The sequence below is a fragment of the Citrobacter sp. Cpo126 genome, from assembly GCF_030332445.1.
Taxonomy (GTDB): Bacteria; Pseudomonadota; Gammaproteobacteria; order Enterobacterales; family Enterobacteriaceae; genus Citrobacter; species Citrobacter portucalensis.
The window spans coordinates 481,239-538,909 of the sequence record NZ_JAOWHT010000043.1; the positions used below are offsets into that span (position 1 = coordinate 481,239).

Annotated in this window: 45 protein-coding genes (1 of these 45 only partly in view); 24 read left to right on the forward strand and 21 right to left on the reverse strand. The window is 52.9% G+C overall.

Annotated elements, in window-relative coordinates; translation table 11 throughout:
• Window positions 1-48 precede the first annotated feature (48 nt).
• The 3 genes from OGY17_RS22830 to poxB all read right to left on the reverse strand — a co-directional run bounded on the left by OGY17_RS22830 (window position 49) and on the right by poxB (window position 4,365).
• Entirely contained in the window at window positions 49-1,479 is a 1,431-nt protein-coding gene (locus tag OGY17_RS22830) for an SDR family oxidoreductase (RefSeq protein WP_286608414.1), read from the reverse strand.
• 10 nt (window positions 1,480-1,489) lie between these two features.
• Window positions 1,490-2,491: a low-specificity L-threonine aldolase gene (ltaE, locus tag OGY17_RS22835; protein ID WP_252430106.1), complete on the reverse strand. Its 1,002-nt coding sequence runs from the start codon at window positions 2,489-2,491 to the stop codon at window positions 1,490-1,492.
• Window positions 2,492-2,646: 155 nt separating this feature from the next.
• Window positions 2,647-4,365 carry a ubiquinone-dependent pyruvate dehydrogenase gene (gene poxB / locus OGY17_RS22840; protein ID WP_032943955.1) on the reverse strand — a complete coding sequence of 573 codons (1,719 nt, stop codon included), beginning with the start codon at window positions 4,363-4,365 and terminating at the stop codon, window positions 2,647-2,649.
• A gap of 153 nt (window positions 4,366-4,518) precedes the next feature.
• Between poxB and OGY17_RS22845 the strand changes: the two genes are divergently transcribed.
• On the forward strand, window positions 4,519-4,953 hold the full coding sequence (locus tag OGY17_RS22845) for a DoxX family protein (RefSeq protein ID WP_257119506.1): 435 nt from the start codon (window positions 4,519-4,521) through the stop codon (window positions 4,951-4,953).
• A 74-nt stretch (window positions 4,954-5,027) separates the two neighbouring features.
• Here OGY17_RS22845 and OGY17_RS22850 read toward each other — a convergent pair whose 3' ends face one another.
• The 5 genes from OGY17_RS22850 to aqpZ all read right to left on the reverse strand — a co-directional run bounded on the left by OGY17_RS22850 (window position 5,028) and on the right by aqpZ (window position 11,471).
• Window positions 5,028-6,641: an FAD-NAD(P)-binding protein gene (locus tag OGY17_RS22850; protein ID WP_234102675.1), complete on the reverse strand. Its 1,614-nt coding sequence runs from the start codon at window positions 6,639-6,641 to the stop codon at window positions 5,028-5,030.
• Window positions 6,642-6,820: 179 nt separating this feature from the next.
• On the reverse strand, window positions 6,821-7,789 hold the full coding sequence (hcr, locus tag OGY17_RS22855) for an NADH oxidoreductase (RefSeq protein WP_003027256.1): 969 nt from the start codon (window positions 7,787-7,789) through the stop codon (window positions 6,821-6,823).
• Between the two features lie 10 nt (window positions 7,790-7,799).
• Window positions 7,800-9,452 carry a hydroxylamine reductase gene (gene hcp, locus OGY17_RS22860; protein ID WP_008785224.1) on the reverse strand — a complete coding sequence of 551 codons (1,653 nt, stop codon included), beginning with the start codon at window positions 9,450-9,452 and terminating at the stop codon, window positions 7,800-7,802.
• 155 nt (window positions 9,453-9,607) lie between these two features.
• Complete coding sequence (locus OGY17_RS22865) at window positions 9,608-10,507, reverse strand: LysO family transporter (protein WP_234102674.1); 900 nt, start codon at window positions 10,505-10,507, stop codon at window positions 9,608-9,610.
• A gap of 268 nt (window positions 10,508-10,775) precedes the next feature.
• Entirely contained in the window at window positions 10,776-11,471 is a 696-nt protein-coding gene (aqpZ, locus tag OGY17_RS22870; RefSeq protein WP_003840208.1) for an aquaporin Z, read from the reverse strand.
• A gap of 371 nt (window positions 11,472-11,842) precedes the next feature.
• Here aqpZ and OGY17_RS22875 point away from each other — a divergent pair, with 371 nt between their 5' ends.
• The gene (locus OGY17_RS22875; RefSeq protein ID WP_071444785.1) at window positions 11,843-13,501 is read left to right on the forward strand and encodes an ATP-dependent endonuclease; all 1,659 of its coding nucleotides are present in this window, start codon (window positions 11,843-11,845) and stop codon (window positions 13,499-13,501) included.
• Here the strand turns inward: OGY17_RS22875 and OGY17_RS22880 are convergent.
• A complete protein-coding gene (locus tag OGY17_RS22880) occupies window positions 13,498-14,448 on the reverse strand; it encodes a VirK/YbjX family protein (RefSeq protein WP_008785220.1) in 951 nt (316 codons plus the stop codon). The two genes, OGY17_RS22875 and OGY17_RS22880, sit on opposite strands and share 4 nt — an antisense overlap.
• A gap of 159 nt (window positions 14,449-14,607) precedes the next feature.
• On the opposite strand from OGY17_RS22880, the gene macA reads away from it, so the two are divergent.
• Window positions 14,608-15,723, forward strand: coding sequence for a macrolide transporter subunit MacA (gene macA / locus OGY17_RS22885; RefSeq protein ID WP_008785219.1), 1,116 nt, complete (start codon window positions 14,608-14,610; stop codon window positions 15,721-15,723).
• Complete coding sequence (macB, locus tag OGY17_RS22890; protein WP_286608422.1) at window positions 15,720-17,666, forward strand: macrolide ABC transporter ATP-binding protein/permease MacB; 1,947 nt, start codon at window positions 15,720-15,722, stop codon at window positions 17,664-17,666. The genes macA and macB overlap by 4 nt, the downstream gene beginning before the upstream one ends.
• Before the next feature lie 74 nt (window positions 17,667-17,740).
• Here macB and cspD read toward each other — a convergent pair whose 3' ends face one another.
• The gene (gene cspD, locus OGY17_RS22895) at window positions 17,741-17,965 is read right to left on the reverse strand and encodes a cold shock-like protein CspD (protein ID WP_003036813.1); all 225 of its coding nucleotides are present in this window, start codon (window positions 17,963-17,965) and stop codon (window positions 17,741-17,743) included.
• Window positions 17,966-18,288: 323 nt separating this feature from the next.
• Here cspD and clpS point away from each other — a divergent pair, with 323 nt between their 5' ends.
• Together clpS and clpA are read left to right on the forward strand one after the other, a co-directional pair.
• Window positions 18,289-18,609 carry an ATP-dependent Clp protease adapter ClpS gene (clpS, locus tag OGY17_RS22900; RefSeq protein ID WP_003036810.1) on the forward strand — a complete coding sequence of 107 codons (321 nt, stop codon included), beginning with the start codon at window positions 18,289-18,291 and terminating at the stop codon, window positions 18,607-18,609.
• Between the two features lie 30 nt (window positions 18,610-18,639).
• Window positions 18,640-20,916: an ATP-dependent Clp protease ATP-binding subunit ClpA gene (gene clpA, locus OGY17_RS22905; RefSeq protein WP_003036804.1), complete on the forward strand. Its 2,277-nt coding sequence runs from the start codon at window positions 18,640-18,642 to the stop codon at window positions 20,914-20,916.
• A 268-nt stretch (window positions 20,917-21,184) separates the two neighbouring features.
• On the opposite strand, the gene trhP is transcribed toward clpA, so the two are convergent.
• From trhP to OGY17_RS22945, 8 genes are all read right to left on the reverse strand, one after another.
• Window positions 21,185-22,546: a prephenate-dependent tRNA uridine(34) hydroxylase TrhP gene (gene trhP / locus OGY17_RS22910; protein ID WP_020996659.1), complete on the reverse strand. Its 1,362-nt coding sequence runs from the start codon at window positions 22,544-22,546 to the stop codon at window positions 21,185-21,187.
• A gap of 159 nt (window positions 22,547-22,705) precedes the next feature.
• Window positions 22,706-23,038, reverse strand: a complete 333-nt coding sequence (locus OGY17_RS22915; RefSeq protein WP_008785215.1) for a YegP family protein — start codon at window positions 23,036-23,038, stop codon at window positions 22,706-22,708.
• 135 nt (window positions 23,039-23,173) lie between these two features.
• Window positions 23,174-23,896, reverse strand: coding sequence for an envelope stress response regulator BaeR (baeR, locus tag OGY17_RS22920; protein WP_008785214.1), 723 nt, complete (start codon window positions 23,894-23,896; stop codon window positions 23,174-23,176).
• The gene (gene baeS, locus OGY17_RS22925) at window positions 23,893-25,296 is read right to left on the reverse strand and encodes an envelope stress sensor histidine kinase BaeS (RefSeq protein ID WP_003834277.1); all 1,404 of its coding nucleotides are present in this window, start codon (window positions 25,294-25,296) and stop codon (window positions 23,893-23,895) included. Before baeS ends, baeR begins: the two co-directional genes overlap by 4 nt.
• On the reverse strand, window positions 25,296-26,708 hold the full coding sequence (locus tag OGY17_RS22930; RefSeq protein ID WP_191215584.1) for an MFS transporter: 1,413 nt from the start codon (window positions 26,706-26,708) through the stop codon (window positions 25,296-25,298). The genes baeS and OGY17_RS22930 overlap by 1 nt, the downstream gene beginning before the upstream one ends.
• Window positions 26,705-29,785, reverse strand: coding sequence for a multidrug efflux RND transporter permease subunit MdtC (mdtC, locus tag OGY17_RS22935; RefSeq protein ID WP_191215585.1), 3,081 nt, complete (start codon window positions 29,783-29,785; stop codon window positions 26,705-26,707). The genes OGY17_RS22930 and mdtC overlap by 4 nt, the downstream gene beginning before the upstream one ends.
• Window positions 29,786-32,908: an MdtB/MuxB family multidrug efflux RND transporter permease subunit gene (locus OGY17_RS22940; protein WP_286608427.1), complete on the reverse strand. Its 3,123-nt coding sequence runs from the start codon at window positions 32,906-32,908 to the stop codon at window positions 29,786-29,788.
• The gene (locus OGY17_RS22945) at window positions 32,908-34,155 is read right to left on the reverse strand and encodes an MdtA/MuxA family multidrug efflux RND transporter periplasmic adaptor subunit (protein ID WP_191215587.1); all 1,248 of its coding nucleotides are present in this window, start codon (window positions 34,153-34,155) and stop codon (window positions 32,908-32,910) included. Before OGY17_RS22945 ends, OGY17_RS22940 begins: the two co-directional genes overlap by 1 nt.
• Window positions 34,156-34,434: 279 nt before the next feature.
• Between OGY17_RS22945 and OGY17_RS22950 the strand changes: the two genes are divergently transcribed.
• Complete coding sequence (locus OGY17_RS22950; RefSeq protein WP_106672390.1) at window positions 34,435-34,494, forward strand: type I toxin-antitoxin system Ibs family toxin; 60 nt, start codon at window positions 34,435-34,437, stop codon at window positions 34,492-34,494.
• Window positions 34,495-34,593: 99 nt separating this feature from the next.
• On the opposite strand, the gene yegD is transcribed toward OGY17_RS22950, so the two are convergent.
• Window positions 34,594-35,946, reverse strand: coding sequence for a molecular chaperone (gene yegD, locus OGY17_RS22955; RefSeq protein WP_032943940.1), 1,353 nt, complete (start codon window positions 35,944-35,946; stop codon window positions 34,594-34,596).
• A gap of 136 nt (window positions 35,947-36,082) precedes the next feature.
• Between yegD and alkA the strand changes: the two genes are divergently transcribed.
• Complete coding sequence (gene alkA / locus OGY17_RS22960; RefSeq protein WP_191215610.1) at window positions 36,083-36,952, forward strand: DNA-3-methyladenine glycosylase 2; 870 nt, start codon at window positions 36,083-36,085, stop codon at window positions 36,950-36,952.
• Here the strand turns inward: alkA and OGY17_RS22965 are convergent.
• Window positions 36,920-40,249 (reverse strand): diguanylate cyclase, encoded by a 3,330-nt coding sequence (locus OGY17_RS22965; protein WP_286608430.1) that lies wholly within the window; start codon window positions 40,247-40,249, stop codon window positions 36,920-36,922. The two genes, alkA and OGY17_RS22965, sit on opposite strands and share 33 nt — an antisense overlap.
• Before the next feature lie 315 nt (window positions 40,250-40,564).
• On the opposite strand from OGY17_RS22965, the gene udk reads away from it, so the two are divergent.
• From udk to asmA, 3 genes are all read left to right on the forward strand, one after another.
• Complete coding sequence (udk, locus tag OGY17_RS22970; RefSeq protein ID WP_003036776.1) at window positions 40,565-41,206, forward strand: uridine kinase; 642 nt, start codon at window positions 40,565-40,567, stop codon at window positions 41,204-41,206.
• A gap of 91 nt (window positions 41,207-41,297) precedes the next feature.
• Window positions 41,298-41,879 (forward strand): dCTP deaminase, encoded by a 582-nt coding sequence (gene dcd, locus OGY17_RS22975; RefSeq protein WP_003834269.1) that lies wholly within the window; start codon window positions 41,298-41,300, stop codon window positions 41,877-41,879.
• 26 nt (window positions 41,880-41,905) lie between these two features.
• Window positions 41,906-43,759, forward strand: a complete 1,854-nt coding sequence (gene asmA, locus OGY17_RS22980; RefSeq protein ID WP_008785206.1) for an outer membrane assembly protein AsmA — start codon at window positions 41,906-41,908, stop codon at window positions 43,757-43,759.
• Window positions 43,760-43,803: 44 nt separating this feature from the next.
• Here asmA and OGY17_RS22985 read toward each other — a convergent pair whose 3' ends face one another.
• Complete coding sequence (locus OGY17_RS22985; protein ID WP_032941964.1) at window positions 43,804-45,387, reverse strand: TerC family protein; 1,584 nt, start codon at window positions 45,385-45,387, stop codon at window positions 43,804-43,806.
• 655 nt (window positions 45,388-46,042) lie between these two features.
• Between OGY17_RS22985 and OGY17_RS22990 the strand changes: the two genes are divergently transcribed.
• From OGY17_RS22990 to wcaI, 13 genes are all read left to right on the forward strand, one after another.
• Window positions 46,043-47,182 (forward strand): polysaccharide export protein, encoded by a 1,140-nt coding sequence (locus tag OGY17_RS22990; protein ID WP_003834266.1) that lies wholly within the window; start codon window positions 46,043-46,045, stop codon window positions 47,180-47,182.
• 5 nt (window positions 47,183-47,187) lie between these two features.
• Window positions 47,188-47,637, forward strand: a complete 450-nt coding sequence (gene wzb, locus OGY17_RS22995) for a low molecular weight protein-tyrosine-phosphatase Wzb (protein ID WP_008785204.1) — start codon at window positions 47,188-47,190, stop codon at window positions 47,635-47,637.
• Window positions 47,634-49,796 carry a tyrosine-protein kinase Wzc gene (wzc, locus tag OGY17_RS23000; RefSeq protein WP_020996655.1) on the forward strand — a complete coding sequence of 721 codons (2,163 nt, stop codon included), beginning with the start codon at window positions 47,634-47,636 and terminating at the stop codon, window positions 49,794-49,796. Before wzb ends, wzc begins: the two co-directional genes overlap by 4 nt.
• Window positions 49,797-49,868: 72 nt before the next feature.
• Window positions 49,869-50,711 carry a colanic acid biosynthesis glycosyltransferase WcaA gene (wcaA, locus tag OGY17_RS23005; protein WP_008785202.1) on the forward strand — a complete coding sequence of 281 codons (843 nt, stop codon included), beginning with the start codon at window positions 49,869-49,871 and terminating at the stop codon, window positions 50,709-50,711.
• A gap of 2 nt (window positions 50,712-50,713) precedes the next feature.
• On the forward strand, window positions 50,714-51,202 hold the full coding sequence (wcaB, locus tag OGY17_RS23010; protein ID WP_008785201.1) for a colanic acid biosynthesis acetyltransferase WcaB: 489 nt from the start codon (window positions 50,714-50,716) through the stop codon (window positions 51,200-51,202).
• The gene (gene wcaC, locus OGY17_RS23015) at window positions 51,199-52,416 is read left to right on the forward strand and encodes a colanic acid biosynthesis glycosyltransferase WcaC (RefSeq protein WP_008785200.1); all 1,218 of its coding nucleotides are present in this window, start codon (window positions 51,199-51,201) and stop codon (window positions 52,414-52,416) included. Before wcaB ends, wcaC begins: the two co-directional genes overlap by 4 nt.
• Window positions 52,391-53,608: a colanic acid polymerase WcaD gene (gene wcaD, locus OGY17_RS23020; RefSeq protein ID WP_020996654.1), complete on the forward strand. Its 1,218-nt coding sequence runs from the start codon at window positions 52,391-52,393 to the stop codon at window positions 53,606-53,608. The genes wcaC and wcaD overlap by 26 nt, the downstream gene beginning before the upstream one ends.
• A gap of 5 nt (window positions 53,609-53,613) precedes the next feature.
• Complete coding sequence (wcaE, locus tag OGY17_RS23025; RefSeq protein ID WP_008785198.1) at window positions 53,614-54,360, forward strand: colanic acid biosynthesis glycosyltransferase WcaE; 747 nt, start codon at window positions 53,614-53,616, stop codon at window positions 54,358-54,360.
• Between the two features lie 9 nt (window positions 54,361-54,369).
• Window positions 54,370-54,924, forward strand: coding sequence for a colanic acid biosynthesis acetyltransferase WcaF (gene wcaF / locus OGY17_RS23030; protein ID WP_001153539.1), 555 nt, complete (start codon window positions 54,370-54,372; stop codon window positions 54,922-54,924).
• Window positions 54,925-54,948: 24 nt separating this feature from the next.
• Window positions 54,949-56,070, forward strand: a complete 1,122-nt coding sequence (gene gmd, locus OGY17_RS23035) for a GDP-mannose 4,6-dehydratase (RefSeq protein WP_286608433.1) — start codon at window positions 54,949-54,951, stop codon at window positions 56,068-56,070.
• A gap of 2 nt (window positions 56,071-56,072) precedes the next feature.
• Window positions 56,073-57,038 carry a GDP-L-fucose synthase gene (gene fcl / locus OGY17_RS23040; protein WP_286608435.1) on the forward strand — a complete coding sequence of 322 codons (966 nt, stop codon included), beginning with the start codon at window positions 56,073-56,075 and terminating at the stop codon, window positions 57,036-57,038.
• A gap of 2 nt (window positions 57,039-57,040) precedes the next feature.
• Window positions 57,041-57,520 carry a GDP-mannose mannosyl hydrolase gene (locus tag OGY17_RS23045; RefSeq protein ID WP_213752597.1) on the forward strand — a complete coding sequence of 160 codons (480 nt, stop codon included), beginning with the start codon at window positions 57,041-57,043 and terminating at the stop codon, window positions 57,518-57,520.
• A protein-coding gene (wcaI, locus tag OGY17_RS23050; protein WP_286608437.1) for a colanic acid biosynthesis fucosyltransferase WcaI crosses the window boundary here: on the forward strand, window positions 57,517-57,671 show its 5' end (the start). 1,072 nt of this gene lie beyond the right edge of the window; 155 of the gene's 1,227 nt are visible here — the first part of the coding sequence; the start codon lies at window positions 57,517-57,519; the stop codon falls past the right edge of the window. Before OGY17_RS23045 ends, wcaI begins: the two co-directional genes overlap by 4 nt.

Genomic DNA, 57,671 nt, shown 5'->3' on the forward strand with positions numbered 1-57,671 from the left:
CGCCTGTATGCAATGGGAAACATGAAAGAATACAGGCTCTTTTTATCATTAGTCTGTGATTTGTTCTGCAAGTTTGGCTATACGCTTCGCCATCCCCCTGAAAATGAACAGGTGGGCGGGGATCATCAACAGCCAGTAGAAGAGGCCAGGCATACCGTGCGGATGCCACCACGCGCGTACATCAATGCGTCGGTGATCGCCTTTATCTTCCAGTGTGAAGCTCAGGCGACCCAGTCCCGGCGCTTTCATCCCAAACAGCAGCGTCAGCTGTTTCTCCGGCTCAACGATGATGACTTTCCAGCTATCAACGGTGTCGCCAACTTGCAATAGTGGGTGTTCGGGACGACCTTTTGCCAGCTTATGGCCGACCAGCAGGTCCAACGCCGCGCGCGTCTTCCATAGAATATTGCCAAAGAAATAGCCTTCTTTGCCGCCGAGTCGATTCACAACCTGCCACAGCGCTTTTGTGCTGGCAGAGGTTTCAACGCTAAAGCCAGCTTGTTTGGCGAAATAGCCATATTCTGGACGCCAGCGGGCAAACGCCTGTGCGTCGTAACCCCAGTCGCTGGAGTTGACCAGCTTCTCTTCTTCCTTCAACGTGCTGCGCACCGCGTCATCAAAGGCAATCAGTTTTTGAGGGATCAGCGCACGTAATTCGGTGTCATCGGCCAGCAGGTCGTGTTTTAAGCCCTGGATCAGCGCTTTGGCCGTGGTTGGCGGCACTGACGTAATGACGTTTAAAAACCAGACCGAAATCCAGCGGGTAGGAAAGGGGATGGGGATGAGCAGGCGATGTTTACCGCTGACCGCCATAAAATGCTCGAACTGTTCCTGATAGCTCAACACCTGCGGCCCGGCGGCTTCGAGGACGCGGTGATGTGGTGTGGGATTTTCCAACAATGCCACCAGATAGTACATTAAATTCTCCAGCGCGATAGGCGTGGTACGCGAGCGTACCCAGCGTGGAGGGGTGAGAACCGGCAGGTTGTAAACCATATCGCGCATGACTTCAAAGGCAGCGGAACCCGCTCCCACGATAATGCCCGCGCGCAATTCCGTCATTGGCACGCCTGACTCGCGCAAGGTGTCCGCGGTTATCTGTCGTGCACGCAGATGATCGGATTGTTCATGCCGGGGAGCCTGCAATGAGCTCAGGAAAATAAGCTGTTTAACTGGCGTATTACGCAGCGCATCGCGCACGTTCATCGCCACCTGGCGTTCGTGGGCGATAAAATCACCGCCTTCGCCCATACCATGAACCAGATAATAAACCGTATCAACACCCGTCAGCAGCGGGGTGAGGTTATCTGGCCAATTCAAATCGACCTTGTGGCAACTGACATTGGCCAGTTGATGCTTTTCCAGCCGTTCAATGCGACGTGCCGCAGCCAACACCTGGTGCCCTTGCTGACTGAGCGCCTGTACCAAATGCTGACCAATGTAGCCACTGGCGCCAAGAACCAAAATCCGTTGCGGCACGCCCATCTCCTTATTGGGTTAAAAAAGCGCGCCAGTGGGCGACGACTTCAGCAAGTTGTTCACGTGATACGTCCAGGTGCATCACCAGGCGCACAATCGGGGAGGCGTTAATCAGCACACCTTGCGCTTTCATATACTCGCCCAGCGCGGTAGCGTGCTCTTCGCCAACGCGAACAAACAGCATGTTGGTGTCGTGGCGCATGACGTCCGCCCCTGCTTCGCGCAGCTGCTCCGCCATCCAGGCGGCGTTGTCATGATCTTCCTGTAACCGCGCCACGTTATTTTTCAGCGCATACAGCCCGGCCGCTGCCAGAATACCGGCCTGACGCATTCCGCCGCCGGTCATTTTGCGCCAGCGAATAGCGCGTTTGATGTACTCGTGGCTGCCGACCAGCAGTGAACCAACGGGGGTACCGAGGCCTTTGGAGAGGCAAATGGTGAACGAATCACAGTATTGCGTGACATCTTTAAGTTCACAGCCGTAGGCGACGATGGCGTTAAAAATACGTGCGCCGTCGACGTGCAGGGCAAGATTACGCTCACGGGTGAATTCCCAGGCGTCTTTCAGATACTCGCGCGGCAGCACTTTGCCGTTGTGGGTATTTTCCAGACTGAGCAAGCGGGTGCGGGCAAAATGGATATCGTCCACTTTGATTTTTGCAGCTACTTTGTCCAGAGGCAGGGAGCCATCTGGTGCGGCGTCGATAGGTTGCGGTTGAATGCTACCGAGCACCGCTGCGCCACCTGCTTCGTAGAGATAGTTATGCGCGCCCTGACCGGCAATGTACTCTTCGCCACGCTGACAATGGCTGAGCAGCGCCACCAGGTTAGCCTGAGTACCGGTAGGTAAGAAAATAGCGGCTTCTTTACCAGAAAGCTCTGCGGCGTGTTGCTGGAGGGCGTTAACGGTAGGGTCGTCTCCATACACGTCATCCCCGACCGGGGCTGCCATCATCTCTTCCAGCATGGCGCGACTCGGCCGGGTGACGGTATCACTGCGTAAATCAATCATGGTGTCTCCTTATTACACTTCATCCTTCAGGCTGCCTCGGCGTTGGCCGCACCCTTAAACCCCAGTCACATAGTATACCTATGCTCCTGGGGATTTTCGGGCTAGCCGCCTTGATGCATCATGAATGATTTTGTGTGTGATTTAATAAGGATGTTTTACCTGAGCCAGTTCGTTTTCGCCAGTTCGATCACTTCATCACCGCGTCCACTGATGATTGCACGCAGCATATACAGGCTAAAACCTTTGGCCTGTTCGAGTTTGATCTGCGGCGGGATCGCCAGCTCTTCTTTCGCCACGACCACATCGACCAGCACCGGGCCGTCAATCGACATCGCCCTTTGTAGCGCTTCATCAACCTCTGAGGATTTTTCCACGCGAATGCCTGTAATGCCGCAGGCTTCGGCAATCCGTGCGAAGTTGGTGTCGTGCAGTTCGGTGCCGTCGGTCAGATAACCGCCCGCTTTCATCTCCATTGCGACAAATCCCAGTACGCTGTTGTTGAAGACAATAATCTTCACCGGCAGCTTCATCTGGACAACCGACAGAAAGTCTCCCATCAGCATGCTAAAGCCGCCGTCACCGCACATTGCTACAACCTGGCGTCCTGGTTCGGTCGCTTGTGCGCCGAGTGCCTGCGGCATAGCATTCGCCATCGACCCGTGGTTAAACGATCCGAGCAGACGACGTTTGCCGTTCATTTTCAGATAGCGTGCTGCCCACACCGTTGGCGTACCAACGTCGCAGGTAAAGATGGCATCGTCAGCGGCAAAGTGGCTGATCTGCTGCGCCAGATACTGCGGGTGAATGGCTTTATCGCTGGGTTTGGCTAAATCATCCAGCCCTTTGCGCGCCTCGCGATAGTGCTCCAGCGCTTTGTCCAGGAATTGCCGCTCGGTTTTCTCTTCCACCAGAGGCAGTAGGGCACGGAGAGTGGATTTAATGTCGCCTACCAGCGCCATATCAACTTTACTGTGTGCGCCAATGCTCGCCGGATTGATATCAATCTGAATAATTTTGGCGTCGGTGGGGTAGAACGGGCGATAGGGGAACTGGGTGCCAAGCAGGATCAGCGTGTCGGCATTCATCATGGTATGGAAGCCGGATGAAAAGCCAATCAGCCCGGTCATACCCACGTCATAGGGGTTATCGTACTCAACATGCTCTTTACCACGCAGGGCGTGAACAATCGGCGCTTTGATTTTAGCCGCAAACTCAACCAGTTCTTTATGCGCACCGGCGCAGCCACTACCGCACATCAGGGCGATATTGCTGGAGTAGCGCAGCAGTTGCGCCAGTTTTCTCAGCTCTTCTTCTTGTGGAGTCACCACCGGGAGCGGCGCATGATACCAGTGCGTGGTGGCGCTTTCAGGTGCAGGTTTTAGCGCCACGTCACCGGGTAAAACCACCACGGAAACGCCACGGTTGAGCACCGCCTTACGCATGGCAATTGCCAGCACCTGTGGGATTTGTTCTGGGCTGGAAACCAGCTCGCAATAGTGGCTACATTCGCGGAACAACTCTTGCGGGTGGGTCTCCTGAAAATAACCGCTGCCTATTTCACTGGAGGGAATATGCGCGGCGATTGCCAGTACCGGGACGTGGTTACGGTGACAATCAAACAGCCCGTTGATCAGGTGCAGGTTGCCTGGCCCGCACGAGCCTGCGCAGACGGCCAGTTCGCCCGTCAACTGCGCTTCAGCGCCCGCAGCGAAGGCTGCAACCTCTTCATGACGGGTTGGCATCCAGTCAATTGTTCCCATACGATTCAGACTGTCACTCAGACCATTAAGTGAGTCACCCGTTACACCCCAAATGCGTTTTACGCCAGCCTGTTCGAGTGTTTTAGCAATAAAAGCGGCAACCGTTTGTTTCATGGTTTTCCTTCTCCTCTAATGTGATACCGGTTACAAGTTTAGATGAAGATAATAGTTATGCTTCTCATTTCCCCCTTATTTCCGGCAGGTTTCATTTAACCTGTATTAAGCGTAGTTTGTTATTGGACATGGTGAAACAAGGAATAAATTCAAATGGTTACAAAACTATTAAATTCAGTTAACCGAGTACTGACTCACGAAGATTTTGGCAAGTTATTGTTACGCTTTGCCGTCGGTGGGCTGATGCTGTTTCATGGGCTGCATAAACTCTTTGCGGGTATTGATGGCATCAGCGGTATGTTGATAGCGAAAGGTTTCCCAGGCTTTATTGCGTATGGCGTTCTGTTGGGAGAGGTTGTGGCACCGTGCCTGATTATTCTTGGCATCCTGACGCGTCCGGCGGCGTTGGGGCTGGCGTTTACGATGGTTGTGGCATGGCTGATGGTCGGGATGGGTGAAACCTGGACACTGGATAAAACCGGTGCATGGGCGATTGAAAGTCTGGTTTATTTCTTCATCGGCGCGCTGGCCGTGGCGTTTTTGGGGGCGGGGCGTTACTCCGTTGCCGGGAATTCAGCCTGGCGATAGTTACCATCTAAGAGTCTATACCGAGGCGGGAAAGCGTAGCATTGCTCCGCCTCGTCGCTCAATTTGTCGCTAATCTATATGTCATCACTGTTCCATAGTTTGTGCCGACGTTTCAGCGCTCGCTGCGTCAATGCCCTTGCCATCGCGGCGCCTATTTCAGCGCTGACCACCAGCCCCTGAATAAACGGACGATCGTGCATCAACCACGGCAGCCCGCCAAAAGCGATGCGATTGCGGGCGTTTTCCGGCGCTTGCAGCGTGTAATCTTCGCCGATATCCGGGATCTCATCGCCACAGGCCAGCAGTTGATCGCGTAGCGTTGGGAACGGGATATCTTTGCTCTGCAATGCCCGTTGTCCTCGGGCGTCAATAAACACATCAAATTCGCTGCGCTGACCGTGGTGGGAAATTACCGTTATTTCCTGTTCATTCATGCGCTCATAATCTGTGCCGAGCGCGAGGATCTCAATCAGCCCAGCTTCGTGCAGCGCCAGCAGTCGGCGAACTGACTCTGACGGGATTGCCGCATAGTTATCAATAAATACCCGCGCCAGTCCGCGCTTGAAACGTTTTTCGTCGCGGGTATCAAGATGAGGGACTATCTCCTCGATAACCTCGTGCAGGCGCAGCAAGGTATAGCGCCAGGCGACGGTATGTTGTTTCTGCTTGTTGCGCTCAACTTCTACCAGGTTACGTCTTGCCCAGTCAAAAGGGTCATGCCTGAGCCTGTCGGCGAAATAGACTTCGGGGAACGTGTCGGCGTTAAGCGTCGCAAGCGCCACCTGTTGGCACCAGCCTGGCGCTGCGTCTTGCAGTTGTTGCGCCATAAGCTGAAAGATGCGGTCCAGTAATCCGTTTTGTCCATGGGCAATGGCATCTTCAATCGCTTCTGGCGTCGCGATATTCAGCGATTCATACGGAAGGGGGCAGTAAAAATCCGCTTCAGGCAGTACCCCGCTGCGCGACATCAGGGTTAGTTTCAGGTTTTGACTGTCGGATTTGGGTGTGAATTGCAGTGAATGGTCGGTATTGGTAGTGAAGGTGCCATGCTGACTGGCCACAGCCATCGCGGCGTCGATAGCACTTAACGAGGTGCCCAGAATCCCTACCCGGCAAGCACCAATCTGCGCGTCCATCAGACCGGTCCACGGACTGGGGAAAAATTTGCGTTCCTGAGCATCCGTTTCAGGCCACAGATGACCAGTGGCGATAGCGGCGAAATCCACCTCAACGGGCTGTGACGCGTGGTTGATCCACAAAGAAACCCCATTCGGGTCTGCTCGCAGGTCGGTGACTTCGCTTGATTCATGTACGCGAATCGTGAAACCGGCTTGTTGCGCTTTCTCGACAATGGCTAAAAAACGATCGCGATAATAGTCGCCGAGGATCACGCGGGGCAAAAATTGCCGCTCATGCAAAGACGCGCGTTCAATCTGAAACTGGGCCAGATAGTCATCACTTTGATTCTGAAGCCACGTCAGATAACTGATATAGATCGGCGGGATCTCAATGCTGGCTATATTTGCCAGCATGTGGTCTGCGTTGTTGTCGCTATTGTAAGGCATGCCAACGCCCGCCTCTTCAGCTTGCTCGTAAAGCTCTATTTCCAGCGGTTCACCGCGCTCAACCAGGGCATGAAACGTATAAATCCCGGTGGGACCGACGCCGACAATGGCCACTTTTTTCATGGGGATCCTTGTAGAAAGTTCGACGTGGTAGTCAGGGATTATGTTTAATCTGCGCAGGGTAAGTGTGGTCGATAATTTGCGGGGAGAGTGAAAACATCAGAATTTTTCAACGCCTGACAGCATAAAAAAAGGCCACCCGGTACAGCCAGGCAGCCTTTTGCACATCAGATACCGGCCAATTACGCCAGCACTAAATCACCCTGCGGATGACAGGAACAAGCCAGCACATAACCTTCAGCGATTTCTGCGTCGGTCAGCGTCATGGTGCTGCTGACCGTGTAGTTACCGTCAACCACTTTGGTTTTGCAGCAGCCGCAAACACCTGCACGGCATGCGGCGACAACCGGAACCTTGTTGCTTTCCAGCGCTTCCAGCAGCGTACTGCCCACTGGCGCGTAGAACTCTTTCGCCGGCTGTAGCTTGGTAAACTTCAGGCCACTGGTGGCGGCTTCGGCAACAGGTGTGAAGAACTGCTCTTTAAAGAAGCGCGTCACACCCAGCGCTTTGACTTCTTTCTCGACCAGATCCATATACGGTGCCGGGCCACAGGTCATCACGGTACGCGAGGTCAGATCCGGTACGCTTTTCAGCAGTTCAGTCGTCAGTCGGCCGGAAACAAAACCTTCTGTGGCATTGTTTTCAGCAACTAATGTCACCGGATATTCGCGCCACTCGTCGGCAAAAATGACATCTTGCGGCGAGCGAACGTTAAAGATTACCTGTACATCCGCTTGTGGGCGGTACTTTGCCAACCAGCGACGCATTGACATGATTGGCGTGACACCACAGCCGGCGGCCAGCATCAGGAACTTGTCTTCCGCTTTATCTTCACAGGTGAACTCACCCATTGCATCCGACAGCCAGATATAGTCGCCGCGCTTCACGTCGCGGGTTAGCCACTGTGAACCTGCGCCATCGTCAATCCGGCGGATGGTCAACGTGATGTACTCGCTAACGCCCGGTGTTGAAGAAATGGTGTAAGCACGCAGCGTATCCGCTGAATTACGTACGCTGACCAGTGCATACTGCCCGGCGCGGTAAGGATAATAATCGTGGCATAGCAACGAAATTGTCCATACATCCGGCGTTTCCTGATGGATGTGGTGAACCTGCATCCGCCATGGGCACTGATGAGTTGGCATTGTCATTCTTTACTCCTTACGCGCTCAGCAGTTGCTTCATGTCTTCTTCAACGGTGGTCACGGAACGCAGACCAAATTTCTCGTTGAGAACTGCCAGCAGATCCGGTGTGAAGAAACCAGGTGCAGTCGGGCCAGTGACGATGTTTTTCACGCCCAGAGACAGCAGGGTCAGCAGAATAACAATCGCTTTCTGTTCGAACCAGGAGAGCACCAGAGACAGTGGCAGATCGTTCACACCACAGCCCAGTTTCTCAGCCAGGGTTACCGCCAGGATGATGGCAGAGTAAGCATCGTTACACTGACCAGCATCCACCAGACGCGGCAGGCCTTCGATATCGCCGAACTCCAGTTTGTTGAAGCGGTATTTACCGCAAGCAAGGGTCAGGATCAGGCAGTCATCCGGCACGCTGGTGGCGAAGTCGGTGAAGTAGTTACGTTCACCACGTGCACCGTCACAACCGCCAACCAGGAAGATGTGACGCAGTTTTTCGCGGCTCACCAGGTCGATCAGGGTATCAGCAGCGCCCAGCAGGGTCTGACGACCGAAACCTACGGTGATCAGGTGCGGGATTTCGCTGTACGGGAAGCCAGCCATCTGCTGTGCCTGAGCGATAACCGGACCGAAGTTGTCGCCTTCGAGGTGGCTCACACCCGGCCAACCGACGATGCTACGGGTCCAGATACGGTCGTCGTACGCGCCAACGGTCGGGTCGATGATGCAGTTAGAGGTCATCACGATCGGACCTGGGAAGCGGGCAAACTCTACCTGCTGGTTCTGCCAGCCGCTGCCGTAGTTACCGATCAGGTGCTTGAACTTACGCAGTTCCGGGTAGCCGTGCGCCGGCAGCATTTCACCGTGGGTATAAACGTTAACACCAGTACCTTCGGTCTGCTCCAGCAGGTTGTAAAGATCTTTCAGGTCGTGACCGGAGATCAGGATGCACTTACCTTCGGTTGCTTTTACGTTGACCTGAGTCGGGGTCGGGTGGCCGTATTTGGTGGTTTCACCGGCGTCCAGAATGCTCATCACTTTGAAGTTCATCTGGCCGATTTCCATTGAACACTCCAGCAGAGCGTTCATATCGGCAGGCCAGGTACCCAGCCATGCCATGATTTTGTGGTACTGAGCGTAGATTTCGTTGTCGTACTGACCGAGAACGTGCGCGTGCTCCATGTAAGCTGCCGCACCTTTCAGGCCGTACAGACACAGCAGACGCAGGCCGAGAATGTTCTCGCCAATGGCTGCTTTGTCTTTGTTCGGGGTAAATTCAGCGGCCTGACGTTGCAGGTCGCCCAGATCGTCGCTGACCAGTTGCAGATCGGCCATCGGGTTGGTGACCGCTGCGTTCGCGTCGATGTTCAGGCATTGCGCTTTCAGGGCGTCGCGCATGGCGATAGCTTCACGGGCATAGCCAACAATACGCGGAGAATCGAAGTTAACGTTAGTCAGCGTGGAGAAGAACGCACGCGGCGCAAAGTTATCAACCTCATGGTCGATGATGCCGTATTCACGTGCTTTAACAGCCCATGCAGACAGACCTTGTAGGGAAGCAATCAGCAGATCCTGCAAATCGGAGGTCTCAGCCGTTTTACCGCACATACCCTGCGCGTAAGAGCAGCCGTTTCCTGCCGGAGTACGGATGGTTTGTTCACATTGCACACAAAACATGGTCACACCTTTTAAAGTTATATTTAATATACATGTTTAAGATTATGCCTGTGCGCGAATGGATAAAAGGGATTTCTACTACTACTTGCAGGGAGATTGATTTAGCGCAATTTTGGCGGTAGCTGACTACCGCCAGAGAGGTATTTGTTCCGGCGTCAGGCGGAGAAAAACGCCATCAGCAGAGGCACTAACAGACTCAGAATAAAGCCGTGGACGATGGCTGCTGGGACCATTTCCAGACCGCCGCTGCGTTGTAAAACGGGCAGGGTGAAATCCATTGATGTCGCGCCGCATAATCCCAGCGCGGTAGAGCGGCTGCGGCCCACCATTCCTGGAATCAACATAATGGCGATCAGCTCACGGGCCAGGTCGTTAAAGAAGGCGGCACTACCAATTACGGGCCCGAACGATTCGGTTAACAGAATACCGGACAGGGAATACCAGCCAAAACCTGATGCCATCGCCAGCGCGGTTTTCAGCGGTAGACCGAGGATCAAGGCATTGATAACCCCCGCCAGCATCGAACTGGCGACGACGACGACGGCCACGATCATCCCCCGACGGTTCAACACAATTTGCTTTAAGGTCATGCCGCTGTTGCGCAGTTGAATCCCCACCAGGAACAGTAAAAAGATTAACGTATATTCGCTGGCTTCGGTGGCATGCTGCAGAATGGGAAGCCCAGTGAGGCCGAGCAGGAAACCGATGACGACGACGCCGCAAAGCTGAAACGACTCAAGCGCCATTGCAATTCGCGAGGGGAGCTTTTCTTGCTTGTGGTTGTGTCTCCAGGGCAGCGAACGCTCCAGCCAGAACAGCGCCGCAATATTACACAGTATAATGACCGTCACGCTGACCGCAGAATAATGAAGAATGGCTAACAGGTTGCTGGCGAGATTATCCAGAAACGCCAGGCTAATACCCATAAAAAAGAGAATAAGGTAGACGATCCAGCTTAACAGGCGATTGATAAGTTGTAATGCAGTCCTGTGCCGGAGCGGAATAAGGTAGCCCACAATAAGGGGAACCAGAATGATTAACAGCCCTGAAAACATGAAAATCAGATCCTTGCTGAGAAGTAAGACGAAATGCGTCACTATAACCTAAATAATTCAAGTTGCAGGAAGGCGGCAAGGGAGTGAATCCCCGGGAGCGTACATAAGTACGTGACTGGGGGGAGCGAGCGCAGTCAACACATCTGCAACTTGAAGTATAACGGGTATACACACTACTCAATGCAAAGAGGGGAGTAAAGTTGCAAATAAAAGGAAATATAGAGAGGAAAAAAAAGACCTGACTTTCGCCAGGCCTTTTTGTTAGCGATTAATCGCGTTTTTCCAGCAGGGTGCGGTAAATAAGACCGCCGAGAACCCCACCGATAATCGGCATGACCCAGAAGAACCACAATTGTTGCAATGCCCAGCCGCCCTGGAAAATGGCTACTGCGGTACTACGCGCCGGGTTTACGGAGGTGTTGGTGACCGGAATACTGATCAAGTGAATCAGTGTTAACGCCAGACCAATTGCGATAGGTGCAAAACCTGCCGGAGCATGTTTATCGGTCGCGCCGTGGATCACTAATAAGAAACCTGCGGTCAGAATAATTTCAATGACGACGGCAGAAAGCATGGAATAACCGCCTGGTGAATGTTCACCAAAGCCGTTCGAAGCAAAACCACTGGCCGTTGCATCAAAACCTGCTTTACCGCTGGCAATAAGATACAGTGCCGCAGCTGCAACAATACCGCCCACAACCTGAGCAATAACGTAACCAATAACATCTTTTGCCGGGAAACGACCGCCAGCCCATAAACCGAAGGTTACCGCCGGGTTAAAATGCCCACCTGAAATATGACCCACAGCGAATGCCATGGTTAATACTGTCAGGCCGAATGCCAGCGCGACACCGGCAAATCCAATTCCCAATTCCGGGAATGCGGCTGCCAGCACTGCACTACCGCACCCACCAAAAACGAGCCAAAACGTACCGAAGAATTCAGCTGCTAATTTCCTGAACATAACCACCTCAATTAAAAGTTCCGGGTTCGTGTTCCTTGCCCGGTAATTCATCGCTAAAAGGGACGATGATGAAAGAGCGGGTATTTTAGAAAAAAATATCATCCCTTCGCCAGTTAAATTGATGAAAAAATTTGATTTAAGGCAATATGTTGCGATTCCTTTTTGAATCTTGGGTGAATGAAGCATAGTTCAATTAGCGAAAGGACGATGATTAAGTTCTGAAATTATATTCAGGAGAAAACATAAGAAGAATATTCTTATTTTTTTTGCTTTTGCGATTCACGCCAGATTGATATCGGGTGTCCTGAGCGCCCGCTTGCCGTTATACTCCTGATAACTTGAAGGAAAAAGTTAGCATTTCCGGAGGCTATATGATTCTCGAACGCGTTGAGATTGTTGGATTTCGCGGTATTAACCGTCTGTCGTTGATGCTGGAGCAGAGCAACGTGCTGATTGGGGAGAACGCGTGGGGTAAATCCAGTCTGCTGGATGCCTTGACCCTGCTGCTGTCGCCGGAGTCAGACTTGTATCATTTTGTCCGCGAGGATTTCTGGTTCCCGCCGGGTGATATACAGGGCAGGGAACACCACCTGCACATTATCCTGACGTTTCGTGAATCCCAGCCGGGTCGTCACCGGGTGCGTCGCTATCGTCCTCTGGAAGCCAGTTGGGCGCCTTGCCAGGATGGCTATCACCGCATTTTTTATCGCCTGGAAGGCGAGTGTGCGGATGACGGTAGCGTTCTGACCTTACGCAGTTTTCTTGATGGCGACGGCCATCCATTACCTCTCGATGACATTAACGATCAGGCGCGCCACCTTGTGCGTCTGATGCCGGTACTGCGTCTGCGCGACGCGCGATTCATGCGACGGATCCGCAACGGTACCGTGCCGGACTCGGCGGATGTCGAAGTCACCGCCCGCCAACTGGATTTTCTGGCGCGTGAGCTGGCTACCCGGCCGCAAAACCTGACTGACGGGCAGATCCGCCAGGGGTTATCGGCCATGGTTCAGTTGTTGGAGCACTATTTTTCCGAGCAGGGGGCTGGCCAGTCCCGCTACCGTCTGATGCGCCGTCGCTCCAATAACGAACAACGGAGCTGGCGCTATCTGGACATTATTAACCGCATGATTGATAAACCCGGCGGACGTACGCACCGGGTTATTCTGTTGGGCCTGTTTTCGACCTTGTTGCAGGCCAAAGGCACGCTAAGGCTCGATAAAGACGCCCGACCTTTACTGCTGGTGGAAGATCCGGAAACGCGTTTACATCCCATCATGCTGTCGGTGGCCTGGCACTTGTTGAATTTACTGCCTCTGCAGCGAGTGGCGACCACCAACTCCGGTGAGCTGCTGTCCCTTACGCCTGTTGAGCATGTTGTTCGCCTGGTACGTGAATCATCCCGTGTCGCTGCCTGGCGGCTGGGGCCGGGTGGGATCAGTGCAGAAGATGGTCGGCGAATCGCATTTCATATTCGTTTTAATCGTGCGTCATCGTTGTTTGCCCGCTGCTGGCTGCTGGTGGAAGGTGAAACGGAAACCTGGGTTATTAACGAACTGGCCCGCCAGTGCGGACATCACTTTGATGCAGAAGGGATTAAAGTCATTGAATTTGCCCAGTCCGGTCTTAAGCCGCTGGTTAAATTCGCCCGCCGGATGGGGATAGAGTGGCATGTGCTGGTCGATGGCGATGAAGCCGGGAAAAAGTACGCGGCCACGGTACGTAGCTTATTGAATGACGACAGAGAGGAAGAGCGTGAGCATTTGACCATGCTCCCCGCGCTGGATATGGAACACTTTATGTATCGCCAGGGATTTGCTGACGTCTTTCACCGGGTGGCGCAAATTCCGGAGAATGTGCCTATGAATATGCGCAAAATAATCTCCAAGGCGATACATCGTTCGTCAAAACCGGATTTGGCCATTGAGGTGGCGATGGAAGCCGGGCGGCGGGGCGTTGATGCGGTGCCAACGCTGCTGCGAAAAATGTTTTCCCGCGTGCTGTGGCTGGCACGCGGCAGAGCGGATTAGTGGCGAAACATCGACGACAGCTGCGAATGGATGCTGTCCAGTAGCTGATAGCGGCGGCGGTATTCTGCGCGTTTTTTGCTGGCAATATCCGCCTCGCTTTTTCGCGCCAGCGTGCGTGGAATATGATAGTACCCGTTGCTGTCGCACTCACCGCCAACCGACTCCCAAAAAGTGTTGTAGTCGGAAAGAATTACCTTGTTTTTATCGTCGTAGCGCGGGCTACGAAAAATATGCTGTTCATTGCTTACAGCCAGAATTTGTTCGATATTTAATTGTTCCGCAAAACAGCAAATGGCTTCCATCACAATACGTTTTGGGAAAATCCCATGGCATGATTTGGTCGCTTTTTGAATTTCTTCATGTGGCAGTAATCGGCTTCCTCCCTGTAACCCGCCAATAAACAACGTACTGTTCCCTTCATAATTGCACAGCGTAAACGTCATTTCCGCTAAAGTCTCGCCAGCGCAATTGCGTACCAGAATGGTGCTTTCACCTTCTTTATCCAGTATGATGAATGAAGTCATTATTACACTAAATACTTCGCTATTTTTTCCCTCAATTTGTGCTAGTTGTAATCCATCTTCACTTAAATAATCCTTAAATTCAGTGGCTGAAAAAAAGCTGCGGATAGCATTGTAGTGATAACGCACGGCATCCAGTTTCGTTTTGTGGTCAAGTTTTTTCGCGAGATAGGCGCGATGCAAACGAACCGGCAATCGTGGCTGGCGTGCAAGTATGCTATCAAGGTCAGGCCATTGCGCCAACTCGGTCATCCATTCACGCGTTAATCGCGGCATAAGCGCTGAGCGCAACAAAAACTTACGACGAAAGCTACGCTGATGCCAAAATTGTCCGGGGCGCCAATGTCCGGTCATCAGGCTACAAAAAAGGCTAAAACTTGTGACTGGTTTTGAGGAATGAAAAGTGCTTTCAGTTAGCTGGCTCATAATATAAATCCGATTGATACCCTTATGCTAATTTCAGCACAGCGGATCTTAACCATTCATCAATAAGTCTGTTATTCTTGCGCTTTTCAACGGCGATTTATTTAACGTTGATGTTTAGCACTCCACTCTGGTGGACGTATTGGGGGTATTGGGACATTTATGAAGCTCAAGGGAAAAATCAAAAAACGCTATTTTCTGTTCGCCGTCATCCTTATTGTGGCGGTAATTGCACTTTGGCGAACGCTTAATGCGCCTTTACCTCAGTATCAAACATTAATTGTTCGTCCTGGCGATCTGCAACAAAGCGTGCTGGCGACCGGTAAGCTGGATGCGCTGCGTAAAGTTGACGTCGGGGCACAGGTCAGCGGGCAGTTAAAAACGCTGTCGGTTGCGATTGGCGATAAAGTGAAAAAAGATCAGTTGCTCGGTGTTATCGATCCTGAACAGGCGCAAAACCAAATCAAAGAGGTTGAAGCGACGCTGATGGAATTGCGCGCCCAGCGTTTACAAGCCGAAGCTGAGTGGAAGCTGGCGCGGGTCACTCTCTCCCGCCAACAACAGCTGGCGAAAACCCAGGCTGTTTCACAGCAGGATCTCGACACGGCGGCCACCGAAATGGCGGTCAAACAGGCGCAAATTGGCACAATTGACGCGCAAATTAAGCGTAATCAGGCCTCTCTCGATACGGCGAAAACCAACCTTGATTACACCCGCATCGTTGCGCCAATGGCTGGCGAAGTAACACAAATTACTACCCTGCAGGGGCAAACCGTTATTGCCGCCCAGCAGGCACCTAACATTCTGACCCTGGCCGATATGAGCACCATGCTGGTGAAAGCGCAGGTTTCTGAGGCTGATGTAATTCACCTGCATCCTGGGCAAAAGGCCTGGTTTACCGTGTTGGGCGATCCGCAGACGCGTTACGAAGGTAAGCTCAAAGATGTTCTTCCGACGCCAGAAAAAGTGAATGACGCGATTTTCTACTATGCCCGCTTTGAAGTTCCCAACCCGAAAGGGATCCTGCGCCTGGATATGACCGCGCAGGTTCATATCCAGCTCACTGATGTCAAAAATGTCCTGACCATCCCGCTGTCGGCGCTGGGCGATCCTATTGGCAATAATCGTTATAACGTCAGGTTGCTGCGTAACGGCGAAACCCGCGAACGTGAAGTGGTTATCGGCGCGCGTAATGACACCGATGTGGAGATCGTGAAAGGGCTGGAAGAGGGGGATGAAGTCATTACCGGTGAGGGCAACGCTGGAGCTGCAAAATGACAGCATTGCTTGAGCTGAGCCATATCCGCCGCAGCTATCCGTCAGGTGAAGGCCAGGTTGAGGTGTTGAAGGACGTATCCTTGAGCATTCAGGCTGGGGAAATGGTGGCGATTGTCGGGGCGTCGGGTTCGGGTAAATCGACGCTGATGAACATTCTCGGCTGTCTGGATAAGCCAACCAGCGGTATGTATCGGGTTGCCGGACGCGATGTCTCTACGCTGGATAGCGATGCGCTAGCGCAACTGCGTCGTGAGCATTTTGGTTTTATCTTCCAGCGCTATCACCTGCTGTCGCATTTAACCGCCGCACAAAACGTTGAGGTACCGGCGGTCTACGCTGGCACCGAACGTAAGCAGCGCCTGGCGCGTGCGCAGGAATTACTCCAGCGGCTGGGGTTGGGTGACCGGGTTGACTATCAACCTTCCCAGCTTTCCGGTGGTCAGCAGCAGCGGGTCAGTATCGCGCGTGCGCTGATGAACGGGGGGCAGGTTATTCTTGCCGATGAACCCACCGGCGCACTGGATAGCCATTCCGGCGAAGAGGTGATGGCGATTTTGCATCAGCTGCGCGATCGCGGGCATACGGTAATTATCGTTACTCACGACAGCCAGGTCGCCGCGCAGGCCGAACGGGTCATTGAAATTCGTGACGGCGAGATTGTGCGCAATCCACCGCCACAGAAACCCTTTGGCGGACGCGATATCGCGGAGCCAACGGTGAAAACGGCATCCGGCTGGAGCCAGTTTGTCAGCGGTTTTCGTGAAGCGCTTACCATGGCCTGGCTGGCAATGGCCGCGAATAAGATGCGTACGCTACTGACCATGCTTGGGATCATCATCGGTATTGCTTCGGTGGTGTCGATCGTGGTGGTAGGCGATGCGGCTAAACAGCTGGTACTGGCAGATATTCGCGCTATTGGTACTAACACCATTGATATCTATCCAGGCAAAGACTTCGGCGACGACGATCCGCAATATCAACAGGCGTTGAAGTATGACGATTTGACGGCGCTACAGAAGCAGCCCTGGGTCAGTTCAGTAACGCCTGCGGTGTCGAAGAACCTGCGGTTACGCTATGGCAATATCGATGTTGCTGCCAGTGCTAATGGCGTTAGCGGCGACTATTTCAACGTCTATGGCATGACATTTAGCGAAGGGACCACCTTTAACGCCGAGCAACTGGCGGGGCGCGCTCAGGTGGTGGTGCTCGACAGCAATACCCGTCGTCAGTTGTTCCCCAATAAAGCGAAAGTTGTTGGCGAAGTCGTGCTGGTGGGGAATATGCCTGCCACGGTGATTGGTGTTGCAGAAGAGAAACAGTCGATGTTTGGCAGTAGCAAGATCCTGCGTGTCTGGCTGCCTTATAGCACTATGTCCGGGCGCATTATGGGACAGTCGTGGCTGAACTCGATCACCGTGCGAGTGAAGGATGGTTTTGACAGTGCCCAGGCCGAACAGCAACTGACCCGACTGTTGACGTTGCGCCACGGCAAGAAGGATTTCTTCACCTGGAATATGGACGGCATCTTGAAAACCGCCGAAAAGACCACACGTACATTACAACTCTTCCTGACGCTGGTGGCGGTGATTTCGCTGGTGGTCGGTGGGATTGGCGTGATGAATATTATGCTGGTTTCAGTAACCGAACGAACGCGTGAGATTGGCATTCGTATGGCGGTTGGCGCTCGCGCCAGTGACGTGCTGCAACAGTTCTTAATTGAAGCAGTGTTGGTGTGTCTGGTTGGCGGCGCGTTGGGCATTAGCCTGTCGATGCTGATCGCTTTTACGCTACAGCTATTTCTGCCGGGCTGGGAAATTGGATTTTCACCCGTCGCGCTGTTGACGGCGTTTCTGTGTTCGACTGCAACCGGGGTGTTGTTTGGCTGGCTACCGGCGCGGAATGCGGCACGTCTGGATCCGGTAGATGCTCTGGCGCGGGAATAATGCCACAGAGATAAAAATGCCAGCCGCAAGGGCTGGCATTTTGACTGCGGGATGTACACAATGAGACAGAAGAGCTATGCGACAGCTTCTGCTTCAATGACAGGCACGATGACACTGGCATGATTGCCTTTTGGCCCCTGGTGGACATCAAACTGGACAGACTGTCCGGCTTTTAGCGTTCTGTAACCATCCATCTGAATGGTGGAGTAATGGGCGAAAATATCTTCGCCGCCGCCTTCGGGGCAAATGAAACCAAACCCTTTGGCGTTGTTGAACCACTTAACAGTACCCGTTTCCATACTTCGACATCCTTCGTAAATCTTATATAAGTAAGATGGAATGAACCGGTGGCGGAGTGGGGGCTGTTCAAAACCTCGCCAACTCTCGAGACTACAATTTAGAGAAATCAGGCGGGGCGTCAAGCGCCATGCAGACGGAATAGGGTAAAAATGCATCAAAATTTGAAGCAGTTAACGCTATTGTCGGTTATGTGACAGATGTCGCGGATGGCACTAATAGATGATAGTTATCTAATACTTGAGGTAGATTGATTGTGCGCATAGGCTGCTTGTCAGCGGCAAGATTTTCTGCCGGAAACCGTAACTGAAGATGACGACTGACAATGGGTAAGACGAACGACTGGCTGGATTTCGATCTGCTGGCGGAAGACAAATTGCGCGACGCGCTAAAACCGCCATCTATGTATAAAGTGATATTAGTCAATGATGATTACACTCCGATGGAGTTTGTTATTGACGTGTTACAAAAATTCTTTTCTTATGATGTAGAACGTGCAACGCAACTGATGCTTGCAGTTCACTATCAAGGCAAAGCTATCTGCGGTGTGTTCACTGCCGAAGTGGCTGAAACCAAAGTAGCGATGGTGAACAAATATGCGAGGGAGAACGAGCATCCGTTGCTGTGTACGCTGGAAAAAGCCTGAATGCAGGCATAAACATTGGGGGAGGTGCCTATGCTCAATCAAGAACTGGAACTCAGTTTAAACATGGCTTTCGCCAGAGCGCGCGAGCACCGACATGAGTTTATGACCGTCGAGCACTTGTTACTGGCGTTGCTCAGTAACCCATCGGCCCGCGAAGCGCTGGAAGCGTGTTCTGTGGATCTGGTGGCGCTCCGTCAGGAACTCGAAGCCTTCATTGAACAGACCACACCTGTATTGCCTGCCAGTGAGGAAGAACGCGACACGCAGCCAACGTTGAGTTTTCAGCGTGTACTGCAACGCGCGGTCTTTCATGTTCAGTCCTCCGGGCGTAATGAAGTTACCGGCGCAAATGTGCTGGTCGCTATCTTCAGCGAGCAGGAATCTCAGGCGGCTTATCTGCTGCGTAAGCATGAAGTAAGTCGTCTTGATGTGGTGAATTTTATTTCTCATGGCACGCGCAAAGACGAACCCAGTCAGTCTTCTGACTCTGGGAATCAGCCAAATAACGAAGAGCAAGCTGGCGGGGAGGACCGTATGGAGAACTTCACGACTAACCTTAACCAGCTTGCCCGAGTGGGCGGAATTGATCCGCTCATTGGCCGGGACAAAGAGCTGGAGCGCGCCATTCAGGTACTGTGCCGTCGCAGAAAAAACAACCCGCTGCTGGTGGGAGAGTCTGGTGTCGGTAAAACCGCCATTGCTGAAGGGCTCGCCTGGCGTATCGTCCAGGGTGATGTGCCTGAAATCATGGCTGATTGCACCCTTTACTCCCTGGATATCGGCTCGCTGTTGGCTGGCACCAAATATCGCGGTGATTTTGAGAAACGCTTTAAGGCGCTGCTGAAACAGCTGGAACAGGATACTAACAGTATTCTGTTTATCGATGAGATCCACACCATTATCGGTGCGGGTGCGGCATCGGGCGGCCAGGTGGATGCGGCTAACCTGATCAAGCCGCTGCTCTCCAGCGGTAAGATCCGTGTGATAGGGTCCACAACCTATCAGGAATTCAGCAATATCTTTGAAAAGGACCGTGCGTTAGCGCGCCGTTTCCAGAAAATTGATGTCACTGAGCCATCGGTAGAAGAGACCGTACAGATAATCAACGGTCTGAAACCAAAATACGAAGCGCACCATGATGTCCGCTATACCGCCAAAGCGGTGCGTGCAGCGGTCGAACTGGCGGTGAAATACATTAACGATCGTCATCTGCCGGATAAAGCGATCGACGTGATCGATGAGGCGGGCGCGCGTGCGCGTCTGATGCCGGTCAGCAAGCGCAAGAAAACCGTCAACGTGGCGGATATCGAGTCCGTTGTGGCCCGCATTGCGCGGATCCCGGAGAAGAGCGTTTCGCAGAGCGATCGCGACACGCTGAAAAACCTGGGCAACCGTCTGAAAATGCTGGTATTCGGACAGGATAAAGCCATTGAGGCGCTGACTGAAGCGATCAAAATGAGCCGTGCCGGTCTGGGACACGAGCATAAACCGGTTGGTTCGTTCTTGTTTGCCGGACCAACTGGCGTCGGTAAGACTGAAGTCACGGTGCAGTTGTCCAAAGCACTCGGCATTGAACTACTGCGTTTTGATATGTCCGAGTATATGGAACGCCACACCGTCAGCCGCCTGATTGGTGCGCCTCCGGGGTATGTCGGTTTCGACCAGGGCGGTTTGCTGACCGATGCTGTTATTAAGCATCCGCATGCGGTACTGCTGCTGGATGAAATCGAAAAAGCGCACCCGGACGTCTTTAACCTGCTGCTGCAGGTAATGGATAACGGCACGCTGACCGACAATAACGGGCGTAAAGCGGATTTCCGCAACGTGGTGCTGGTCATGACCACTAACGCCGGTGTACGTGAAACTGAGCGTAAATCGATTGGGTTGATTCATCAGGACAACAGTACTGATGCAATGGGCGAAATCAAAAAAGTGTTTACGCCGGAATTCCGTAACCGTCTCGACAACATTATCTGGTTCGATCATCTCTCTACCGAGGTGATTCATCAGGTTGTTGATAAGTTTATCGTCGAGCTTCAGGTTCAACTGGATCAGAAAGGTGTCTCTCTGGAAGTGAGCCAGGAAGCACGTGACTGGCTGGCAGAGAAAGGCTACGACCGCGCAATGGGCGCACGTCCAATGACGCGTGTGGTCCAGGATAACCTGAAAAAACCATTGGCTAACGAACTGCTGTTCGGTTCGCTGGTGGATGGTGGCCAGGTGACCGTTGCGCTGGATAAAGAGAAAAATGAGCTGACCTATGGTTTCCAGAGTGCACAAAAGCACAAGCCAGAAGCTGCACATTAATCTTTAATCACCTAATCAGCCGGGCGTAATGCCCGGTTTTTTTTCGCCTGATAATCGTGATTTGAATTGGGATATTCAGGGAGTTTAAACGGCAGGCAAAAAATAAGCCTGCGTAAGGGAGATTACGCAGGCTAAGGAGGTGGTTCCTGGTACAGCTAGCATTTATGGGTTATGTTTTTCAGCGGAGGGGATAATACCCTTAATGAACGAAACGGTATGTGATCGATTTCTAAGAATCTTCCGAACGCTGAAAAATAACCGTAATTAACTACTTAGCATGCGGGTTGCGCGTGGACTCACCGGTAAAATTACGCATCAACAATGCATAATTCAGATCGATATCCTCTGGTACTGGCATCCACACGGTGTAACCATCGCCCGGCGCAACCGGCATGGCTTCGCCTTTCGCGTTTTCCAACTGTTCGAGGGTAAAGTTAATGTTGCCCTGTGGGGTCATCAGCTCCAGGCTGTCGCCGACGGTGAATTTGTTTTTCACCAGTACGGCGGCCAGTTCACCTTTACGTTCGCCGGTAAATTCGCCGACAAACTGCTGACGCTCGGAAACAGAGAAGCCGTATTCGTAGTTCTGATAGTCGTCATGGGTATGACGGCGCAGGAACCCTTCGGTGTAACCACGATGCGCCAGACCTTCCAGCGTTTCCAGCAGTTGCGGGTCGAACGGTTTACCGGCAGCAGCATCATCAATGGCTTTACGATAGACCTGCGCGGTACGTGCACAGTAATAGTATGACTTGGTGCGGCCTTCGATCTTCAGGGAATGCACGCCCATCTGCGTCAGGCGTTCAACGTGGGCAATGGCACGCAAATCCTTCGAGTTCATGATGTAAGTGCCATGTTCGTCTTCGAACGCGGTCATATACTCACCCGGACGCTGGGCTTCTTCAATCATAAAGACTTTGTCTGTCGGTGCGCCAATACCCAGCGTAGGCTCAACGTTTTGTACCGGAATAGGCTCGTACTTATGCACGATATTGCCCACCACGTCTTCTTTACCTTCCTGCACGTTGTATTCCCAGCGACAGGCATTGGTGCAGGTACCCTGGTTAGGGTCACGCTTGTTGATGTAGCCAGAGAGCAGGCAACGGCCGGAGTAGGCCATACACAGCGCGCCGTGAACGAAGATCTCAAGCTCCATATCCGGAACCTGGGTGCGGATCTCTTCGATTTCTTCCAGCGACAGCTCGCGGGAGAGGATCACGCGGGTCAGTCCCATCTGCTTCCAGAATTTCACCGTCGCCCAGTTTACGGCGTTAGCCTGTACTGAAAGGTGAATGTCCATGTCAGGGAAGTTTTCGCGCACCAGCATAATCAGACCAGGGTCTGACATGATCAGTGCATCCGGCCCCATTTCCACCACCGGTTTCAGATCACGAATGAAGGTCTTCAGCTTGGCATTGTGTGGGGCAATGTTAACCACCACATAGAATTTTTTACCCAGTTCATGGGCTTCATTAATGCCGAGCTGCAGGTTTTCGTGGTTGAATTCGTTGTTGCGTACGCGCAGTGAGTAACGCGGTTGGCCCGCATACACAGCGTCAGCGCCATAGGCGAAAGCGTAACGCATGTTTTTCAGCGTTCCCGCCGGGGAAAGGAGTTCCGGTTTAAACATAATTTTCTCGTTCTGATGACAGGTCAGACTCGCCTCACTCAATGAGGCGGTTAGGGGAGTGCCCCCATATTAAGGGCGGGCATTGTAGCGCTGCGAGGAAGTCAGGTAAAGAAAAACGCCGGGCGACAGCGTTGCGTTACCCGGCTGAGCAAATAATTATCAGGTCTTATCTTTTATCGTCTGACTGACACCATTGGTCTTAACTGAAGCAATACCGGTCTCGCGTGACTGTTCATTCGCATACAGTTGACTGCTACCAATAATCTGGTGGTTTGCAGCTTTCAGGTTGAAATGTAATTTGCCATTAGACGCTGTTTTTTTCTCATAACGCTCATCCAGAGGGCTGTTAGCATGGACAGATGCGATCCCTTTTTCTGCAGCACCTTTTGTAGTGTAAAGCTCACTGGTAAGGATTATTTCCCCGTTCCCAGCTTTAAGAACAAAGCGGTACTGATCATCGCTACTCTTACTTAATTCAAACCAACCAGCCATATGAACTCCTTGATTAAAAGTTTTATATCAAACAGTTATTGACGACAGTATTGTCAGAAAGAGTATGAGCGATATTTGGAGAGTTGCTAGTTACCAGGGCTCACGGAGCAGCGGAGCCCTGAAGGGCAGGAGAGTTTAAGCAATTCGGCAGGCGTCGGCTTCCCAGCGATACCCCACGCCATAGACCGCGCGGATAAACGACTGCTCGGTATCCAGCGACTCCAGCTTGCGTCGCAGGTTCTTAATATGGCTGTCGATGGTGCGGTCGGTAACGACGCGGTAATCGTCATAGAGATGATTGAGCAACTGTTCACGGGAGAACACTTTACCCGGCTCATGTGACAACGTTTTAAGTAAGCGGAATTCGGCGGGCGTTAAATCGAGCATCTTCCCACGCCAGGAGGCCTGAAAACGGCCTTCATCGACGATAAGCGGGCTGTCTGCATCCATTTGTTGCAGTTCGCGCTGCGGTTTGCAGCGGCGCAGGATCGTTTTTACGCGCGCGACAACTTCGCGCGGGCTGTAAGGTTTACAAATATAATCATCAGCACCGATCTCCAGCCCCAGCAGGCGATCAATCTCTTCAATTTTAGCGGTTACCATCATGATGGGGACTTCTGAGAAGCGGCGGATTTCCCGACACAGAGTCAGACCGTCGGTACCGGGCAGCATCAGATCCAACAAGATCAGATCGGGCGGCGTTTGGCGCACGTAAGGCAGAACCAGGTCGCCGTGGTTGATCAGCGTAGGGGCATAGCTCGCTGCCCGCAGGTAGTCGATCAGCAGTTGCCCCAGCTTAGGCTCATCTTCCACGATCAGAATACGCGGTGTGTTTTCATCAATGGGTAACTCAGTCATACATCTCTCTGTAAATCGCGTTCCAGCGGTAACTCTACTGTAATGCTAACCCCACCAAAAGGCGAATGGGCGGCGCGGATTAGACCATTATGCGCTTGTACGATATTGACGCAAATCGCCAGCCCCAACCCGGAACCTCCGCTGGCGCGGTTGCGCGAGCCTTCGGTGCGATAAAATCGTTCAAACAGCTTCTGTAACTGCTCGTCACTTACGCCGGGAGCGGAATCAGCGAAGGTTAATAACACCATGCGTTCGCGTTGTTCGGCGCTGATATGCAACCCGCCACCGCTATCGGTGTAGCGCAGACTGTTTTCCAGCAGGTTGTTGAACAACTGCATCAGACGATCCCTGTCACCAAATACCGTCATGCTGTCGGGGAGCGAAAGCTGTATGGTCAATCCACGGCTGGCGAAGCGTTCACGAAATGCGCCGCTTGCCACTTCCAATAGGGGGATGAGGTCCAGCGATGTTTTCTGGTAGGCCAGCGCGCCTTCATCTGACATGGAGAGCTGATGAAGGTCGTCAACCAGTTTGGTGAGCGTACCGACTTCAGCCTGCAACGAGGCAACGGAGTCAGGGGTAAACTGGCGGACACCATCCTGAATGGCCTCCAGTTCACCGCGCAACACCGCCAACGGCGTACGCAGTTCGTGAGAAATATCGGCCATAAAGTCACGACGCATCTGCTGGTTTTTTTCCAGTGTACTGGCGAGCTGGTTGAAGTCCTGCGCCAGCTTGCCCAGCTCATCCGTACTGGTTGGCGTAACGCGAGTGGTGAAATCGCCCGCCGCCAGTTTGTGCGTGCCTTCCACCAACCGCTTAACCGGGGCCAGCAGGCTGCGCGCCAGCGTAAACGTCGCCAGCGCGGCCAGGATCGTGGAGAGCGCAACGATAAGCCAGCTGGATCGTCGTTGCTGCATGTCGAAATTGATATCCGTATTCCGCGTTAAGCGTTCCACAGGAGAGGCAATCACGGCGCCCACTTCGCTACCGTTAACGCGTATGGGATGGCGCATGCCGTCGCGAGGAACTGGGCCGCGCGGGCCGACAAGCACACGGGCGTTTTGGTCGACAACCCAAAACTGTGTACGCCAGCCGTGCGGCGGCATGCCTGGACCCGGTTTATCATCGTCGTTGTCGTGTTCAAAAGAGCGCAGGATCTGGAAAACAAAACGATCGTTATTGCGTAAGAATCGCCAGTTGCCGTGCTGCTCGTACTGCTCGCTTAATGCGTCGCTGAGCATTTGCAGCCGCTGCTCGTTGCCGTGCTTGATATAGTCAATAAAACCACGTTCGAAGCTAATGCGTACGGCCCAGTGCATGCTGATCAGCAACACAATGCAGGTGGCGAAAATCGCCAGAAACAGTTTGCCGGTGATACCGGGCCGCCAGAACTTCATCAGGTGCTCCTTTTGCGCCGTGAAATCACCGCGTTGGTTTGCGTGTCGTTCGGCACGCGGGCAAAAATAATGGCGGGCAGCGCAATAATGAAGGCGATGCACAGCCAGGTATACATAAAGACGGTATGCGTACTTCCGCTGTCGATGGCGATAAGCTGTTGGCCGAACATGCCCAGCAGCAGGCCTGCGATGGTCACACCAATACTCATCGATAGCTGCATGATCATCGACAGCAGGCTGTTACCGCTGCTGGCCAGATCGTCAGGCAGATCTTTTAACGTAAGCGTATTCATGGATGAAAAACGCGTTGAGTTGACCATTCCCTGTAAAAACAGCACGAAGGGCAGGGCGTAATACCAGCCCAGCAGTGCCGTGGTCATTAGCAACAGACTGACCAGCGACAGGCCAAGCGTAGTAATAATCAGTACACGACGGTAACCAAAGCGGTTAACGACCTGCACCACAATGCGCTTCATGCCCATACTGCCCAGCACCATCGGGATCATCATCAGCCCGGCATGAAAAGGTGAAAAACCGAGGCCAATCTGTAAAAACACCGGTGTCATAAACGGCAACATGCCGCTGCCGATGCGTCCGGCAAAACTGCCGAACAGACCTAGCGAGAAGGTTGGTGTGCGAAACAGATTCAGGCTGAATAGCGCACGTGGATTACGATGGGCGTGTTTCAGATACAGCGCAATAGCCAATACCCCGCAGATAACCAGCGCCGCCAGCGTGATACTGGAGAGGCCGGTTCCTTTGCTGCCATCAAGCGCCAGCGTCAGTACCGCCATGCCGACCGCCAGCATCGCGAACCCTGAGAGGTCGAAACGTCGGGTTTGCATGGTGTAGTTGGGCATCAGCATTAACGTCGCTATCGCGCCGACAATGCCTACCGGAATGTTAATCAAAAATATCCAGTGCCAGGAGGCGTATTCAACCAGAATTCCGCCTAACGCCGGGCCCAGCAGCGGGCCGATTTGACCAGGTAAAGTGACAAACGTCATTGCCGCCATATATTGCTCACGCGGGACGATTTTCATCACCGTTAGCCTGCCGACCGGCACCATCATCGCACCGCCAACGCCTTGTAAGACGCGCGCCATCACCAGCTCGTTGAGCGTGCTGGACCCGGCGCAAAAAAGCGAGCCAAGCGTAAACAGGATGATGGCGGTGAAGAAGATATTACGCACGCCAACTTTGTCCGCCAGCCATCCGCTGGCGGGCAGCATCACGGCAACAGTTAAAACATATGACACAATGACCATATGCATGTGTAACGGGCTTTCCCCGAGGCTTGCCGCCATCGAGGGAAGCGCGGTGTTAACGATGGTGGTATCCAGCGACTGCATAAAAAAGCCAAATGCCACAATCCAAAGTTGCCAGCGGGTGCTGTCGGGAAGTTCTGTCATAACTCTGCTACCGGTTTGCTGTTTTTACGCGAAAAACGCAGACGCAGACGGTCGAAAAAGAGATAGACCACGGGCGTGGTGTACAGCGTCAGGAGCTGGCTCACGACCAGCCCACCGACAATGGTTATCCCCAAAGGCTGACGCAGTTCAGAGCCATCGCCTGCGGATAACACCAACGGCAACGCGCCAAACAACGCCGCCAGCGTGGTCATCATTATTGGGCGAAAGCGCAACAAGCAGGCTTGGAAAATAGCTTCTTCCGGCTGTAGCTTGCCGTTTCTCTGCGCTTCCAGCGCAAAATCGACCATCATGATGGCGTTTTTCTTCACAATGCCAATTAATAGCATGATCCCTATCAGGGCGATTAGGCTGAATGGGGCATTGAACAGCTCCAGCGCTAACAACGCCCCGACGCCAGCCGAAGGTAGCGTGGAGAGAATGGTCAGCGGATGGACATAGCTTTCATACAGCATACCCAGCACGATATAAACCGTGGCGATGGCGGCGATAATCAGGATCACCTGCGAATTCATGGTGTCCTGAAATACCTGTGCGGTACCGGCAAAGCTACCGCGAACCGTGGAAGGGACGCCTAGCTGGGTCATGGTTCTGTTGATGGCCTCTGTCGCTTCTGACAGTGAAGAACCTGTCGGCAGGTTAAACGACACGGTTGAGGCGGCAGACAAACCCTGATGATTCACAGACAGCGGCGCATTCGCCGGCTGCCATTTAGCAAAGTACGATAACGGGATCGCTTTACCGTCATTGTTGATGACGAACATTTTGTCCAGTGCGCTGATGTCCTGGGTGTAACGTCGATCGACCTCCATCACCACTTTGTACTGGTTCATCGGCTGATAGATGGTAGAGATCTGTCGTTGTCCGAAAGCATTATTCAACAGGCTGTTGGCGGCTGCCACGTCGATCCCCAGACGAGACATGGTGTCGCGATCGTAAATCAGATTCATCTCCGCGCCATTGTCCTGCTGATCGGAGTTGACGTCTGCCAGTTGGGGCAGGGCGGCAAGCGCCTTACGGATCTTCGGTTCCCACTCACGCAGCGCCGCGAGATCGTCGGACAGTAATGTGTATTGATAGCTGGCGTTGGCCTGGCGTCCACCAACGCGAATATCTTGCACCGCCATTAAAAACAGATTCGCACCTGGCTCTTTTGAAAGCGCGACGCGCAGGCGGTCGATCACCTGCTGAGCCGTTTCATGGCGCTCATCACGTGGCTTGAGGGTAATAAACATCATCCCGCTGTTGACCCGCGAACCACCGGTAAAACCGGTGACGTTATTCACCGCCGGGTCGTCGCGGATGATCTTCATAAAGTCCTGCAGTTTGCCGCGCATGGCCTGAAATGAGATGCTCTGGTCGGCCTGGATCCCACCCATCAATACACCCGTATCCTGCTCCGGGAAGAAGGTTTTGGGGATGGAAATATAAAGCCAGATATTCAGCGCAATGGTACCGAGTAACACCACGCCTACCAGCCGCGTATGGCGCAGCACCCATTTAAGCGAGGTACCGTAACTCTGTTGCAGCGCCACCAGCATACGACCAAAACCCCGTTTGCGAGACTGTTCGCGCGGGGTGCTGGATTTGAGCATCCAGCCGCACATCATTGGCGTTAATGTCAGCGACACCAGCAGCGAGATACCGATAGCAACCGACAGCGTGACGGCAAATTCGCGTAGCAAGCGCCCAGGCAATCCGCCCATTAACAGCAGTGGCAGGAACACCGCCACCAGCGACAGACTCATGGAGAGCACGGTGAATCCCACTTCGCGCGTACCCTGTAACGCCGCCTGGAGCGGCTTCATTCCTGCTTCCAGGTGGCGGGCAATATTTTCCAGCACAACGATGGCGTCATCGACGACAAATCCCGTAGCAATGGTGAGCGCCATCAACGACAGGTTGTTCAGGCTGAATCCACACAGATACATGGCGGCAAAGGTACCGATCAGCGAGACCGGAACTGCTACCGCGGGGATCAGCGTCGCACGCCCGGAGCGCAGGAAAATAAAGACCACCAGGATAACCAGCGCCACGGAGATAATCAGCGTCTGTTCGACTTCTTCCAGCGAGGCGCGAATAGTCGGCGAGCGGTCCTGGGCGATTTGCAGATCGATGGCGGCCGGGACCAGCGTTTGTAACTCCGGCAATTTGGAGCGAATGCTGTCTACCGTCTGAATGATATTGGCTTCCGGTAGCTTGCGGATCATCAGCAGAATGGCCGGTTTGGCATTGGTCATCCCCGCGTTGCGTACGTCCTGCACCGAGTCGGTTACAGACGCAACGTCGCCCAGTCGCACCGCCGCGCCGTTATTGTAGTGGATGATAATCGGCTGGTATTCGGCGGCGGTTTTCAGCTCATCGTTGGTTTGTACCTGCCAACGGTGGGTATCATTCTCGATAGCGCCCTGCGGCTTACGCACATTGGCGTTGTCAATTGCGCTACGCACGTCGTCCAGCGACACGCCCTGGTTAAACAGTGCCTGCGGATTGAGCCCTACACGCACCGCAGGCAGTGAGCTGCCTCCAACGTCCACGTCGCCCACACCGTCAATTTGCGCGATGGTTTGCGCCAGTTGTGTTGATGCGAAATCGTACAATTCACCTTGCGAGTACGTGTCCGACGTTAGCGTCAGGATCATGATTGGCGCATCGGAAGGGTTGGCTTTGCGATACGTTGGTCGGCTCGGCATCCCGCTGGGTAGCAGACTTTGCGCGGCGTTAATTGCGGCCTGAACGTCCCGCGCCGCGCCATTGATGTCACGGTCGAATTTGAATTCGAGAATAATACGCGTACTGCCAAGTGAACTGCTTGATGTCATTTCGTTCACGCCCGCAATGCGCCCCAGCGAGCGCTCCAGCGGAGTTGCGACCGAGGACGCCATCGTTTCGGGTGAGGCACCGGGTAACGATGCGCTGACCATGATCACCGGAAAATCCACCTGCGGTAGCGGAGCGACCGGCAGCAGACGAAATCCGAGTATGCCGCACAGGGTGATGGCCACCGAAATGAGAATGGTCGCCACCGGACGATGAATGAAAAGCGCAAAAAATTTCATTTACGCTTCCTCTTCCTGGCGCGGGAAGCGGCTTTTCACATACAGCGACAAACGGTCAAACAGCAGATAAATCACCGGGGTGGTAAACAGGGTTAATACCTGGCTTACCAGCAGGCCGCCGACCATACCAATTCCTAATGGGCGGCGTAATTCGGCACCTACGCCGGTACTTAACATCAGCGGCAAGGCGCCGAGCAGTGCTGCCAGCGTGGTCATCAGAATTGGGCGAAAACGCAGCAGACACGCCTGGAAGATGGCATCGCGCGGTGCCATGCCCTGTTCGCGCTCTGCAGCCAGGGCGAAGTCGATCATCATGATGGCGTTTTTCTTGACGATACCGATGAGCAAAATAATGCCGATAATCGCGATGACGTCCAGTTCGCTCCCGGCAATCATTAACGCCAGAAGCGCCCCGACGCCCGCCGTCGGCAGCGTGGAGAGAATAGTAATTGGGTGAATAAAGCTCTCATACAGCACACCCAGTACGATATACATCGCGACAACCGCAGCCACAATCAACCAGATGGTATTTCCCAGCGCGGCCTGGAAAGCGAGCGTGCTGCCCTGGAACTGGGTGGTAATATTTGCGGGCAGGTTAAGCGTTTTTTCGGCATCCAGAATCGCCTGTACCGCATCACCCAGCGACCACTCGTCTGGCACGTTGAACGAGATGGTGGTGACCGGGAACTGATCGAGGTGGTTAATCGACAGCGGGGCAAAACGCTGTTCAATACTGGCGATCGCGCTGAGCGGTACTATGCCACCGTCGCTACTGGTCAGACGTATTGTATCCAGTGCCGCAAGCCCCGGCGTATTGTTGGTGTCATGTTCTAACACCACGCGATACTGATTGGCCTGGGTGTAGATGGTTGAAATCAGTCGCTGGCCGAAGGCGTTGTACAGAGCGTTATCGACATCTGACATGCTGATGCCCAAACGGCTGGCGCTGTCGCGATTGACGTTCACATATGCTACCAGCCCTTTGTCCTGCCAGTCGCTACTGACATCGGACAGTTGCGGTAGCTGATTTAGTTTTGCTATCAGCTGTGGAACCCAGGTGCTGAGGGCATCAAGGGATGTCGCTTGCAGCGTGAACTGATATTGCGTCCGGCTGACCTGAGTATCAATCGTCAGGTCCTGAGTGGGCTGAAGATAAAGGTCAACGCCGGGAACTCTGTCAACCGCGTCCTGTAGGCGCGCAATCACTTTCTGCACCCGATCGTCACGTTCATCCAGCGGCTTAAGGTTGATTTGTAAGCGCGCGCTGTTCAATGCCGTATTAGTGCCGTCCACACCGACAAAAGCGGTCAGGCCTTCTACCGCCGGATCTTTCAGAATGACATCTGAAACCTGACGCTGGCGCTGGGCCATGCTGGCAAATGAGCTGGACTGCGGTGCCTGTAGCGTGCCCTGGATAATGCCGTTATCCTGGATCGGAAAGAAGCCTTTGGGGATAAAGACCCATAGCATAACGCTCAGCGCCAGCGTGCCGAGCGCAACGCTCAGCGTGAGCCACGGATGGTTGAGCACTTTCGCCAGCCAGTGGCCGTACCCGGCAATAACGCGTTCAAACATGCGCTCTGAGGCACGGGAGAAGCGGTTTTGCTTACGCAATGAGGCCTGATTCAGCATACGCGCGCACATCATCGGCGTAAGAGTGAGCGAGACAACGGCGGAAATTAGAATCGCCACGGCCAGCGTCACAGCGAACTCCCGGAATAATCGACCTACGATATCACCCATAAATAGCAGTGGGATCAGTACGGCGATCAGTGAAAATGTCAGAGAGATGATGGTAAAACCAATCTCGCCCGCGCCCTTCAGGGCAGCAGTCAGCGGTTTTTCGCCTTTTTCGATATAGCGTGAAATATTCTCGATAACCACGATAGCGTCATCCACCACAAAGCCTGTCGCGATGGTTAGCGCCATGAGGGTCAGGTTGTTGATGGAGAAATCAAGAAATACCATCACCGCGAAAGTACCGATTAACGATAACGGTACGGCGACTGCAGGAATAATAGTTGCCGGAATATTGCGCAAAAACAGGTAGATAATCATGACTACCAGCGCAATCGCCAGCATCAATTCAAATTGGGTATCCGCTACGGACGCACGAATATTGGTTGTACGATCGGAAAGTACGCTGACCTTAACCGATTTAGGCAGGCTCTCGGTGAGCTGCGGCAGCATCTGGCGGATACTGTCTGCCGTGGAGATGATGTTTGCGCCAGGCTGACGCTGAACATTCATCACTATAGCTTGTTGCTTATTGGCCCATGCGCCCAGCCAGCTGTTTTCGGCACCTTGCTCAACGGTGGCAACATCGCCCAGACGAACCGGTGCCCCGCTTTTATAGGCAACAATGAGCTGACGATATTCATCCGCGGACTGCATCTGGTCGTTGGCTGAAAGGGTAACGGCACGCGTTGGACCATCAAGACTCCCTTTTGCCGAATTGACGTTGGCACCGGTAATGGCCGTACGGATGGTTTCGCTGGTCAGACCGAGTGCGGCGATGGCCTGAGCGTTAAGCTTCACGCGGACCGCCGGACGTTGCCCACCGGAAAGTGTTACCAGGCCCACGCCGGATACCTGAGAGATTTTCTGCGCGACGCGGGTTTCGACCATATCTTCCACCTGCGTCATCGGCATGGCGCTGGATGTGACCGCCAGCGTCATGATCGGTGGATCTGCCGGGTTTACCTTGCTGTAGACCGGAGGGTTAGGGAGATCGCTGGGTAATAAATTGGTGGCGGCGTTAATCGCGGCCTGAACTTCCTGCTCGGCAACATCCAACGGGAGCGTCAGTTGAAACTGTAACGTAACGACCGATGCGCCCCCGGAGCTTTGTGATGACATCTGTTTTAAGCCAGACATCTGTCCAAACTGACGTTCAAGCGGTGCGGTGACCGCCGAGGTCATGACGTCCGGGCTGGCGCCAGGGTAGAGCGTAACGACCTGAATCGTGGGGTAATCCACTTCAGGTAAGGCGGCGATTGGCAGGAAGCGATAACCGATAATTCCGGCAAGCAAAATCGCGACCATCAGCAGCGTGGTGGCGACGGGGCGCAGAATAAACAGGCGCGATGGTCCGCCTGTGTTGTCCGGAGGTAACACCTGCATCAGGAGTTAGCTCCTTTTTTGCCGTATCCGCGTGGCGCTGTTTTCTCGTCGGAAACAGAGGCGTCGTGCGCCTCAACGACTTCGACTTTTGCGCCTTCCGTCAGACGGTCAATCCCGTCGGTCACGACCCGATCGCCCGCAGAAAGCCCGGCGGCAATCACCACTTTTTGGCTATCCTGAATACCCGGTTTAACCAGGTGTTTGCTCACTTTATTGTCGCTATTCAGTACCCAGACAAAGTGGCCTTCGTTACCCATTTGCAGGGCGGCAGTTGGGATCACAACGGCATTTTGTTGTGTGTCGACCAGCATGCGGGCGTTAACGAACTGGTTAGGGAATAAGGCATCATCCTGATTGGAAAAACGAGCCTTAACTTTGATTGTTCCGGTGGTGGCATCAATTTGATTGTCGAGACTGAGCAGGACGCCTTCGCTCAGCTTTTGCGAATTGGTTCGGTCCCAGGCTTCGACCTTCAGCGGGCTCCCCGATTTTTGTGCCTGCAACACGGTAGCAATGTCGTTTTCAGGCAACGTAAATATCAGGTCGATGGGATGCGTTTGCGTAATGACGACGATTCCGGTGGTATCGCCGCTGGAAATTTGGTTACCGACATCGACCTGCTTCAGGCCGACACGACCATCGACAGGCGCGGTTATCCGGCTCCAGTCGAGCTGCAACTGAGCGCTGGCGACACTGGCTTCATCCGCTTTGATTGTGCCTAACGTCTCGTTGACCAGCGCCTGCTGGGCATCCAGCTCCTGGCGGGAGACCAGATTGGTTTTAACCAACTGTTGATAGCGGGCAAGATCGCGACGGGCATTCGCCAGCGTGGCTTTATCTTTTGCCAGTTGTCCCTGCGCCTGAGCCAGAGCAACTTTGAACTGGCTGGGATCTATCTCTGCCAGCAAGTCGCCGGCTTTAACCTGTTGTCCTTCCTCAAAGTGTAAGGCGATGAGTTGACCATCCACCCGACTACGCACCGTGGCGGTATTTGCGGCAGTAACGGTCCCCAGCCCTGTCAGATAGCGTGGCACGGCTTCCTCGGTGGCGGTGGCAGCCTGCACGGGAGCCAACGGTCCGGAGCGCATTCCACGCCGTCCTGACCCCGCCGTGTGCTGCGCGGGTTTGGTCGCGCCCGGTGCGGTTCCCTGGGATGCGCTGCGGCTTTGCCAGAACCAGATGGCGGCGACGGCGGCCACGACGATCACGATTGCTATCACCCAGCGGGATTTATTACTGCCTTTCATTGTTATGAGTTTCTCATCCTGAAACGATTCGCGGAATGATACTAGTTTAGCCAGTGAACAAGGGAGAAAAATGGAGGAATTATGAAACACTGTCGGGATTCGTCTGAATGCTGACGCGGCTTTGCGAGGCGTTACGCAACAATCGGTGGTGAAGATAGCGAATACGCAATTGTGCGATAGAGTGCTGACAAGGCAAAAAGGAGGAAAGTCAGAGATTTCAGCAGGACGCTGGAACGGGAAAGCCCCTCCCGAGGAAGGGGCCAAAATAAGGAAAGGGTTATGATGAAGTACGTCATCATACTGGTGATACTCTTAGTCATTAGCTTACCGGCTTACTAAGACACCAGGGGGAGGGGAAACCTTCCCTAACCCTCACTCCTGAAAATAAGCCACAGCAAGGATGATGTCAATACGCACACTTTTCAGCATGCGAGCGGCTTAGCGGAAAACAACGTCAGCCCAGCGGGCCAGTCCGGCGGTGACAGAACCGAAGTCATCGCCACCCGCGATAGGGATCCCGGGAAGCTGCTGGGCGAGGGCTTTTTTAATCAGCGGCGAACGCGCGCTGCCGCCGGTCAGATAAATCACGTCTGGTTTTTCCTGTGCGTTGTCCAGCGCCAGCTGGACCTGCTCGAGAATACGCGCCAGGGGCTGATTGAGCGCAGCTTCCAGTCCGTGTTGATTGATATCGGTTGCCAGCGTGTCGCTGATAAACGGTATCGCCGCCGTTACAATAGTCTGGTCGGAGAGTGCGATTTTGCTCTCTTCTGCACTACGCACCAGGCGATAGCTCAGACGCTCGCGCCAGACTTTAAGCAGCAGAGCGACTTTATCGGCTTCTCTCGCGTCGCGGACAAGATCGTTGAGCAGTCGACCGTTGGCGCTGCTATAGAAATCACTTTGCGCGGGAACGTCGTTGATTGCGACCGCGTTCCACCACGGGAGAATCGGTAAGGCGATACCTTTTTCTGTCTCACCGCCCATACCTAGCAGTGGCATCAGGTGTTTAAACGCCAGCGCGATATCCAGATCGTTCCCGCCTACGCGGCAGCCACTGTGTCCCAGCAGGCTGTTTTCGCGATCGGCACGCTGATGCCATTGCGGCCCCATCAGCAGCAGTGAACAGTCGGTCGTACCCCCGCCGATATCCACCACCAACACGCGTTTTTCTTCCTGCAGCGTTGCTTCGTAATCCAGTCCCGCCGCTACCGGCTCGTACTGGAAGACGACATCCTGAAAACCGGCGCGTTTGGCCGCACGTTCAAGAATACCCTGCGCCTGGGTGTTGGCGTCATCGCCACCTAATCCCTGGAAGTTGATGGGCCGACCAATCACGGCCTGAGTGATAGCTTCCGGCAGCTGGCTTTGCGCCTGGTTGCGAATGTGCAGCATCATTGCACAGACCAGATCTTCAAACAGCGCAACCTGCTGCGGCTTCAGACCGCTGGCGCCCAAAAATGATTTTGGCGATTTAACGAAGTACACCTCTTCCGGGTCTTCAATATACTGACCCAGCGATGCCAGACCGAACTGTACGCTGTTGGCGTTAACGTCGATGTCTTCTTCGCGGTTGTAGCGCATCGCACGGCGAAGCAGCGCCTGCGTTTCATCGTCCGTAGTTGGGATGTCGTGATGGCGATACAGCCACTCGCTAACCGCTTCGCGCGTTGGTGCGCACAGCATTGAGGGTAGCAGCGTGCTGTTATTTTCCATTTTGAGCAGGTGGGGCTGCCCATCACGCATAACGGCCACTGAACAGTTTGCCGTACCGTAGTCAAAACCAATAAACACCGTAAAAATCCCCATGCCAGTGAAGAAGGGGCGTGACTTTAACGAATAGTTGACGCCCCGACAACTGGAATATGAAAGCAAGGCGTACTGATTGAATACCGTTTATGCTGTAGGTTTGCGTAAAAAGGAAAACTGAATGTTCACGCTGAGCTGGCAACCACCTTATGACTGGCCCTGGATGCTGGGATTTCTTGCCGCCCGTGCGGTTGAAGGTGTCGAAACCGTAGAGGAACTGAGCTATGTCAGAAGCCTGTGCGTAGGGGGGCATCGTGGTCTGGTGCGCGTTGTCCCGGATCTGCACGCCAACGTGCTACACGTGACATTGAGCACAGGGTTACAGCCGGTCGCCTCCGAGTGTCTGGCAAAAATAACGCGCTTGTTCGATCTTGGCTGTTGCCCGCAGCAAATTATCGCCGCGCTGGGTAGCCTCGGTGCGGCGCGTCCGGGACTGCGCCTGCCGGGATGTGTCGATGCGTTTGAGCAAGGGGTACGGGCGATTTTAGGGCAGTTAGTCAGCGTATTGATGGCCGCTAAACTGACGGCGAAAGTGGCGCACGCTTACGGGGAAGCGCTGGAGGATGCGCCCGAGTATGTGTGTTTTCCTACGCCGGAAGCGCTTGCCAATGCCGATCCGCTACGCCTGAAAGCGTTAGGAATGCCGCTCAAACGCGCTGAAGCGTTGATTCACCTGGCTCATGCAACCCTTGAAGGAACGCTCGCGACAACAGCCCCTGCCGATATCGAACAAGGCGTTAAGCAGCTACAAACGTTTCCCGGGATAGGGCGCTGGACCGCCAACTATTTCGCGCTACGTGGTTGGCAGGCGAAGGACGTTTTTCTGCCGGATGATTATCTGATTAAACAGCGTTTTCCCGGCATGACACCGGCCCAGATCCGACGGTATGCAGAGCGCTGGAAACCCTGGCGCTCCTATGCCCTGTTGCATATTTGGTATACGGATGGCTGGCAACCGTCAGTTGATGGCGAAATTACTGGTATTCAGTAGCAGATCCAGCGGTTGGGCGTCGGCAATAATATCGCCATAAATCATATCAACACCGATGCCAGAAAGCGTATCCATGATGAGTGGCAACTGCACCGGACCGGCGATAGTTTTTATGTCCAGGCGCTGGGCATGACCCTGGATAATGGACACCCACATTTCGTCGTTCAGGTTGCCGGGAGCGCTGGCACTTAGCTCGCTGTCGAGCAACAGGTAATCGACAATGTGATATTTCAGGTTGTCAAAGAGCTCTAAATCGCGACCAACCTGACTTAATACAATTCGACAGCCGTACTGGCGCAGCCGATGCAGGGCGGATATCGCCTGCGTTGGGTTGGTTTTGATGACGCTTGCCGGAATGGTCAGATGCAGCAATCGCGGCGGTAGTGGACTGCGTTGCAAGTGCTCCAGCAACTCATCGATAAGTTCTGTGTTGAGCAGGCCGACGGCGGAAAGGGGCAGGGCAATACTGAGGCCCTTACTGGCTACTGCTTGGGCAGAGTTCTGGAAGAACTCGCTAAATACCCGACGGTCAAGCGCCTTGCTTAACGCGGGATCGACCAGCCCGGCGCGGAAGGCTTGCTCCTCAATGACTTCACCCTCAGCGGTGCCTAAGCGAAGCGAGAGAAGCCAAAAGCTAAACGTCTCCGGTATACGCGGGGAAGCCACACCTCTGGCGATCATCAGCATTGGATTGTGCATAATGGTGTGTCTTTGTTCATCCAATGTCAGTTGACTACGCGCGGCATGGGCCTGGCTTTGCTGAGGTTCATAGACACAGACTCGCCCACGGCCGCTGTTTTTCGCCGCGTAGCAGGCGATATCGGCCTGAGACATCACATCGGTCGCGACATGGTTTTTCTCATCAATGAGCGTAATCCCCGCACTGGCGCCAATGCGGTGTAACCGGCCCTCCCACATAAAGTGGTAATCGTTGATGGCGCTGATGATGCGACCTGAGATAAAGCGGGCGCTTTCGATATTACAATCCGGTAGCAACAGACCAAACTCGTCGCCGCCCAGGCGTGCCAGCATATCGCTGGATCGCAACATGCTGAGCATAAGTGCAGAGAGTTCACGCAGCAGAGCATCGCCGGCGGCATGACCCGCGCTGTCGTTCACCGCTTTAAAACGATCCAAATCGATAAAAACCAGTACATGGCGCTGGTGCGTGTCGTGTACCGAATGCAGCAATTGTTTTAGATGGTTTTCGAAGCTGACCCGGTTTGCCAACTGGGTCAGGTCATCATGCGAGGCGCTGTAGCTAAGCTGGCGGAGCATCTTCCGCGACTCTGTGACGTCCTGAATAACCAACACCGAGCCAATGCTGCCGCCGTCGAGGGTGCTGAGGGGCGTGATGCTGTACTGAATGTCATAACTGTTGCCGTTACGACAATGCAGAACCACTTCCTGTTCGATTGCCGTACGTGACATGTCAGCACTGTAGATATTTTCCATCAGCGGACCGTTCTCGCCAAAAGTAATATGTAGTACCGTCAATAGCGGAATGCCGATGGCACTGTCCTGCTGCCAGCCGCTCATTTTCTCAGCAACCGGATTCATAAAGGTCACGTTCATATCGACATCAATACAAATCACCGCTTCGCCGATTGAATCCAGCGTAATGTGAAGGCGCTCTTTTTCCTGATACAGCGCTTCGTTAAGCTGCTTGACTTCGGTCATATCCATATTGATACCAAGTAAGCGTTCAACTTCACCGTCTTTATTCAGTACCCGGTTGGCCAACGAGCGGATATGGCGTATGCCATCTTTTACCGCGATACGAAACTCAAGTTTGAACGGAGCCCGTGCGGCCAGCGAATCACGAATCACATTTTCGGCGTACTCACGATCTTCGGGTACCACGCACTCATACCAGACTTGCCAACTGGGCTTGATATGCGCAGGAACTTCGTAGAGATCGAACATCCGTTTATCCCAGCTGATCACGTCAGGCTGGAGTTCCCATTCCCAGATCCCAATCCCCCCGGCTTCATTGGCGAGGGTAATGCGCTCCATCAACCGTTTGTTAATCCACTCGGTATGCTTCAGGTCGTTAATGTCCTCAACCTGCGCGATAAAATAGAGTGGGGTATTGTCGCTATGACGTACCAACGAAACGGCCAGCAACGCCCAGACGACGTCGCCCGAACGGGTGTAATAGCGTTTTTCCATGGAATAGCTATTAATCTCTCCGCGTGCCAGCATGTTCAGCTGTTCAATGTCGTTGTTCAAATCTTCCGGCCAGGTTAATTGCTGGAAGGTCAGTGAACGTAACTCCTCCTGGCTATAGCCCAGAAACTGACACAAGGCTTTATTGGCCTGTAACCATTGCCCCTCGGTACCGACTAACGCCATGCCAATCGCGGAATATTCCATGGCGTTGCGAAAGCGTGACTCGCTTTCTGAAATGTGCTTGCGTTCGGCTCGAAACGCGTACATCACCATGGTCATCATATTAGCTGGCAACAGGATCATCAAAAACGGCAACCAGGGGATGTCCGTCATCATGTTCGGTTTCGGGGTGTAAAGCAGCGAAGGGTCGGCAGCCAGCATCAGCGAAACCATCATCACGGTGCTGAGGAATATTAAAAACGCCTCCATACGCGGCAGACGGACAGCGCTCCACATCAGCAGGACAATAACGCAGGTAAATGGCCATGGAATGTACATCATGGACAGCCAACTGAGCGTTAAGGTCACCAGCAGGGTAATCAGGGTCTCAAGCAATAATCGCGGGTCGCGATGGCGCAACAGGTAATGTGGTTTAAACAGTAAACCTAACGGCACCAACGCCAGTGCGCCAATGGATTCTGACAGTACCCAAATGAGAAAGGTATTTAACGACGTGTCCTTCGGCAGCAACAACCACATCAAAATGCCGCCCAACAGTGGCGGAACAACCGCGCTACCAAATGCCAGGCGCGCCCAGTCATTCAAATTTTGTAAGGGATTGTACCAGGGCAGCAGTTTACGCAATAACATTGCGCCAACAACAGCCTCAATAATGTTAATGACCGTATAGGAGAAATTAAGCGACTGTCCGGGGAAAAAAAGTAAAGAGGCGCCGATGCTACCGAATGAGCAAGCCAGCGCGATCCCAGGCCACATCTTTCCCGCGTGACGGTAAAAAGCCACCATCATGATAGAGGTTGGAAACCACAGAGGGGCAAGCTGTGCGCCGTAACGTGATAGTTCCAGCGAAAACAACGTAAAGATGAAAGCCACCAGACCTAAACTGGCCAGGCGCAGTAGAGGATGGGGTAAGGTAACTAAAACATGTTGGGATTGTTTACTCATTACCACTCTACCCAAATAGCCGTTGTCGCCCAGCAGAGATGCCGGACGCATCACATTTAATCTGGGATTATGCTAGTACAAACAATTTACAATTTATACGCCAGCTGCTCATAAATTAACACTCCCAAGCTATTAATTCCTAAGGCAGGTGAATAAATATAGCGGCTGTTCTAAATCTGACCATTTTAATTTGCGACAGGGACAGCATTGGTGCAGCCTGGGGTGGCATCGCGCCGCTGAAATCCCTATAATTGCCGCGTTTGGCGTTTCGACGCCGCCCTTCCTTACATCCAGGTTAATCAGGTCGCTAAATTTATGACTGATCAGTCCCATCAGTGCGTCATTATCGGCATTGCCGGCGCATCGGCTTCCGGCAAGAGCCTTATTGCCAGTACTCTTTATCGCGAATTGCGTGAACAAGTCGGTGACGAACATATTGGCGTTATTCCCGAAGACAGCTATTACAAAGATCAAAGCCATCTGTCGATGGAAGAACGCGTAAAAACCAACTACGACCATCCGAACGCGATGGACCACAGCCTGCTGTTTCAACATCTGCAAACGCTGAAGCGCGGCTCTGCCATTGAGCTGCCGGTTTATAGCTATGTTGAGCACACGCGTACGCAAGACACTATTCATATCGAACCGAAGAAAGTCATTATCCTGGAAGGCATTTTGCTGCTGACGGATGCGCGTTTGCGCGATGAGATGAACTTTTCTATTTTTGTTGATACGCCGCTGGATATTTGTCTGATGCGCCGTATCAAGCGGGATGTGAATGAACGTGGTCGTTCAATGGATTCGGTGATGGCGCAATACCAGAAAACCGTCCGTCCAATGTTCCTGCAATTTATTGAGCCTTCAAAGCAATACGCCGACATCATTGTGCCGCGCGGGGGTAAAAACCGCATCGCCATCGATATTCTGAAGGCTAAAATCAGTCAGTTCTTTGAATAAGTTCAGCGAATTGTGTACCGTTCAGTGATAACCTGGTTCACCCTTAACGCACCTGGCATTAAGGGTTTGAAGCACGAAAGGAGAAAGTGCCATGCGTTTATGTGACCGAGATATTGAAGCCTGGTTGGATGAAGGTCGCCTGTCGATCACTCCACGCCCTCCTGTCGAGCGAATCAATGGCGCCACGGTAGATGTGCGTCTTGGCAACAAATTCCGTACGTTCCGCGGTCATACGGCGGCGTATATCGATTTGAGCGGACCGAAAGATGAAGTCAGCGCCGCGCTGGATCGCGTGATGAGTGATGAAATCGTCCTCAAGGACGGCGAGGCATTCTTCTTGCATCCGGGTGAGCTTGCGCTGGCAGTAACATTCGAATCCGTGACGTTGCCTTCCGATCTCGTCGGTTGGTTAGATGGCCGTTCATCTCTGGCGCGTCTGGGACTGATGGTACACGTCACCGCACACCGTATCGATCCGGGCTGGTCTGGCTGTATCGTACTGGAGTTTTACAACTCCGGAAAATTACCGCTGGCTCTGCGTCCGGGCATGCCGATTGGCGCGCTAAGTTTCGAACCGCTTTCCGGTCCGGCAGCGCGACCATACAACCGTCGTCAGGATGCGAAGTATCGCGACCAGCAGGGCGCCGTTGCCAGCCGGATCGATAAAGACTGAGTGTTTTTCAGTCCATTGGGGATAGCATGAGACGATTTCTGACGACGCTGATGATTCTTCTGGTCGTGCTGGTGGCTGGCTTTTCTGCGTTAGTACTGTTGGTGAATCCGAATGATTTCCGCGCGTATATGGTCAAGCAGGTTGCCGCACGTAGCGGATATCAGCTGCAGTTGGATGGCCCCCTGCGTTGGCACGTATGGCCGCAACTGAGTATCCTCTCAGGGCGAGTGGTGTTAACAGCTGAAGGCGCCAGCGAGCCTCTGATTCGTGCCGACAATATGCGTCTCGACGTCGCGTTGTGGCCGCTGTTGAGCCACCAGCTCAGCGTGAAGCAGGTGATGCTCAAAGGCGCAGTGATTCAACTGACCCCGCAAACTGAGGCGGTGCGCGGTAAAGATGCGCCCGTTGCCCCAAAAGACAATATGTTGCCCGATCTGGCGGAAGACAAAGGGTGGTCGTTTGATATCGCCCGTTTGCGCGTTGCCGACAGTGTTCTGGTATTCCAGCATGAAGACGACGAACAAGTTACCGTTCGTGATATTCGTCTGGAGATGGAACAAGATAGCCAGCACCGCGGCACGTTTGATTTTTCCGGGCGTGTGAACCGCGATCAGCGCGATCTCGCGTTATCCTTTAACGGCACGGTCGATGCCTCCGATTATCCGCACAACTTATCTGCGAATATCGAGCAGTTAAGCTGGCAATTGCAGGGGGCCGATCTGCCGCCCCAGGGGATCAACGGTCAGGGACATCTTCAGGCGCAATGGCTGGAAGAGAAAAAACAGCTTTCGTTTAGCCAGATAAATTTGACCGCCAATGACTCTTCGTTCTCCGGGCAAGCACATGTGGCCTTGTTGGAAAAACCGGAATGGGCCGTCGACTTAAAATTTGGTCAGCTCAATCTGGATAACCTGCTCGTACAGCATGATGCAGCGGCGACAGCAAAAGGTGATGTTCAGCAAGGTCAGAGTCAGTCAACGCTGGCGCGCCCCGTCATTGCTTCCCAGGTTGATGCCGTTTCGTATCAGGGACTCAAGGGTTTTTCGGCAGACATCGCTTTGCAGGCTGACAAAGTGCTGTGGCGGAAAATGGCGTTTGAGAATGTTTCGGCAAAAATAGACAACCAGTTCGGCTTACTGAACATTGCGCAGTTGCAGGGAAAAAGTGATGGCGGGCTGATCTCACTGCCCGGCACGCTGGATGCCAGAAAAGGAGAACCGCGAGCGGTCTTTCATCCGCGCCTGGAAGGTGTGGAAATTGGCACGATTCTGAAGGCCTTTGATTACCCCATCGCACTCACCGGCAAGCTGTCGCTGGCGGGAGATTTTTCCGGCTCAGATATTGACGCCCAGGCGTTTCGCCATAGCTGGCAAGGGCAGGCCCATGTCGAAATGAACGATACGCGAATGGAAGGGATGAACTTCCAGCAGATGATTCAACAGGCTGTAGAACGCAGCGGTGGGGATGTTAAATCTCAGCAAAACCTCGATAACGTGACCCGGTTGGATCATTTTGTAACCGATATGACGCTGGATAACGGTGAGGTGACGCTGGATAACATGGCAGGGGAGTCCGCGATGTTGGCGCTAACCGGCAAAGGAACGTTAGATCTGGTGAAGCAGAATTGCGACACGCTGTTTAACATTCGCGTGCTGGGCGGTTGGGATGGCGAAAGTAAGTTGATTAGTTTCCTGAAGGCCACCCCGGTTCCTCTCAGGGTCTATGGCCAGTGGCAATCACTGAACTACAGTCTGCAAGTTGATCAGCTTTTGCGTAAGCATCTGCAGGATGAAGCAAAACGTCGTCTGAATGACTGGGCAGATCGCAATAAAGATTCCCGCAACGGCAAAGATGTTAAAAAGTTGCTGGATAAGCTCTGATTCATATTGCCGGATGGTGGCTAATGCCCCATCCGGCTCGTGACTTACACCTCGTAATCCATCTCTTCTTCACCGTGTAGCGGTATCAGCTGGACCTTTTGCACGCGATGATTTTCCACCTGCAGGGTTTTTAGCCGATAGTCGCCAACCTGGACTTCCTCCCCGGTTTTCGGGATGCGCTGCAAATACTCCATTAACAGTCCGGCAATGGTGTGATACTCACGCTTATCGTCTAACGGGATAGGCACGTACTGCACCAGGTCTTCCAGTGGCATATGTCCGTTAGCGGTCCACGAACCATCGGCGTTTTTCTGAATATCATGACGGGCGTCGATTTCCTCTACCTCGTTTGGCAGATTGCCGGCGATGGTTTCCATCACATCACTCAGCGTCACAATCCCTTCGACGGAACCAAATTCATCGGCTACAAACGCGAAGTGCGTGCGGGCATTACGGAACTGCTCAAGCGCCGGAAGCAGCGGCAAGGTCTCCGGGAACACCAGCGGCTGGCGAATCAAGACGCGCAGGTCGAGCGGTTCGCCGCGCAGAGACTGTTGCAGTAAATCGATGACATGCACCACGCCCAGCAGTTCCTCCTGCTCGTCTTCGCCAGTGACCACCAGACGCGTATGCTGGTTTTTTTCCAGTAAGGCGCGGATTTCTGCTTCGGGCGCATTGAGGTCGATATGTTCAATATCATGGCGCGAGGTCATGATACTGCTGACGGTACGCTGATTGAAGTTCAGCACACGTTCAATCATCCGCCGCTCCTGAGGCGCAAAAATCTGACCTTCATGATGATCCGCCAGCATCGCCGCGGTTTCGGCATCCAGTTCGGCATCTTCTTTTTGCCCGCTCAGCAGTCGCATTACCGCCTCGGCGGTGCGCTGGCGCAGAGTATGGTTGGCTGAGAGGAAGCGACGACGGTTAAAGATAGCCAACTGGTTCAATGCTTCGATCATGACCGAGAAGCCGATGGCCGCGTACAGGTAACCTTTCGGGATATGGAAACCAAACCCTTCGGCCACCAGACTGAAACCAATCATCAGCAGGAAGCTCAGACACAGAATAACAATAGTTGGATGGCTGTTAACAAAGCGCGTCAGCGACTTGCTGGCCAGCAACATCAGGCTGATGGCAATAATGACTGCCGCCATCATCACCGCCAGGTGATCGACCATGCCAACAGCGGTAATGACGGAATCCAGAGAGAAGATGGCATCAAGCACCACGATTTGCGCGACCACACCCCAGAACTTAGCGCCTTTACGCTGGGTGGGGTTATCGCTGTCTTTCCCTTCCAGCCGTTCGTTGAGCTCCATAGTGGCTTTAAACAGCAGGAAGAAACCACCGAACAGCATGATCAGATCGCGGGCGCTGAAGCTGAGATCGCGAATGCTGAACAGCGGCGTGGTCAGCGTTACCAGCCAGGATATTGATGCCAGCAGCAGCAGGCGCATAACCATCGCCAGCAGTAGCCCGGTAATACGCGCCTTATCCCGCTGGGCAGGAGGTAGTTTCTCCGCGAGGATGGCAATAAAAACAAGATTATCAATGCCAAGAACAAGTTCGATCACGATTAACGTGACCAGTCCGGCCCAGATTGACGGATCGGCAATCCATTCCATAGTAAATGCTATACCCATAGTTGTATGACAATTGTCACAATTCGATCATGGGTAAAACTGGCGAAAAATGCAATGGCGAGAAGGGATTTCTCTGTCGGTTATATCAGAACTGATGCAGGATAATAGCCTTAATGTAACTACAGGAAATGATTTTATTAATCTAAATATATTTAGGAAATATCGCAGGTGGAGTATTTCTATATCAATGTTGTCAATATCAATAAAATCCTAAAAATATATAAATCCGACGCTTAATATTAATCTTAAAAGCCAGGTATCGGCGGTTTGTTATCTTGCCTGATATTCGCATAGCTGCAACAATTCTTGCGGTAATAATCAAAAGATAAATATTTCCTCATCAATCAGTGGCGCCATTCCCGATGCGTTAACGCTGTAAATGTGATGAAAATAAAGGAGAGGATAAAAATTTAAATTAATCAGTGCATTGGTAGCTAGTGAAGCCAGGGGCGGTAGCGTGTCTGGTCGCCTGAAACAAGCCTAAATTATTCTGTCAAGAGACCGCAGATGAATTCATTTTTTTTAGGACTGATGCCAGTTAAATTCCATTTCAATTAACGGCAAGGTAAATACGTACAGGCGAAGTCGCTATTTAGATTGCATGTGATAAATACTCTGCCAAAGTGATAAATAATCAATGATGAAATCCAAACTTAAATTGATGCCAGTATTGGTATCGGTGATCTTGATAAACGGTTGTACCGTGCTTCCGGGCAGCAATATGTCTACGATGGGCAAAGATGTGATTAAACAGCAGGACGCTGATTTTGATATCGATCGCATGGTGAATGTTTATCCACTTACGCCACGGCTGGTCGAACAATTACGTCCTCGACCAAATGTTGCCCAGCCAAATATGTCGCTGGACCAGGAGATTTCCGGATATCAGTACCGGGTCGGCCCGGGGGATGTCCTGAATGTGACCGTCTGGGACCATCCTGAACTCACCACGCCAGCTGGGCAGTACCGTAGCTCAAGCGATACCGGCAACTGGGTGCAGCCTGATGGCACCATGTTTTACCCCTACATCGGCAAAGTCAGCGTGGTGGGAAAAACGTTGGCAGAGATTCGTAGTGATATTACCGGGCGCTTAGCGAAGTACATTGCTGACCCGCAGGTGGACGTTAATATCGCCGCTTTCCGCTCGCAGAAGGCCTATGTCTCCGGGCAGGTGAACAAATCCGGCCAGCAGGCCATCACCAACGTACCGCTTACCGTTCTCGATGCCATTAACGCCGCTGGCGGTCTCACCGAGGCAGCAGACTGGCGCAACGTTGTACTGACTCATAAAGGGCAGGAGCAACGTATTTCACTGCAAGCGCTGATGCAAAATGGCGACCTGAGCCAGAACCGGCTGCTCTATCCTGGCGACATTCTGTTTGTTCCGCGTAATGACGATCTGAAAGTCTTCGTAATGGGGGAAGTGAAAAAACAGAGCACCCTCAAAATGGACTTCAGCGGCATGACGCTTACCGAAGCGCTGGGCAATGCCGAAGGTATTGACCTGACCACCTCCAATGCCAGCGGCATTTTCGTTATTCGACCATTGAAAGGTGAGGGCGGGAACAACGGCAAGATCGCCAATATCTATCAGCTTGATATGTCCGATGCGACGTCGCTGGTGATGGCAACATCATTCCGACTCCAGCCATACGATGTGGTGTACGTCACTACCGCGCCGGTTGCTCGCTGGAACCGTTTGATCAATCAGTTGCTGCCGACTATTAGCGGTGTTCGCTATATGACGGACACGGCCAGCGACCTTCACAACTGGTAATCATCATGTTTAACAAAATCTTAGTTGTCTGTGTGGGGAACATTTGTCGTTCCCCGACGGCAGAGCGCTTATTAAGGCAATTTCATCCGGCGTTAACGGTCTCTTCAGCCGGTCTTGGGGCGCTGGTGGGGAAAGGCGCGGATCCGTGTGCTATTAGCGTGGCGCAGGAGCACAACCTGTCACTGGATAATCATTGTGCCCGGCAGATCTCGGGACGAATGTGCCGGGAGTATGACCTGATCCTGACCATGGAAAAGCGCCATATCTCTGCCTTGTGTGAAATGGTGCCGGAGATGCGCGGCAAAGTGATGCTTTTTGGGCACTGGGACAGCGAGCGCGAAATTCCCGATCCGTATCGTAAAAGCCGTGATGCGTTTGACGCGGTGTACGCATTACTTGAACGGTCTGCCCGCCAATGGGCTCAGGCACTGAACGCAGAGCAGGGAAAACAATGACAGAAAAAGTTAAACAGTCTGCTGCGCCGCTAACGGGCAATGATGAAATCGATATTGGTCGTCTGGTTGCAACGGTGGTGGAAGCCCGCTGGTGGGTATTAGGTATTACCACGGCTTTTGCATTGTGTGCCGCGGTCTACACGCTGTTCGCCACACCCATCTACAGTGCGGACGCGCTGGTGCAAATTGAGCAAAATACCGGAAATTCACTGGTGCAGGATATTGGCTCGGCGTTGTCGAACAAACCGCCGGCCTCGGAAGCGGAAATTCAGCTCATCCAGTCGCGTCTGGTATTAGGGAAAACGGTAGACGATCTTAACCTCGATATCGCCGTTACCAAAGATACATTCCCTATTTTTGGCGCGGGCTGGGACCGGCTGATGGGCCGCCAGAACGAAACGGTTAATGTGACCACCTTCACGCTGCCAAAGGCAATGAATGAACAGACCTTCACGCTCAATGTGCTGAATGACACAAGCTATCAACTGGTGAGTGACGGGGGTTTTAGCGCCCGGGGGCAAGTCGGCAAAGTGTTGGAACACGATGGCGTGACGATGCTGGTTGAGGCGATTCATGCCAGCCCGGAGAGCCAATTTACCGTCAGCAAATTCTCCACGCTGGGCATGATAAACACCCTGCAAAATAATCTGATGGTGGCGGAAACAGGCAAAGACACCGGCGTATTGAGCCTGACGTTTACCGGTGAAGACCGCGAGCAAATCCGCCAGATCCTCGACAGTATTACCCGCAACTATCTGCAACAAAACGTGGAACGTAAATCCGAAGAGGCTGCCAAAAGTCTGGCGTTTCTGGCAAAGCAACTGCCTGAGGTGCGTAATCGGCTGGACGTTGCTGAAAACAAGCTGAACGCCTTTCGTCAGGATAAAGACTCCGTGGATTTGCCGCTGGAAGCCAAAGCGGTGCTGGATTCGATGGTGAATATCGATGCGCAGCTGAATGAACTGACCTTCAAAGAAGCGGAGATTTCCAAGCTGTTCACCAAAGCGCATCCGGCGTACCGCACGCTGCTGGAAAAACGCCAGGCGCTGGAAGATGAGAAAAGTAAGCTGAACGGGCGCGTAACGGCGATGCCGAAAACGCAGCAGGAAATTGTTCGTCTGACGCGTGATGTGGAGTCCGGTCAGCAGGTCTATATGCAGTTGCTGAACAAGCAACAGGAACTGAAGATTACCGAGGCCAGTACGGTCGGTGATGTGCGCATTGTCGATCCCGCGATTGCCCAACCTGGCGTGCTGAAGCCGAAAACGGCGCTGATTATTCTCGGCAGTATCATTCTCGGTTTAATGCTTTCGGTGGTGGGCGTACTGCTGCGTTCTCTGTTTAATCGCGGTATTGAAAGCCCGCAGGCGCTGGAAGAGCATGGTATCAGCGTGTATGCCAGTATTCCGCTATCTGAATGGCAAAAAGCGCGTGATAACGTTCAGACCATTAAAGGTGTGAAACGCTACAAGCAAAGCCAGCTGTTGGCCGTGGGGAATCCAACGGATCTCGCCATAGAAGCGGTCCGTAGCCTGCGTACCAGCCTGCACTTTGCCATGATGCAGGCGCGTAACAACGTGTTGATGCTGACCGGCGTCAGCCCGTCGATTGGTAAAACGTTTGTCTGCGCCAACCTGGCGGCAGTCATCAGCCAGACCAACAAACGCGTGCTGTTGATCGACTGCGATATGCGCAAAGGCTATACCCACGAACTGCTGGGGACCAATAACGTCAACGGCCTGTCTGAGATCCTGATTGGCAAGGGGGATATCTCATCCAGCGCCAAACCGACATCGATTCCGCATTTTGATCTGATCCCTCGTGGTCAAATCCCTCCCAATCCTTCCGAGCTGTTGATGAGCGAACGTTTCGGCGAACTGATTGCCTGGGCCAGCTCGCACTATGACCTGGTGTTGATTGACACCCCACCAATTCTGGCGGTGACCGACGCGGCGATTGTTGGCCGTCATGTCGGCACCACGCTGATGGTGGCGCGTTATGCGGTCAACACGCTGAAAGAGGTGGAAACCAGCCTGAGTCGCTTCGAGCAAAACGGCATTCAGGTGAAAGGGGTGATCCTCAACTCGATCTTCCGCCGTGCCAGCGGGTATCAGGATTACGGCTACTACGAATACGAATACACGTCGGATGCGAAATAAATCACCAACCCTGCCGGATGAGGCGAAAACGCCTTATCCGGCCTACAAAAGCGTATCTATCCGGAAACGAAAATGACGACAGAAAACCCGCTAATTTCAATTTATATGCCAACCTGGAACCGCCAGCAGCTGGCCATTCGGGCGATTAAATCGGTGTTGCGCCAGGACTACCCTCACTGGGAGATGATCATTGTGGATGATTGCTCTTCCTCATATGAGCAGTTGCAGCAGTTTGTTGAGGAACTCAACGATCCGCGCGTGTCGTATACGCATAATTCCACCAACTCCGGGGCCTGTGCGGTGCGTAATCAGGCCATTATGCTGGCCAACGGGCAATACATTACGGGGATTGATGATGATGATGAATGGACGCCGAACCGACTGAGCGTGTTCCTGCAGTATCGGCATCAACTGGTCACACGGGCGTTTCTGTATGCCAATGACTATGTCTGTGAGGGCGAAGTGTATTCGCAGCCGACCAGTCTGCCGCTCTATCCGAAGTCCGTTTATTCACGCCGCAGGTTTTATAAGCGCAACATCATTGGTAATCAGGTATTTACCTGGGCATGGCGGTTTAAAGCATGCCTGTTCGATACCACGCTGAAAGCGGCGCAGGATTACGACATCTTCCTGCGCATGGTGGTGGCGTATGGCAAACCGTGGAAGGTCAAAGAGGCGACGCAGATCCTGCATGTGAATCACGGCGAGATGCGTATTACCTCATCGCCGAATAAATTCTCCGGCTACTTTCAGTTTTACCGCAAGCACAAAGGCAAATTTGACCGGGCCAGCAAGAAATATCAGTTGTTTACCCTCTATCAGATCCGCAACAAACGGATGAACTGGCGCACGCTGCTGACGCTGCTTTCTGTTCGCAACAGTAAGCGTCTGGCCGACGGACTGCGAGGACGCTAAGTATGCTGGAAGATTTACGCGCGAACGGCTGGAGTCTGCGCCCCTGCTGCATGGTGGTGGCCTATCGGATTGCCCATTTTTGCTCCGTCTGGCGTAAAAAAAACATCATAAACAACCTGTGGGCGGCGCCGGTGCTGGTGCTGTATCGCCTTATCACCGAATGCCTGTTTGGCTATGAAATTCAGGCTGCTGCATCAATCGGTCGTCGTTTCACCATCCATCATGGTTATGGGGTGGTTATCAATAAAAACGTGGTGGCGGGGGATGATTTTACCCTACGCCACGGCGTCACTATCGGCAATCTTGGTGCCAACGATCCATCTTGTCCGGTCATCGGTAACGGCGTTGAGTTGGGGGCCAATGTCACTCTGCTCGGCGACGTTGCTATTGGAGATAACGTGACGATTGGCGCCGGGAGCGTCGTGGTGGATAGCGTCCCGGACAATACGCTGGTCGTGGGCGAGAAGGCACGGGTGAAGGTAATAAAATGAAGATATTACAGTTTAATGTGCGACTCGCAGAAGGCGGTGCAGCAGGCGTGGCGTTAGATTTGCATCTGAGGTCGCTGGAAAAAGGACTGTCGTCGCGCTTTGTGTACGGCTATGGCAAAGGTGGCAAGAAAAGCGCCAGCCACAGGGATTATCCGCATGTTATCAAACATACGCCGCGTCTGACATCGGTGGCGAATATTGCGCTATTTCGTTTCGCGAACCGCGACATGTTTGGCAATCTCAACAAGTTATACCGTGAAGTTACCTGCACCAGCGGCCCACTGGTACTGCATTTTCATGTGTTGCACAGCTACTGGTTGAACCTGGAAGAGGTGGTGACCTTTTGCCAAAAAGTGAAGGCGCATAAATCGGATATCACCTTCGTCTGGACGCTGCACGATCACTGGAGCGTGACCGGGCGCTGTGCCTTTACTGATGGCTGCGAAGGCTGGAAAACGGGCTGCCAGAAATGCCCAACGCTCAGCAACTATCCGCCGGTAAAAATCGATAAAGCCCATCAGCAGTTGCCCGGCAAGCGGCAGATGTTTCGCGCCATGCTGGCGCTGGGCTGCCAGTTTATCTCACCCAGTCAACATGTGGCCGAGGCATTCAACAGCCTGTATGGCGTGGGACGATGTCACATTATTAACAACGGTATTGATGTGGCAACTGAAGCCATTCTTGCCGAACTACCCGCGATGCCTGCGGAGAGCGGTCGGCCGAAAATTGCCGTGGTAGCTCATGACCTGCGCTATGACGGCAAAACCAGTCAACAACTGGTGCGAGCGATTAGCGCGCTTGGGGACAAAATTGAGCTGCATACCTTCGGCAAATTTTCGCCATTTGCGGGAGATAACGTCATCAACCACGGTTTTGAGAGCGATAAGCGCACGTTGATGAGTGCGCTTAACCAGATGGATGGACTGGTGTTCAGCTCCCGTGTCGATAACTACCCGCTGATTCTGTGTGAAGCGCTTTCCATCGGCGTACCGGTAATTGCCACGCACAGCGATGCCGCGCAGGAAGTGCTGGCTAAATCAGGCGGCAAAACGTTCAGCGAAGCGGACGTATTGCAGCTGGTGCAGCTGAAAAAATCAGACATTGCGCAGGCGGTATTTGACACGTCCCTTACCGCGTTCAGTCAGCGCAGTCGGGTGGCATACAGTGGGCAACAGATGCTGGAGGAATATGTCTCGTTCTATCAGAATCTGTAGCTATCTGGTGCTACCGCTGCTTTATCTGCTGGTTAACGTCAAACTTGCCCAGCTTGGCGAGAGCTTCCCGATAACCATCGTCACGTTCTTGCCCGTTCTGCTGTTGCTGTTTGTCGAGCGCATCAATATCAAAAAATTAATGATTGCGCTGGGCGTAGGGGGCGGGCTGACGGCGTTTAACTACCTGTTCGGCCAATCACTGGATGCAAGCAAGTACGTAACGTCAGCGATGCTGTTTGTTTATACCGTGGTGATCATTGGCATGGTGTGGAGTATTCGCTTCAAAACCATTTCACCGCATAACTATATTAAGATTTTGCGTTTTTTCTGGCTGGTGGTGGGACTGGTGGTGGGGTTAGCTGCGGTTGAAATGGCACAGATAATTCTTAGCGGCGGCAGCAGTTTAATGGAAGTTATTTCGAAATATCTTATTTACAGTAACAGCTATGTTCTGAACTTTATTAAGTTTGGTGGGAAACGTACCACTGCGCTCTATTTCGAACCGGCATTCTTCGCTCTGGCGTTAATCTCAATTTGGCTCAGCATCAAACAGTTTGGTATCAAAACACCTAAGTCCGATGCTATGATTCTGGCAGGGATAATATTATCAGGATCGTTTTCAGGGGTAATGACGTTTATTTTGTTTTATCTCCTGGAGTGGGCGTTCCAGTACCTGAATAAGGATGCGATAAAAAAGAAGCTGCCGCTGGCGATAATCTCATTAAGCGTGTTTTTAGTTGGGGTGATATTTGCTTTTCCGTACATCGCAACGCGGCTTGGTGATTTAGGAACTGAAGGTTCGTCATCGTATTATCGTATCGTAGGGCCATTAGTGATGGTCGGTTATTCGTTACTGAACGTTGATGGCGTAGTGAGATTTGGCTCACTTTATGAATACGTTGCTTCATTCGGAATTTTTAACGGTGCAGATGTCGGTAAAACAATAGACAATGGTTTGTATCTGCTGATTATTTATTTTTCATGGTTCGCGGTGATATTAGCCCTGTGGTACATGGGGAAGGTCATGAAAATGATGATCAATGCGTTTGGCGATAATCAGAATTATCGGGTGCAGCTTTATCTTTTTACACCGTTGTCACTGTTTTTTACAGGTTCAGTATTTAGTCCGGAATACGCATTTTTAATTGTGTGTCCGTTTATATTGCGCAAGGCGCTGAATATCGCGAGGTAACTCACATGCTGCTCAGTATCATTACCGTCGCCTTTCGCAATCTGGAAGGGATCGTCAAAACTCACGCATCGCTGGCACATCTGGCGCAAGCGGGTGATATCAGTTTTGAGTGGATTGTTGTTGATGGCGGCTCCTCGGATGGTACGTCGGCGTTTCTTGAAGGGCTCAGTGGGGAACACCGGTTACGGTTTGTCAGCGAGCCGGATAACGGCATCTATGATGCGATGAACAAAGGCATCGCGATGGCGCGCGGGCGGTTCGCGCTGTTCCTCAACTCCGGGGATATTTTGCATGCGGATGCGGCACATTTTATCCGCCAGCTAAAAATGCAGAGCGACCAAACCATGGTCATTGGCGATGCGTTGCTGGATTTCGGCAATGGCAACAAAATTAAGCGCCGGGCAAAACCGGGTTGGTATATTTATCACAGCCTGCCCGCCAGTCATCAAGCGATATTCTTTCCGCTCTCAGGACTGAATGTCTGGCATTATGATTTGCAATATAAAATATCGTCTGATTACGCGTTGGCAGCCCAATTATACAAGTCCGGTTACGCTTTTAAAAAGCTTAGCGGGTTGGTATCGGAGTTTTCTATGGGCGGAGTGTCAACGACGAATAATCTGGAATTGTGTCGGGATGCCAAAAAAGTACAGCGCCAGATATTACACATGCCAGGTTTTTGGACCGGTTTGTCAGAATATTTACGTCTGCGCACAACCGGTAAAACAAAAACCTTATATGGGAAAACGTAAGGGCATATTATGCAGGACTTAAGCGGATTTAAAGTGCCTGGAGGTTTTCGCGGCGGTGGTGCTATTAAAGTGCAATTATGGTGGGCGGTGCAAGCAACATTATTTCGCTGGTCTCCACAGGTCATGTATCGCTGGCGTGCATTTTTATTACGAATGTTTGGCGCAAAAATAGGAAAAAACGTAGTCATTCGGCCTTCAGTAAAAATTACTTATCCGTGGAAATTAACCCTGGGAGATTATGCCTGGGTGGGTGACGACGCGGTTTTATATACGTTAGGTGATATTACGATTGGCGCCCATGCGGTTATTTCGCAAAAAAGTTATTTATGCACCGGGAGTCATGATTATGCCAGTCAACATTTTGATATTAACGCCACGCCGATTGTGGTTGGCGCTAAATGCTGGTTGGCGACAGATGTCTTTGTCGCGCCTGGCGTGACGATTGGTGATGGCACCGTCGTTGGAGCACGAAGCAGCGTATTTAAATCGCTGCCAGCAAATGTTGTTTGTCGGGGAAATCCCGCAGTAGTCACGCGCGAACGCGTCGAGAAAGTTACTCCCTGAGGGGATCACTGAAGAGGTTATAACATGTCAAAAGTCGCTCTCATTACTGGCGTAACCGGGCAGGATGGTTCTTACCTGGCAGAACTCCTGCTGGAAAAAGGGTACGAAGTACACGGTATTAAGCGTCGCGCTTCATCATTCAACACCGAACGTGTGGACCACATCTACCAGGATCCGCATTCAGGCAATCCCAAATTTCATCTGCACTATGGCGATTTGACCGACTCCTCCAACCTGACCCGTATTTTACAGGAAGTCCAACCGGATGAAGTCTATAACCTGGGCGCCATGAGCCACGTTGCGGTGTCGTTTGATTCACCGGAATACACCGCAGACGTTGATGCGATCGGCACCTTGCGTTTGCTGGAGGCGATCCGCTTCCTTGGTCTGGAGAAAAAGACCCGTTTTTATCAGGCGTCCACCTCTGAACTGTATGGTCTGGTACAGGAAATTCCACAGAAAGAGACCACGCCGTTCTACCCGCGCTCGCCGTATGCGGTAGCTAAGCTCTACGCCTACTGGATTACCGTTAACTACCGTGAGTCTTACGGTATGTACGCCTGTAACGGCATTCTGTTTAACCACGAATCTCCGCGCCGTGGTGAAACTTTCGTCACCCGTAAAATCACCCGCGCCATTGCCAACATCGCTCAGGGGCTGGAGTCGTGCCTGTACCTGGGCAACATGGATTCGCTGCGTGACTGGGGGCATGCCAAAGATTACGTCAGGATGCAGTGGATGATGCTGCAGCAGGATCAGCCGGATGATTTCGTCATTGCCACCGGCGTGCAGTATTCCGTGCGCCAGTTCGTGGAAATGGCGGCCGCTCAGTTGGGGATTAAATTGCGCTTTGAAGGCGAGGGCGTGAATGAGAAAGGCATCGTGGTTTCTGTGACCGGACACGATGCGCCGGGGGTGAAACCCGGGGATGTCATGATTGCCGTTGACCCGCGCTACTTCCGTCCGGCTGAGGTGGAAACGCTGCTGGGCGACCCGGCCAAAGCACATGAAAAACTGGGCTGGAAACCGGAAATCACGCTGCGCCAGATGATCTCGGAAATGGTTGCCAACGATCTTGATGCGGCGAAGAAACATTCCCTGCTCAAGTCGCACGGTTACGAGGTCGCCATCGCGCTGGAGTACTGAGGATGAAGACACAACGTATTTTTGTGGCGGGCCATCGCGGGATGGTGGGGGCCGCCATCGTCAGACAATTGTCGCAACGAAATAACGTAGAGCTGGTGCTGCGTACCCGCGACCAGCTTAATCTGCTGGACGCCGGTGCGGTGCAGGCGTTCTTTGCCGCTGAACGTATTGACCAGGTTTATCTGGCGGCGGCAAAAGTGGGGGGGATTGTGGCGAACAATACTTATCCTGCTGATTTTATTTATGAAAATATGATGATTGAGAGCAACATTATTCATGCAGCGCATCTGCATAACGTGAATAAACTGTTGTTTCTCGGGTCATCCTGTATTTATCCCAAGCAATCTACCCAGCCAATCGCCGAAAGTGAACTCTTGCAGGGGCAACTGGAGCCGACCAATGAGCCGTATGCGATTGCCAAAATTGCCGGTATCAAGCTGTGCGAATCGTATAACCGACAGTATGGCCGTGATTATCGCTCGGTGATGCCGACCAATCTGTACGGGCCGCATGACAACTTTCATCCGAGCAATTCGCATGTGATCCCGGCGCTGCTGCGCCGCTTTCACGAAGCCTGCGAGCAAAATGCGCCGGATGTGGTGGTGTGGGGAAGCGGGACGCCAATGCGTGAATTTCTGCATGTCGACGATATGGCGGCGGCCAGTATCCACGTGATGGAGCTGGCTCAGGAAGTGTTGCAGGAATATACCCAACCAATGCTGTCGCATATCAATGTGGGTACCGGTGTGGACTGCACCATCCGTGAACTGGCCCAAACCCTCGCGCAGGTAGTGGGTTACAAGGGGCGCGTGGTGTTCGACGCCAGCAAACCGGATGGGACGCCGCGCAAATTGCTCGACGTTACGCGTCTGCATCAGTTGGGCTGGTATCACGAGATATCTCTGGAAGCGGGGCTTGCCAGTACATATCAGTGGTTCCTTGAAAACCAGCAGCGTTACCGGGGGTAAGCATGTTTTTACGTCATGAGGATTTTGCCACCGTTGTACGTTCAACTCCGCTGATTTCCATCGATTTGATCGTGGAAAACGCCCAAGGCGAATTTCTGCTTGGCAAGCGCCTCAATCGTCCGGCGCAGGGGTACTGGTTCGTGCCGGGCGGTCGGGTGCAAAAAGATGAACCGCTGCGCGCGGCTTTTGAGCGGCTTACTGAAGCTGAGCTGGGGTTACGTTTACCGCTGTCCGCTGCAGAGTTTTACGGGGTCTGGCAGCACTTCTATGACGACAACTTTTCCGGGGAAGATTTCTCAACGCATTACATCGTGCTGGGATTTCGTCTGCGGGTGTCGGAAAACGACCTGCAACTGCCTGACGTTCAACATGGCGCGTACCGCTGGCTGGCAATTGAAGAGATCCTGGCCAGTGACCACGTGCACGACAACAGCCGGGCTTACTTCTGTGAGAAGAGTCAGGCCGGAGTACCCGGGCTATGAAGATCCTTGTGTATGGCATCAACTATTCGCCGGAGTTGACCGGTATCGGTAAATACACTGGTGAAATGGTGGAGTGGATGGCGCAACAGGGGCATGACGTACGGGTGATCACTGCGCCGCCTTATTATCCGCAGTGGAAGGTCAACGGTCG

What these genes read in the sequence shown, in the direction of transcription:
- OGY17_RS22945 (WP_191215587.1), bottom strand. Translation starts at nt 34,155, where the DNA reads ATGAAAGGCAGTAATAAATCCCGCTGGGTGATAGCAATCGTGATCGTC.
- OGY17_RS22865 (WP_234102674.1), bottom strand. Translation starts at nt 10,507, where the DNA reads ATGTTTTCAGGGCTGTTAATCATTCTGGTTCCCCTTATTGTGGGCTAC.
- wcaA (WP_008785202.1), top strand. Translation starts at nt 49,869, where the DNA reads ATGACGACAGAAAACCCGCTAATTTCAATTTATATGCCAACCTGGAAC.
- dcd (WP_003834269.1), top strand. Translation starts at nt 41,298, where the DNA reads ATGCGTTTATGTGACCGAGATATTGAAGCCTGGTTGGATGAAGGTCGC.
- gmd (WP_286608433.1), top strand. Translation starts at nt 54,949, where the DNA reads ATGTCAAAAGTCGCTCTCATTACTGGCGTAACCGGGCAGGATGGTTCT.
- clpA (WP_003036804.1), top strand. Translation starts at nt 18,640, where the DNA reads ATGCTCAATCAAGAACTGGAACTCAGTTTAAACATGGCTTTCGCCAGA.
- asmA (WP_008785206.1), top strand. Translation starts at nt 41,906, where the DNA reads ATGAGACGATTTCTGACGACGCTGATGATTCTTCTGGTCGTGCTGGTG.
- OGY17_RS22990 (WP_003834266.1), top strand. Translation starts at nt 46,043, where the DNA reads ATGATGAAATCCAAACTTAAATTGATGCCAGTATTGGTATCGGTGATC.
- udk (WP_003036776.1), top strand. Translation starts at nt 40,565, where the DNA reads ATGACTGATCAGTCCCATCAGTGCGTCATTATCGGCATTGCCGGCGCA.
- OGY17_RS22965 (WP_286608430.1), bottom strand. Translation starts at nt 40,249, where the DNA reads ATGAGTAAACAATCCCAACATGTTTTAGTTACCTTACCCCATCCTCTA.
- OGY17_RS22850 (WP_234102675.1), bottom strand. Translation starts at nt 6,641, where the DNA reads ATGAAAAAAGTGGCCATTGTCGGCGTCGGTCCCACCGGGATTTATACG.
- wcaE (WP_008785198.1), top strand. Translation starts at nt 53,614, where the DNA reads ATGCTGCTCAGTATCATTACCGTCGCCTTTCGCAATCTGGAAGGGATC.
- wzb (WP_008785204.1), top strand. Translation starts at nt 47,188, where the DNA reads ATGTTTAACAAAATCTTAGTTGTCTGTGTGGGGAACATTTGTCGTTCC.
- wcaD (WP_020996654.1), top strand. Translation starts at nt 52,391, where the DNA reads ATGTCTCGTTCTATCAGAATCTGTAGCTATCTGGTGCTACCGCTGCTT.
- hcp (WP_008785224.1), bottom strand. Translation starts at nt 9,452, where the DNA reads ATGTTTTGTGTGCAATGTGAACAAACCATCCGTACTCCGGCAGGAAAC.
- poxB (WP_032943955.1), bottom strand. Translation starts at nt 4,365, where the DNA reads ATGAAACAAACGGTTGCCGCTTTTATTGCTAAAACACTCGAACAGGCT.
- OGY17_RS22880 (WP_008785220.1), bottom strand. Translation starts at nt 14,448, where the DNA reads ATGAGCCAGCTAACTGAAAGCACTTTTCATTCCTCAAAACCAGTCACA.
- hcr (WP_003027256.1), bottom strand. Translation starts at nt 7,789, where the DNA reads ATGACAATGCCAACTCATCAGTGCCCATGGCGGATGCAGGTTCACCAC.
- wzc (WP_020996655.1), top strand. Translation starts at nt 47,634, where the DNA reads ATGACAGAAAAAGTTAAACAGTCTGCTGCGCCGCTAACGGGCAATGAT.
- ltaE (WP_252430106.1), bottom strand. Translation starts at nt 2,491, where the DNA reads ATGATTGATTTACGCAGTGATACCGTCACCCGGCCGAGTCGCGCCATG.
- wcaB (WP_008785201.1), top strand. Translation starts at nt 50,714, where the DNA reads ATGCTGGAAGATTTACGCGCGAACGGCTGGAGTCTGCGCCCCTGCTGC.
- OGY17_RS23045 (WP_213752597.1), top strand. Translation starts at nt 57,041, where the DNA reads ATGTTTTTACGTCATGAGGATTTTGCCACCGTTGTACGTTCAACTCCG.
- fcl (WP_286608435.1), top strand. Translation starts at nt 56,073, where the DNA reads ATGAAGACACAACGTATTTTTGTGGCGGGCCATCGCGGGATGGTGGGG.
- alkA (WP_191215610.1), top strand. Translation starts at nt 36,083, where the DNA reads ATGTTCACGCTGAGCTGGCAACCACCTTATGACTGGCCCTGGATGCTG.
- macA (WP_008785219.1), top strand. Translation starts at nt 14,608, where the DNA reads ATGAAGCTCAAGGGAAAAATCAAAAAACGCTATTTTCTGTTCGCCGTC.
- aqpZ (WP_003840208.1), bottom strand. Translation starts at nt 11,471, where the DNA reads ATGTTCAGGAAATTAGCAGCTGAATTCTTCGGTACGTTTTGGCTCGTT.
- wcaF (WP_001153539.1), top strand. Translation starts at nt 54,370, where the DNA reads ATGCAGGACTTAAGCGGATTTAAAGTGCCTGGAGGTTTTCGCGGCGGT.
- mdtC (WP_191215585.1), bottom strand. Translation starts at nt 29,785, where the DNA reads ATGAAATTTTTTGCGCTTTTCATTCATCGTCCGGTGGCGACCATTCTC.
- OGY17_RS22875 (WP_071444785.1), top strand. Translation starts at nt 11,843, where the DNA reads ATGATTCTCGAACGCGTTGAGATTGTTGGATTTCGCGGTATTAACCGT.
- OGY17_RS22845 (WP_257119506.1), top strand. Translation starts at nt 4,519, where the DNA reads ATGGTTACAAAACTATTAAATTCAGTTAACCGAGTACTGACTCACGAA.
- wcaC (WP_008785200.1), top strand. Translation starts at nt 51,199, where the DNA reads ATGAAGATATTACAGTTTAATGTGCGACTCGCAGAAGGCGGTGCAGCA.
- cspD (WP_003036813.1), bottom strand. Translation starts at nt 17,965, where the DNA reads ATGGAAACGGGTACTGTTAAGTGGTTCAACAACGCCAAAGGGTTTGGT.
- baeS (WP_003834277.1), bottom strand. Translation starts at nt 25,296, where the DNA reads ATGAAGTTCTGGCGGCCCGGTATCACCGGCAAACTGTTTCTGGCGATT.
- trhP (WP_020996659.1), bottom strand. Translation starts at nt 22,546, where the DNA reads ATGTTTAAACCGGAACTCCTTTCCCCGGCGGGAACGCTGAAAAACATG.
- macB (WP_286608422.1), top strand. Translation starts at nt 15,720, where the DNA reads ATGACAGCATTGCTTGAGCTGAGCCATATCCGCCGCAGCTATCCGTCA.
- clpS (WP_003036810.1), top strand. Translation starts at nt 18,289, where the DNA reads ATGGGTAAGACGAACGACTGGCTGGATTTCGATCTGCTGGCGGAAGAC.
- OGY17_RS22930 (WP_191215584.1), bottom strand. Translation starts at nt 26,708, where the DNA reads ATGACAGAACTTCCCGACAGCACCCGCTGGCAACTTTGGATTGTGGCA.
- baeR (WP_008785214.1), bottom strand. Translation starts at nt 23,896, where the DNA reads ATGACTGAGTTACCCATTGATGAAAACACACCGCGTATTCTGATCGTG.
- OGY17_RS22985 (WP_032941964.1), bottom strand. Translation starts at nt 45,387, where the DNA reads ATGGAATGGATTGCCGATCCGTCAATCTGGGCCGGACTGGTCACGTTA.
- OGY17_RS22940 (WP_286608427.1), bottom strand. Translation starts at nt 32,908, where the DNA reads ATGCAGGTGTTACCTCCGGACAACACAGGCGGACCATCGCGCCTGTTT.
- OGY17_RS22915 (WP_008785215.1), bottom strand. Translation starts at nt 23,038, where the DNA reads ATGGCTGGTTGGTTTGAATTAAGTAAGAGTAGCGATGATCAGTACCGC.